This window comes from Streptomyces sp. NPDC059853 (assembly GCF_042731495.1).
Classification (GTDB): Bacteria; Actinomycetota; Actinomycetes; order Streptomycetales; family Streptomycetaceae; genus Streptomyces.
The window spans coordinates 1-47,975 of record NZ_JBHWJL010000005.1 but is presented as its reverse complement, the minus strand read 5'-3'; the positions used below and the strand labels follow the sequence as shown (position 1 = coordinate 47,975).

29 protein-coding genes are annotated in these 47,975 nt (G+C 72.0%); 18 read left to right on the top strand and 11 right to left on the bottom strand.

The features are described from left to right. The 3 genes from ACFV5N_RS01205 to ACFV5N_RS01195 form a co-directional block, all read right to left on the bottom strand. Positions 1-747 (bottom strand): AAA family ATPase (locus ACFV5N_RS01205; RefSeq protein ID WP_385592409.1); only part of this gene is annotated, 747 nt, incomplete at its 3' end. Next, positions 744-1,643 (bottom strand): LLM class flavin-dependent oxidoreductase, encoded by a 900-nt coding sequence (locus ACFV5N_RS01200; RefSeq protein ID WP_385592408.1) that lies wholly within the window; start codon positions 1,641-1,643, stop codon positions 744-746. The genes ACFV5N_RS01205 and ACFV5N_RS01200, both read right to left, overlap by 4 nt. Next, complete coding sequence (locus ACFV5N_RS01195; RefSeq protein ID WP_385592407.1) at positions 1,640-2,245, bottom strand: hypothetical protein; 606 nt, start codon at positions 2,243-2,245, stop codon at positions 1,640-1,642. Before ACFV5N_RS01195 ends, ACFV5N_RS01200 begins: the two co-directional genes overlap by 4 nt. A 119-nt stretch (positions 2,246-2,364) precedes the next feature. Here ACFV5N_RS01195 and ACFV5N_RS01190 point away from each other — a divergent pair, with 119 nt between their 5' ends. Beyond that, complete coding sequence (locus ACFV5N_RS01190; RefSeq protein ID WP_346069768.1) at positions 2,365-2,757, top strand: helix-turn-helix domain-containing protein; 393 nt, start codon at positions 2,365-2,367, stop codon at positions 2,755-2,757. A gap of 273 nt (positions 2,758-3,030) precedes the next feature. Here the strand turns inward: ACFV5N_RS01190 and ACFV5N_RS01185 are convergent, their stop codons facing one another. Together ACFV5N_RS01185 and ACFV5N_RS01180 are read right to left on the bottom strand one after the other, a co-directional pair. Next, positions 3,031-4,029, bottom strand: a complete 999-nt coding sequence (locus ACFV5N_RS01185; protein ID WP_346069767.1) for a beta-ketoacyl-ACP synthase III — start codon at positions 4,027-4,029, stop codon at positions 3,031-3,033. After that, the gene (locus ACFV5N_RS01180; protein WP_385592405.1) at positions 4,029-5,819 is read right to left on the bottom strand and encodes a fatty acyl-AMP ligase; all 1,791 of its coding nucleotides are present in this window, start codon (positions 5,817-5,819) and stop codon (positions 4,029-4,031) included. The genes ACFV5N_RS01185 and ACFV5N_RS01180 overlap by 1 nt, the downstream gene beginning before the upstream one ends. A 1,086-nt stretch (positions 5,820-6,905) precedes the next feature. Between ACFV5N_RS01180 and ACFV5N_RS01175 the strand changes: the two genes are divergently transcribed. The 5 genes from ACFV5N_RS01175 to ACFV5N_RS01155 all read left to right on the top strand — a co-directional run bounded on the left by ACFV5N_RS01175 (position 6,906) and on the right by ACFV5N_RS01155 (position 25,053). Next, the gene (locus tag ACFV5N_RS01175; protein WP_385592403.1) at positions 6,906-18,182 is read left to right on the top strand and encodes a type I polyketide synthase; all 11,277 of its coding nucleotides are present in this window, start codon (positions 6,906-6,908) and stop codon (positions 18,180-18,182) included. Continuing rightward, complete coding sequence (locus ACFV5N_RS01170) at positions 18,179-20,599, top strand: type I polyketide synthase (RefSeq protein ID WP_385592401.1); 2,421 nt, start codon at positions 18,179-18,181, stop codon at positions 20,597-20,599. Before ACFV5N_RS01175 ends, ACFV5N_RS01170 begins: the two co-directional genes overlap by 4 nt. 46 nt (positions 20,600-20,645) lie before the next feature. After that, positions 20,646-21,989 (top strand): crotonyl-CoA carboxylase/reductase, encoded by a 1,344-nt coding sequence (gene ccrA / locus ACFV5N_RS01165; RefSeq protein ID WP_046722665.1) that lies wholly within the window; start codon positions 20,646-20,648, stop codon positions 21,987-21,989. 389 nt (positions 21,990-22,378) lie between these two features. Next, positions 22,379-23,218, top strand: a complete 840-nt coding sequence (locus ACFV5N_RS01160; protein ID WP_346069761.1) for a helix-turn-helix transcriptional regulator — start codon at positions 22,379-22,381, stop codon at positions 23,216-23,218. A 350-nt stretch (positions 23,219-23,568) separates the two neighbouring features. Next, the gene (locus ACFV5N_RS01155) at positions 23,569-25,053 is read left to right on the top strand and encodes an aldehyde dehydrogenase family protein (protein ID WP_385592399.1); all 1,485 of its coding nucleotides are present in this window, start codon (positions 23,569-23,571) and stop codon (positions 25,051-25,053) included. A 330-nt stretch (positions 25,054-25,383) separates the two neighbouring features. Here ACFV5N_RS01155 and ppsA read toward each other — a convergent pair whose 3' ends face one another. Then, entirely contained in the window at positions 25,384-27,810 is a 2,427-nt protein-coding gene (ppsA, locus tag ACFV5N_RS01150; protein ID WP_385592397.1) for a phosphoenolpyruvate synthase, read from the bottom strand. 196 nt (positions 27,811-28,006) lie between these two features. On the opposite strand from ppsA, the gene ACFV5N_RS01145 reads away from it, so the two are divergent. From ACFV5N_RS01145 to hypE, 10 genes are read left to right on the top strand one after another with little or no spacing between them, the layout of a single operon-like run. Continuing rightward, a complete protein-coding gene (locus ACFV5N_RS01145) occupies positions 28,007-28,528 on the top strand; it encodes a hydrogenase maturation protease (RefSeq protein WP_385592395.1) in 522 nt (173 codons plus the stop codon). Beyond that, positions 28,521-30,893, top strand: a complete 2,373-nt coding sequence (hypF, locus tag ACFV5N_RS01140) for a carbamoyltransferase HypF (RefSeq protein WP_385592394.1) — start codon at positions 28,521-28,523, stop codon at positions 30,891-30,893. Before ACFV5N_RS01145 ends, hypF begins: the two co-directional genes overlap by 8 nt. Further along, on the top strand, positions 30,866-31,150 hold the full coding sequence (locus tag ACFV5N_RS01135) for a HypC/HybG/HupF family hydrogenase formation chaperone (RefSeq protein WP_346136440.1): 285 nt from the start codon (positions 30,866-30,868) through the stop codon (positions 31,148-31,150). Before hypF ends, ACFV5N_RS01135 begins: the two co-directional genes overlap by 28 nt. Further along, positions 31,147-32,316 carry a 4Fe-4S dicluster domain-containing protein gene (locus tag ACFV5N_RS01130; protein ID WP_385592392.1) on the top strand — a complete coding sequence of 390 codons (1,170 nt, stop codon included), beginning with the start codon at positions 31,147-31,149 and terminating at the stop codon, positions 32,314-32,316. The genes ACFV5N_RS01135 and ACFV5N_RS01130 overlap by 4 nt, the downstream gene beginning before the upstream one ends. Beyond that, positions 32,313-32,768, top strand: coding sequence for a Crp/Fnr family transcriptional regulator (locus tag ACFV5N_RS01125; RefSeq protein ID WP_385592390.1), 456 nt, complete (start codon positions 32,313-32,315; stop codon positions 32,766-32,768). The genes ACFV5N_RS01130 and ACFV5N_RS01125 overlap by 4 nt, the downstream gene beginning before the upstream one ends. After that, positions 32,765-33,577 carry an FAD/NAD(P)-binding protein gene (locus tag ACFV5N_RS01120; protein ID WP_385592389.1) on the top strand — a complete coding sequence of 271 codons (813 nt, stop codon included), beginning with the start codon at positions 32,765-32,767 and terminating at the stop codon, positions 33,575-33,577. The genes ACFV5N_RS01125 and ACFV5N_RS01120 overlap by 4 nt, the downstream gene beginning before the upstream one ends. Continuing rightward, the gene (locus ACFV5N_RS01115) at positions 33,577-34,383 is read left to right on the top strand and encodes an oxidoreductase (RefSeq protein ID WP_346069746.1); all 807 of its coding nucleotides are present in this window, start codon (positions 33,577-33,579) and stop codon (positions 34,381-34,383) included. The genes ACFV5N_RS01120 and ACFV5N_RS01115 overlap by 1 nt, the downstream gene beginning before the upstream one ends. Next, on the top strand, positions 34,380-35,750 hold the full coding sequence (locus ACFV5N_RS01110; protein ID WP_385592387.1) for a Ni/Fe hydrogenase subunit alpha: 1,371 nt from the start codon (positions 34,380-34,382) through the stop codon (positions 35,748-35,750). The genes ACFV5N_RS01115 and ACFV5N_RS01110 overlap by 4 nt, the downstream gene beginning before the upstream one ends. Before the next feature lie 27 nt (positions 35,751-35,777). After that, positions 35,778-36,887: a hydrogenase formation protein HypD gene (gene hypD, locus ACFV5N_RS01105; protein ID WP_385592385.1), complete on the top strand. Its 1,110-nt coding sequence runs from the start codon at positions 35,778-35,780 to the stop codon at positions 36,885-36,887. Next, the gene (gene hypE, locus ACFV5N_RS01100; protein WP_385592383.1) at positions 36,884-37,954 is read left to right on the top strand and encodes a hydrogenase expression/formation protein HypE; all 1,071 of its coding nucleotides are present in this window, start codon (positions 36,884-36,886) and stop codon (positions 37,952-37,954) included. The genes hypD and hypE overlap by 4 nt, the downstream gene beginning before the upstream one ends. Positions 37,955-37,973: 19 nt before the next feature. On the opposite strand, the gene ACFV5N_RS01095 is transcribed toward hypE, so the two are convergent. The 4 genes from ACFV5N_RS01095 to ACFV5N_RS01080 form a co-directional block, all read right to left on the bottom strand. Then, a complete protein-coding gene (locus ACFV5N_RS01095; protein WP_346069738.1) occupies positions 37,974-38,633 on the bottom strand; it encodes a pyridoxamine 5'-phosphate oxidase family protein in 660 nt (219 codons plus the stop codon). 118 nt (positions 38,634-38,751) lie between these two features. Further along, positions 38,752-38,958, bottom strand: a complete 207-nt coding sequence (locus ACFV5N_RS01090) for a DUF1918 domain-containing protein (RefSeq protein ID WP_346069736.1) — start codon at positions 38,956-38,958, stop codon at positions 38,752-38,754. A 5-nt stretch (positions 38,959-38,963) separates the two neighbouring features. Next, a complete protein-coding gene (locus ACFV5N_RS01085; protein ID WP_346069734.1) occupies positions 38,964-40,295 on the bottom strand; it encodes a nicotinate phosphoribosyltransferase in 1,332 nt (443 codons plus the stop codon). 109 nt (positions 40,296-40,404) lie between these two features. Then, a complete protein-coding gene (locus ACFV5N_RS01080; RefSeq protein ID WP_385592380.1) occupies positions 40,405-43,104 on the bottom strand; it encodes a GNAT family N-acetyltransferase in 2,700 nt (899 codons plus the stop codon). 210 nt (positions 43,105-43,314) lie between these two features. Here ACFV5N_RS01080 and ACFV5N_RS01075 point away from each other — a divergent pair, with 210 nt between their 5' ends. Beyond that, complete coding sequence (locus ACFV5N_RS01075; protein ID WP_385592378.1) at positions 43,315-44,157, top strand: universal stress protein; 843 nt, start codon at positions 43,315-43,317, stop codon at positions 44,155-44,157. A gap of 140 nt (positions 44,158-44,297) precedes the next feature. Here ACFV5N_RS01075 and ACFV5N_RS01070 read toward each other — a convergent pair whose 3' ends face one another. After that, positions 44,298-46,631, bottom strand: coding sequence for a heavy metal translocating P-type ATPase (locus ACFV5N_RS01070; RefSeq protein ID WP_385592376.1), 2,334 nt, complete (start codon positions 46,629-46,631; stop codon positions 44,298-44,300). A gap of 326 nt (positions 46,632-46,957) precedes the next feature. Between ACFV5N_RS01070 and ACFV5N_RS01065 the strand changes: the two genes are divergently transcribed. After that, positions 46,958-47,896, top strand: coding sequence for a ferritin family protein (locus ACFV5N_RS01065; RefSeq protein ID WP_385592375.1), 939 nt, complete (start codon positions 46,958-46,960; stop codon positions 47,894-47,896). The last annotated feature ends 79 nt before the right edge of the window (positions 47,897-47,975 follow it).

Genomic DNA, 47,975 nt, shown 5'->3' with positions numbered 1-47,975 from the left:
GGCGTCGTCGAGGTCGCCCCCGAGCGTGGCCAGTTCGTGCAGCGCCAAGGGGTTGCCCCCGGCCTCCCGGACCATGTTCCGCGTCGTCGCCTCGTCGGTGAGCGGCGCCACGGCCGCCACAAGCTGCCACGCGCTCTCGTCGCTCAGGCCGTCGACCCGCACGTCGGCCACACCTTCCCAGGGCCGGGCGGCCGGATCGCAGTGATCGGCAAGCACGACCACCACGGGATGCGCCCCCACGCGTCGGGCAACGAACCCCAGGCACAGCGCGGTGGCCTCGTCGAGCCACTGCCCGTGGTCCACCACGACGAGCACAGGCTGCCGCTGGGCGAGCCCGCAGAGCAGCGACAGCACAGCCGCCCCGACCACCAGGCGATCCGTCGGCTCACCGTTCAGCCCGAGCGCGGCACGCACAGCAGCAGCCTGGGCCGTCGCCAGCAACTCGACACGATCGGCCAGCGGCCGCAGCAGCCCGTGCAGACCGGCGAAAGGCAGGTCCGACTCGGGCCGGGTGGCCGAGTGGCTCAGCCGGACGAAGTCCGCGGCCTGGCTGTGCACGTAGCGAAGCAGTGCTGACGTGCCGATACCCGGCTCGCCCCACAACACGAGCGCGCTGCCGCTCCCGCCGCGGGCCCGCGTCAGCAGCCCGTCGAGAACCGCGGTCTCCTCGCGGCGTCCGAACAGCTCCGTCGGCGCTGCCGCTGTCGCAGTTCCGTCACCGTGCCCGCCATGCCCCACCCGCGTCACGCCCCGCGTTCGGACTGGACGAGTTCGCGGGCGCGCGGCGCGACCTCGTGACCGAAGAGGTTCAGGTCGGCAGGCTCGTCCGAGGCGAGGATGAACCCCGAGGTTCCGTACTGCAGGGCGATGTCGGCGAGTTGTTCGGCCCAGTCGCCGGGATCCGCCTGCAACAGGCCGCCGCTGCCGCTGGTGAAACGGCCGCTCAGGTTGAGCAGGCGGCTGACCGCCGCGGGTTCGCGTCCGGCGGCGGAGGCGGCCTCGTCAATCTGCTCGTTCATCGCGCGCAGCGATGCCGGGCCCTCGGGCAGGAATCCGAGGGAGGGCAGCCAGCCGTCGGCGATCCGGCCGGTCAGCCGGAGCATGCGCGGCTTGTAGGCACCGATGCGGATCGGGATGCGATGGGCGGGCGCCGGCCCGCGCTTCGCCCCGGTCACGGCGTAGAACTCCCCCGTGACGCGGAGGGGACCGGTCTCGTCGGTGGCCCACAGCCCCCGGATCACGTCGACGGCCTCCTCCACCGCCCGTACGGCCTGGGCCGGTTCGAGCCGGCGGCCTCCCATCGCGACGATGCCGTCCCAGAACGCGCCCGCGCCGATGCCGAGTTCGACTCGTCCGCCGGTCAGCCGGTCCAGGCTCGCGGCGGCCCGGGCCAGCACGGCAGGGGGACGCAGCGGAAGGTTCAGCACGTTGCCGCTGATCCGGATCCGTTCGGTGCGTGCGGCGACGTAGGACATCAGGGTCCAGGTGTCCTGGAACGCCGACTGGTAGGGGTGGTCCTGGAAGCTGACCAGGTCGAGGCCGGCCCTCTCGGACGTCAGGGCCAGCTCGACCGGCGCCTGAGGCGGGCGGGCGGTGGGGGTGATGAAGCTGCCAAACCACAGTTCGTGGCCGTAGTCGCTCATGGGGCGCCTCCTCCGGGGTGGTTCGCGGCGGGCGTGAGGGCGAAGTTGTCGCCGAACACGCACTCGGGGTCGTAGACGCTCTTCAGCTCACGCAGACGCGAGAGGGTCCGTGGGTGCCAGGCCGCGGCGATCCGCTCGGGCCGGAGGCTGGTCTCGAAGCTGATGCAGAGGCCGTCGAGGAAAGGGCTCAGCCGGACCCGGGCCCGGTCGACCACCTCGTCGGCACCGCCCATCACCACGAGCGAGAAGTTCGCGTCGCGGCGCGCGTAGGCCGTGGCATCCGAGGGAACATCGGCGACTGCGCCGCCGACCGAGCGGAGCTGGAACCAGCCGATCGCGCCGCTGCGGATCACGCGAGCCGCGGCGGCGAACTGCGGGGTCACGTGCCGGAGAAGACCGCTGCGTGAGACCGGTTCACCGTGGGAGACCGGTGGGTCGTCGCTCGCGTTGTCCATATCGTCGTCGGCGGTTCCGGCCGGGATGACCAGCAAGTACAGTCCCCACTGCTCGGCCAGGTCCACCATTTCGGCCAACCGGTCGGGCCCGCAGCCGGTGTCAGAGGGCAGGTGCAGCCCGAACCTCAGCGCGTGCCCGTAGTTCATCGCGCGTGGTGACGGGCCGAGTGTGCGTTCATGGACCAAGGCTGCACGGCGATGATCACAGGCAACAAACGGGACATGACCAGGTCATCAAAAGTGACACGCTCCGCTATTGTGACCGTATGACCGGTCCTCGACAGCCCGATGATTCCTCCGCCACCGCGGGCCAGAGCCGCCCGGAAGCGGGCTACGAACACATCGACGACGACGTGTGCCGCAGTTTTCAGCGCTCGGTCGAGATCGTGGGCAAGAAGTGGAGCGCCGCGGTGCTCCTGGCGGCGATGCGGGGCGCGCGCCGATTCGTCGACTACCGAGCGCGGATCCCCGGAATCTCGAACCACCTCCTGTCCCAGCGTCTGCGTGAGCTCGAGGGCTACCGACTCATTGAGCGGCTCGTGGTACCGACGACGCCGGTCCAGATCACGTACCGGCCCACCGAACAAGGCGCCAGCCTGATGCGTGTCCTGCATCCGCTGATCGAATGGAGCGCCAAGAACGAGGACATGGACACCTGACGAGCTGGTCGCATGCCGCCCACGCACCCGATCCGTTGCGTACGGGGACCGGTGTTTGCGCGGGCGGCCGCTCGCGGTGTGGTTTCCACGGTGCGGGGACAGGAACTGGTTACGGGACCAGGACGATCACCCAGGAGCTTCTCCAGGAACCAGCTATCTCACCCTTCACAAACCCGCTGCTTGACCATCACGGAAGCCTTGGACGGGATGGCCGAGCGGCAGGGCCGGCCGCTTGCGCTGCCCCTCCAGCAGTGCGCCGGTCGGGCGTCGCGGTCAGGGCAACGTCACTACCTGGGCCGCGTGGGCCAGTCCGGCGCCGAAGCCGACCAGAAGTGCCGGGTCGCCGCTGGACAGCGTGCCCTTGGACAGCAGTTCGTTCAGGGCAAGTGGGATCGACGCGGCCGAGGTGTTGCCGGCCGTGACGACATCCCGGGCCACGACGGTGTGCGGGGCGAGGCCCAGGGACGCGGCGGCGGTGTCGATGATGCGGGCGTTCGCCTGGTGGGGCACGAAAGCGGCGAGATCGGCGATGCCAATGCCCGCCCGCTCCACCGCCTGCCGGGAAATCTCCGGCACGGCACGGCTCGCCCAGCGGAAGACCTCCGGGCCCGTCATCCGCAGCGTCGGCCACGGACCGGGTGTGTCTCTGGTGGCCAGCCAGGTACGGTCATGGGCGATCATGTGGTGCCGTTCCCCGTCGGAGCCCCACACCACCGGGCCGATGCCCGGTGTCTCGGAGGGGCCCACCACCACAGCTCCGGCGCCGTCGCCGAACAGGAACGCCGTGCCGCGGTCCCCAGGATCGACGATGTCGCTCATCTTCTCCGACCCGATCACGACGACGTTGAGGACGTCGCCGGAGCGCACCAGGGAATCGGCCAGACCGAGGGCGTAGCAGAACCCCGAGCACGCAGCAGCGACGTCCAGGCTGCCGGCGGACCGGGCGCCCAGCTGATGGGCCACACGGGGTGCGGCGGCCGGGCCCTGTTCGAGGAAGGACATGGTGGCCAGCAGCACCATGCCCACGTCGCTCGGGTGGATGCCGGACCGGGCGATCGCCTTGCTGGCCGCCTCCACCGCCATGGTGATGACGGTCTCGTCGGGACCGGCGAAGCGTCGGGAGACGATACCGGAACGCCGGCGGATCCACTCGTCGCTGGATCCGATGCGCTCGCAGATCTCGTCGTTGCCCACCACGCGTGTCGGCCGGTACGCGCCGACGCCGAGAATGCGTGATCCGGGGCGGCGATCGGGCGCGCGGAGACGGGCCATCACAGTTTCCCTCCGATGGCGGCGGTCGCCGCTGCGCTCACGGTCCGCAACGTGCTCTCCCGGTAAGCACGCATGCAGGCGCGGCGCTGTACCTTGCCGCTCGAGGTCTTCGGCAGCGCACCGCGCCGGACGACGAGGACGTCGTCCGGGGTCATCCGGTGTGTCTCCCGTACAGCGTCGTGGACGCGTCGACGCACGCCCTCGGCGCCCACGGAGTTCAGGACCCGGCCGTCGGCCTCGACGACCACCACCAGCCGTTCGCGTTCGCCGTCGTCGAATGAGAAGGCGGCCGCGCAGTTCGGCCGCAGGCCTGGTACGGCGCGCTCGGCCGACAGTTCGATGTCCTGCGGGTAGTGGTTGCGGCCTTTGCGGATGATGACGTCCTTCAGCCGTCCGGTGACATACAGTTCACCGTCGTACCGGAAACCGAGGTCGCCGGTGCGCAGATAGGTGGTGCCGGAGCCGTCGTCGGCGAGGCGTGCGCGGAAGGTGTTCTCGCTCTCCCCGGGCCGGCCCAGATAACCGCCCGCCACGCAGGGGCCGGAGACCCAGATCTCGCCGATCCATGGGCCCGCCAGCTCCTGCCGGAGCTCGGGCTCCACGATCCTTATCCGGGTACCCGCGACCGCGGCGCCGCTGCTCACCGCGGGAACGGCCCCTTCGGCCGACTCGGCGACGGGTTCGGCGACACCGTCGCGCAGGGCGTCGGCGGACAGCCACAGGACGCCGGGCTCGCGGTCGTCACGGGCACCGGTGACCTTGAGGGTGTTCTCGGCCAGACCGTAACCGGGACACATGGCACGGGAGTCGAAGCCGTAGGGTGCGAACGCCTCGGTGAAGGACCGGATCGTGCTCCAGCGCACCGGTTCGGCACCGTTGACCGCCACCCGCCAGCGTGACAGATCGCCTACGCCACCCATCTTGCTTTCTGCAGCGGCCCGCGCGCACAGTTCGTAGGCGAAACTGGGCGCGGCGGTGTGCGTGCCGCCGTACCGGGCCATGGCCTCCAGCCAGCGGGCCGGGCGGCGGATGAAGGCGTCGGGAGTCATCAGATACGAGGGGATGCCGGCCCACAGAGGCATCACGACCCCGAAGAGCATCCCCATGTCGTGGAAGAGCGGCAGCCAGTTCACCACGGTGCCGTGCGGCTCGCAGGGCCACAGCTCGTCGGTTTCGGCGACGTTGGCGAGGAAGTTGGCGTGGCTGACGACGACCCCCTTGGGGTCCCCGGTGGAGCCGGATGTGTATTGCAGTAGCGCGATGTCCCCGGGTGCCGGTGGTGTGGGCGCGCCATGGTCCCCGTCGGGTGTCCGCGCTTCGCCGGCCGGGTCCACGCCGTCGGTGGCCACCAGGGTGAGTCCGGCCAGCGCGGGCAGGTCGCCGAAACGCTCCCGCAGGTCGCGGATGACCTCGGCCGTGGTCAGGACGGTCGACGAGCCGGAGTCGTCGGCGATCCGGCGCAGCCGCAGGACCTCGTCGCTGTGACGTGGGACCTGCACGGGGGCACCGGCCACGCGTGCGTACATGCACCCCAGCAGCGTTCGTACGAACTCCAGGCCCGAGGGATACAACAGTACGGCGCTTTGGCCGGAGAGCCCTGTGACGGCGAATCCGGCAGCCCTTGTCCGGGCGGCCTCGTGCAGTTCGCGGTAGGTGAGGGACTCCTGCGGTTCCTCGCCGCTGCGCAGGAAGACGTAGGCCGTGTCATCGGGCTGCTTCTCGCTGCGCAGCCGCAGGGCGTCGACAAGAGTGCGTACGTCCACATGCGGATCGAGCCGGGTGGCGGTCATGCTGTCAGGTCTCCTTGTCGGTCCTGGCGCCTGTCTCGGGCGGATGTGAGGTGGCTGTGGGGGAGGCGGGGCGAGCGGAGAGCGGCATCGTCACTGTCAGCAGCAGCTCCGGCAGGGGGAGATCTGATGCACGTCCGTAGCGGAGACCGGCCCGGTTCTGCGTGTCGGTACGGTGCCTGTCCGATCGTCCGTGCAGGGTTCCTTCGCTGTCGTTTGCCTTTCGCGGGCGGGAGCGGCCGGGGCGGTGATTGCTGTTCCGGGGGAGAGGGAGGTGTCCTGGCGCACTGAGGACCCGGGCTTGCACACCGCTTGTTCCGGGCCGGCACTGGTCGGCGCACCCCGCCGACCGCAGTGCGCGAGCACCGATCGCCAGCGCCGAGGATCGGAGGGCGGGTTGGCGACGCTGTCGGACAGGACTCTGCCGACTGAGCCGGCCACGAGGGACTCGACGGGCCCCACTTCTTTTCTACTGACCGCGGGCCGAGGTAGCCACGGTCTGCCGATCCCCCCTTCGGCCGGAACGGTGACCGGTGGGCCTCGGTTGAAGATGCTTCGGATGCCGGCTCCACGGCCGGGCGGACCGCGGTAACGGGCGAGGGAGGAGGCCTGGACAGCTCCCCGATCGCCTGGCCGCAGGCCGACAGGGCAAGGCATCTGACGCGCCGTATCCCACACCTGGTTGAAGCCGTCGTACACCTCCGCCCGGCGCGTACCTCCTACGGGGACGTGTCACCTTGCGAATTCGGCCCGGGCCGGACACCGAGGGGCACCGGGGGAGCGAGGCCGTTCGGTACCGACCCATGGTCTGTCGATCCTGTCCAGCGCTCACCCTGGACCCGACAGTCCCTGTCTGCACCAGTGGCGCTGTGTCAGGGTCGTGATGAAGGAGCGGCCGTGGGAGACGTCGCGGAAGACCCCCACACATCCGTGGCCGTGCCCGACCCGTCTCCGCCCCGACGCCCGCACATCACCGGGAGTCCCTGATGAAAGCCATGGTGTCTGTGACGCCCGCGCCTTCCTCGCTGCCACATCCCCACAGTTTCCCGAAGCCGACCGAGTCGTCGCGCCTGCAAGAGGAGTGTGACCATGAGTGACATGGACGACGGCGTTGCCGTGGTGGGGATGGCATGCCGCCTTCCACAGGCATCGACACCGGAGGCCTTGTGGCGTCTGCTCCGCAACGGGGAAAGCGGGATCACCAGCGCCCCTCCCGATCGGTGGGGTACGGGTCGGCCGGGGACCGGGAAGCGGTCCTCGGCTCTCCGGGGTGGTGTACTCGACGACGTCGACCGGTTCGATCCCGGCTTCTTCGGCATAGCGCCGCGCGAAGCGGCGGCGATGGACCCGCAGCAGCGGCTTTTCCTCGAACTGGGCTGGGAGGTCCTGGAGGATGCCGGTGTCGTGCCCGGGTCCGTACGGGACACCGCACTGGGTGTGTTCGTGGGGGCCATGTGGGACGACTACGCCCATCTGGCGTACGCGGACGACACGCTCACCTCGCAGCACACGATGACCGGCATACATCGCGGCGCGATAGCCAACCGCCTGTCGCACGTGCTGGGCTCACACGGCCCGAGCATGGTGGTCGACAGCGGTCAGTCCTCCTCACTGGTGGCGGTGCATCTCGCCACCGAGAGCCTGTTGAGGGGAGAGTCGAGCCTGGCCATCGCCGGCGGGGTCAACCTGGCCTTGCTGCAGCAGAGTTCGGCCATCTCGGCGCGATGGGGAGCGATCTCGCCGGATGGCGAGTGTCACACCTTCGACGCACGGGCCAATGGCTACGTCCGAGGTGAGGGCGGAGGGGCCGTCCTGCTGAAGCCCTTCCGTCAGGCCGTCGCCGACGGGGACCGGATCTACTGTGTCGTCCACGGCAGCGCCATGAACAGTGGCTCGGCCGGCACTTTGACCACTCCCAGTGTCGAGGCGCAGGGCGCGGTGCTCAGGGCGGCCTACCGGCGCGCCGGTGTGGACCCCGCAGGCGTGCAGTACGTCGAGCTGCACGGCACCGGTACCCGCGTGGGCGACCCCGTCGAGGCGGCGGCGCTGGGAGCCGTGTTCGGTCCTGGCCGCGGTGGGACGCCGCTGGCGGTCGGTTCGGTCAAGACGAACGTGGGGCATCTGGAGAGTGCTGCCGGCATCGCCGGGCTCATCAAGGTTGCGCTCTGCCTGCACCACCGGGCCTGGGTGCCCAGTCTGAACTTCGAAGCGCCGCCGTCGGACATCCCGCTCGACCGGCTCAAGCTCGCGGTCCAGCGCGAGCTGCGGACGTGGGAACCGCAAGGTGGTCAGGTGCTCGCCGGTGTGAGTTCCTTCGGCATGGCGGGCGCCAACTGCCATGTCGTCCTTGGTTCTCACTCCTTCGCGCACGATCCCGAACGTGCGGCGCGGCGCGTCTCCCCCGTGCTGCCCTGGGTCCTGTCGGGGCACACACCTGCGGCTCTGCGTGCCCAGGCCGTGGCCTTGGCCGGGCATGTCGACGCTCCACCGGACGACGTGGCGTGGTCCCTGGCTCACAGCCGTACCGCATTCCGCCATCGCGCCGTCGTGCTGGGCGCCACCCTGTCCGACCTGCGGTCCGGCCTCGATGCCGTCGCCGGGCAGCGATCGCATCCCTCGGTGATGACCGGCGAGGCCGGCTCCGGCGGCCTCGCCTTCCTGTTCACTGGTCAAGGCGCCCAGCACCCGCGCATGGGGGCCCAGCTGTACGAGGTGTTCCCCCAGTACGCCGAGGCCCTGGACGAGGTGTGCGCGCACTTCGACCGATCGCTCGACCGGCCGCTGCGCGACATGATCCTCGGCGGCGACGACCTCGACCTGACCAGGTGGGCGCAACCGGCGCTGTTCGCGACCGAAGTGGCTCTCTTCCGGTTGGTGCGGTCGTGGGGGGTGCGCCCGGACGCTGTCGCGGGTCACTCGCTCGGAGAGCTGACCGCCGCACACGTCGCAGGTGTGCTGAGTCTGCCCGACGCCGTACGGCTGGTCTCAGCACGTGGGACCTTGATGCAGGCCCTTCCGCCCGGCGGGGCGATGACGGCGCTCGAGGCCACCGAGTCCGAGGTCACAGCCCTGCTCGCCGACGAGGCGGAGGTCAGCATCGCGGCGGTGAACGGGCCCTCGTCGCTGGTGATCAGTGGCGCCGAAGCCGCGGTCGGGCGGGTGGCCGAGCAGGTGCGTGCCGCCGGGGGCCGCATCAAGCGGCTTCCGGTCAGCCATGCCTTCCACTCACCCCTCATCGAGCCGATGCTGGCAGATTTCGCCGCCGTGGCTGACGGGATCGACTTCCGTGCCCCGGAGATCCCTCTGGTGTCCGGAGTGACGGGACAGGTGGCCACCGAGAGGGAGTGGGGTTCTCCCGACTACTGGGTGCGCCACGCACGCCTGGCGGTGCGTTTCCGCGATGTGGTCCACACGCTGCGCGATCTCGGCGTGAGGACCACGCTGGAATTGGGTCCCGACGCGGCGCTGACGCCCATGGTCGCCGAGTCGTCGGGCGAACTGGCGGCAGTGGCCTCACTGCGGGCCGGCAAGCCGGAAACCGTTGCGCTGATGACCGCCGTGGCCAGACTCTTCTGCCGTGGCGTGGATGTCCACTGGGACGGTCTGTTCGATCGTCCGCGCCGTGCCGACCTCCCCACGTACGCCTTCCAGCGAGAGGGGCACTGGCTCGATGGCGCACCCGCTTCCGGGCCTGAGCAGCGGACCGAGTCGGACCGTGACCTCTTCGCGCCGCACAAGCGGAGCGAGGACGCCCCGCGCACCGTACGCACGGTGCGCGAGCTGAGCGATGCCGTCGGAGCCCAGGTCGCCACCGCCCTCGGGTACGCGGATCCCGCGCTCGTGGACCGGAACGTTCCCTTCTCCGACCTGGGGCTGGACTCCATGACCGGTGTCGAACTGCGCGACGCGCTCAGCGCCATGACCGGTCTCGCCCTGCCCACCGGGTTGCTCTTCGACCATCCCACGGTGGAACGGCTGGCCGCGCATCTGCAGCAAGTGCTGTCCCCCTCCCCGGACGACACGGGGAACGACCCGGTGAGGGAACGGCAGGACAGCGAGCCGATCGCGATCATCGGTATGGGGTGCCGGTTTCCGGGCGGGGTCAACTCCCCGGAGGACCTGTGGCGTCTGGTCATCGAGGAGACCGACGCCATCACCCCGTTCCCGGACGACCGCGGCTGGGATCTGGAGACGCTTTACCATCCCGACCCGCAACACCCCGGCACCTCCTACGTCCGCCACGGTGGCTTCCTGGACGACGCCGCCGGATTCGACGCCGGCTTCTTCTCCATCTCGCCGAGGGAAGCGCTCGCCATGGATCCCCAGCAACGGCTGCTGTTGGAGACCGCGTGGCAGGCCGTCGAAACCGCCCGGATCGCACCGGCCACGCTGCGGGGGACCGAGACCGGTGTCTTCATCGGCGGCACCGACATGGAGTACGGGTCAAGCCTGTACGACGCGCCGGAGCACGTCGGGGGCCAGCTGCTGACGGGCACCAGCGCGAGCGTGATGTCCGGTCGGATCGCTTATCAGCTGGGCCTGCAGGGGCCCGCGCTGACCGTCGACACGGCTTGCTCGTCGTCACTGGTGGCACTGCACCTGGCGGCCCGGGCGTTGCGCGCGGGCGAGTGCGACCTCGCCCTGGCCGGCGGCGCCACCGTCATGTCCTCGCCGGGCATGTTCCTCGAGTTCTCCCGTCAGGGCGGGCTGGCTCCCGACGGGCGCTGCAAGGCGTTCTCCGCAGATGCCGACGGCACGGTGTGGAGCGAGGGCGTGGGCATGCTGGTGGTCGAGCGGTTGTCGGACGCGCGTCGTCACGGGCACCCGGTACTGGCCGTGCTGCGGGGCAGCGCGGTGAACCAGGACGGCGCGTCCAACGGGCTGACCGCCCCCAGCGGCGCGGCACAGCAGCGTCTGATCCGACGAGCCCTGGCTGATGCGCGGCTCGCACCCTCCGAGGTGGACGCCGTGGAAGCACACGGCACCGGAACCGCGCTCGGCGACCCCATCGAGGCCGAGGCGTTGCTGGCCGTGTACGGCCAGGGGCGGCCCGAGGACCGTCCTCTGCTGGTCGGCACACTCAAGTCGAACCTCGGTCACGCCCAGGCTGCTGCCGGTGTCGCCGGCGTGATCAAAATGGTCATGGCCCTGCGTCACGGCACACTGCCGAGGACTCTCCACATCACCGAGCCGACGCCGCGTGTGCAGTGGGCACAGGGCAACGCGGAACTGCTCACCCGCACGCGTCCGTGGCCGGAGAACGACCGTGCTCGTCGCGCCGCCGTGTCCTCGTTCGGGATCAGCGGCACCAATGCGCACGTCATCGTCGAGCAGGCCCCGGAGACCCCTCTCGCGGCGTCCGTCACCAGGGACGACCGATACGTCGCCTGGGTTCTGTCCGGAACCGACGCCGCCGCGCTGCGGACCCAGGCGCTCCGGCTGCACAGCGCTCTTTCCCACCGTGACGACTGGCAGCCCGAGGACATCGCACTGTCCCTGGCGACCACGAGGACAGCGCTGTCCCACCGGGCGTCGGTGACCGGCGCCGGGCGTGAGCACCTGCTGCAGGGTCTGCGGGCCCTCGCCGAGGACGCCGGGGACGGGAAGCGTACCGGCACGGGCAAGTTGGTGGTGCTCTTCACCGGCCAGGGCTCCCAGCGGGTGGCCATGGGACGCGAACTGGCGCGCGCGTTCCCCTGCTTCGCCCAAGAGTTCCAGAAGGTCCGCGACCTGTTCGACCAACCGGTGCGGCATGTCATCGACGGTGACGACGAGGCCGCGCTGAACCGCACCGAGTTCACCCAGCCGGCAGTGTTCGCACTGGAAGTGGCTCTCTTCCGGTTGTTGCGGTCATGGGGCGTACAACCGGACTACCTGGCGGGCCACTCGATCGGTGAGATCGCCGCGGCCCATGTCGCCGGTGTCCTCTCGCTCAGCGACGCGGCCACTCTGGTGACGGCCCGCGGGCGGCTGATGCAGGAGTTGCCCGCAGGCGGGGCCATGGTCGCTCTCCAGGCGTCCGAGGCCGAGGTCGAACCGTTCCTCACCAGCGGTGTCGGTATCGCCGCCGTCAACAGTGCCACCTCCGTGGTGATCTCCGGGGCCGAGGACGAGGTCACTTCCCTGGTATCCCGGTTCCCCGGCCGCAGGTCGAAGCGGTTGCACGTGAGCCATGCCTTCCACTCCCCCCTGATGGACCCGGTTCTGGAACGCTTCCGGGAGGTCGTGGCGGGCCTGCGGTTCGGCGAGCCACGTCTCCCGATCGTGTCCATGCTTACGGGTGCCGTCGCCACCGCCGACGAACTGCGCAGTCCCGAGTACTGGGTCCGGCACGCACGGGGCACCGTACGTTTCTCGGACGCGATCGCGACGCTGACCGGCCTGGGCGTCACCACGTTCCTGGAGGCCGGTCCGGACGCGGCGCTCACCCCCATGGTGATGGAGGCGAACGCCGGCTCGACCGACGTCAGCGCGGTGCCGTTGTTGCGCGCGGACCGTCGTGAGGACGCCACAGCGGTTGCGGCCACAGCCCAGTTGTTCTGCCGGGGACACGACGTCGACCTGGCCGCGCCGACCGGGGACGCCCGGGTGGTGGACCTGCCGCCGTACTCCTTCCGGCGACAGAGGTTCTGGCTGGCACCCACGGAGGGTGCGGCAACGGGCGAGCAGCCGGAACCGGCACACGAAGCAGCACAGGAAACAGCGCCGGAACCGGCCGAGGGAACGTCGCCACACCTGCGTGCCTTGGCAGGGGACGCCTCCGGTGCCGAGCGCCACCGGCTGCTGCTCAACGAGGTCCGAGGCGCGGTCGCGACCGTGCTCGGCTATGACACGCCCGGCGCGCTCGACCCTGCCACCAGCTTCATCGACCTCGGGCTGACCTCGCTGACCGCCGTGGAGCTGCACGCCAAGCTCCAGGCCGCAACGGGCGTTCCACTGCCGGTCACGATCGCCTACGACGCACCCACCGCCCTCGCCGTGGTCGACAGGCTCACCTCGCTGGAGACCCCGACCACGGAGGCCGCCCCAGCGGAAACGAAGGGCGAGCCCGACGAGCCGATCGCCGTCATCGGCATGGCCTGCCGCTATCCCGGCGGTGTGTCATCGCCGGAAGAGCTGTGGCAGCTCGTCGCCGAAGGAACGGACGCCATCGCGCCCTTCCCGGACAACCGGGGCTGGGACATGGAAGCGCTCTTCGACGCCGATCCGAGCAGTTCCGGGAAGACCTACACCCGTCAGGGCGGATTCCTGCACGACGCGGGAGGGTTCGACGCCGGCTTCTTCGGCATATCGCCCCGGGAAGCGCTCGCCATGGAACCACAGCAGCGATTGCTCCTGGAAACCGCCTGGGAGACCTTCGAGCGCGCCGGTATCCCCGTCGACTCGGTACGGGGCACCGCGACCGGTGTGTTCCTGGGCGCCTCGGCCCAGGCGTACGGACCCCTGATGCACGACGCGCCGCAGCATGTCGAAGGACACATGCTCACCGGCGGCCATCCCAGCATCATGTCCGGCCGTATCTCCTACCAGCTGGGCCTGACCGGACCGGCGCTGACGGTGGATACCGCGTGTTCCTCGTCGCTGGTCGCCCTGCACCTGGCCGCCCGTTCACTGCGCGCGGGGGAGTGCACGCTCGCGCTGGTCGGCGGTGCGAACGTCATGTCGCTGCCCGGCGCGTTGCTGGAGTTCTCCCGCCAGGGCGGGCTCGCCCCCGACGGACGCTGCAAGGCGTTCTCCGCCGACGCGGACGGTACCGACTTCGCCGAAGGTGTGGGCGTGCTGCTGGTCGAGCGTCTGTCGGACGCGCGACGCCACGGACATCAGGTACTGGCCGTACTGCGGGGCAGCGCGGTCAACCAGGACGGTGCGTCCAACGGCTTGACCGCCCCCAACGGCCAGGCCCAGCAGCGGATGATCCGCAGCGCTCTGGCCGATGCCGGCCTGGGCTTCCCCGACATCGATGCCGTCGAAGCACACGGCACGGGCACCCGGCTCGGTGACCCGATCGAGGCCGAGGCGCTGCTTGCCACGTATGGAGCGGATCGGCCCGGTGAACCCCTCTACCTGGGGTCGATCAAGTCGAACATCGGTCACACTCAGCACGCCGCGGGCGTCGCCGGCGTGATCAAGATGGTGATGGCCATGCGCCACGGGGTGCTGCCCAAGACACTGCACGCGGAGGAGCCGAGTCCTCATGTGAACTGGTCGGCGGGCAAGGTGGAGCTGCTCACCTCAGCCCGCTCCTGGCCCGGGACCCACCGTCCACGCAGGGCTGGGATCTCGGCGTTCGGCTTCAGTGGCACCAACGCCCACGTGATCATGGAGCAGGGCGACGCCGCGAGGACGGATCAGGGGACCGACCGCCCTCCATCCCCGGCTGTCATCCCCTGGGTGGTGACCGCGCGCAGTGAGTCGGCGCTGCGGGAACAGGCCAGTCGGCTGCTCGACGCGGTGGCGGCAGGCGATGACGACCTCGCGGACATCGGCGCGTCTTTGCTGGAACGCCGCTCGATCCTCGACCACCGGGCCGTCGTCCTCGGGCAGGACCGCGACTCACTGCTGGAAGGACTCATGGCGCTGCGGTCCGCAACCCCCCATCCAGGCGTGGTGACCGGCCGGGCCGCCGGCGGGGACGACGGTGTGGTGTTCGTCTTCCCCGGCCAGGGATCGCAGTGGTCCGGCATGGCCACAGCCCTGCTGGAGACCAGTGAGGTGTTCGCCGAGTCGATAGCGCGCTGCGAGGCCGAGCTGTCCGAGTTCGCCGACTGGTCGCTCCTGGACGTCCTGCACGAGGTTTCCGGTGCGCCGTCGCTGAAGCGGTTGGACGTGGTGCAGCCCGTCCTGTTCGCGGTACACGTATCGCTGGCCGCCGTGTGGCGGTCCATGGGGGTCGAACCCGCCGCGGTCGTCGGGCACTCCCAGGGAGAGATCGCTGCCGCGTGTGTGGCAGGAGCGATCTCCCTGCGGGACGGGATGCGGATCGTGGCGCTGCGCAGTCGCCTCATGGGGGAGCTGAGCGGCAAGGGTGCGATGCTGTCGGTCCCGATGCCCGCTGGACAGCTGAAGGAACTGCTGCCGCAGTGGGGCGAGCGGCTGTCCGTCGCCGCTGTGACGGGTCCGCAGGTGACCGTCGTGTCCGGCGAACCGGACGCGATCGAGGCACTGTTCGCGAAGCTCGGGAATCTGGGTGTCAAGGCCCGCAGAATCGCCGGTGCGGACGTCGCCGGGCACTCCGCCCAGGTGGAGGTCCTGCGGGAACGCCTCCTTGAGATCCTCGCGCCGGTGGCCCCGCGCACCCCGGCCGTCCCCTTCTACTCCACGGTCACCGGTGAACTGCTCGACACGACGGTTCTCGACGCGGACTACTGGTACCGCAACATGCGTGAACCCGTGCTGTTCCAGCCGGCCCTGGAGGCCCTGGCGAGGCGTCAACACCGCGTGTTCCTGGAGGTCAGTGCGCACCCCGTGCTCACCATGGGCGTGCAGGAAACGGTGGAGCAGACCGGCGGCGAGGTGATGGCGACAGGATCGCTGCGCCGCGACCACGGCGGCCTGGACCAGTTCCTGTCGTCGGCCGCGACACTTTTCGTCAACGGGGTCACGGTGGACTGGAGGGCGCTGCTGCGCGGCGCCGCGACGGTGGAACTACCGACCTACGCCTTCCAGCACGAGTGGTTCTGGCTGACTGCGGCCGCCGGAACGGGCGACCGGGCCGGAGCCGTGTCGACCGGCGCGCGTCACCCGCTGGACGCGGCGGTGGATCTCGCCGACGGACGGGGCGCGCTGCTCACCGGCAGGATGTCAGCCGCTTCCCAGCCGTGGCTGACCGGCGAGATGAGGGGAGGGCGAGCCGTCGTGCCCGGCGCCTTCATCACCGACTGGGTCGTCCGGGCCGGCGACCACGTCGGACTCAGGAAGGTCGACAGCCTGCTGATCGGCGCGCCGCTGCTGATGCCCGGGACCGGCGCGATCAGCGTTCAGGTCTCGGCCGGACCAGCGGACGAGTTCGGACGCCGCGAGGTCACGGTCCACTCACGGCCCGACGACGGTCATGATCTGCCGTGGACCCGGCACGCCGTGGCGATACTCAGTGAACATCCGGCCCGCGCCGAGTCCTTGACGGAATGGCCTCCTCCCGGTGCTGTCGACATGGATGTCGAGCAGCTGTACAGGGACCTGGAGGCCGCCGGGCACAGGGTCGAACCTGCCGCACGAGGGATACGCCGTCTGTGGCGTGCGAGGGAGGAACTGTTCGCCGAAGCAGCGCTGCAGGACGACTCCGTTGCCGGGGATGTCACCGGGTTCCCGCTCCACCCGCTGTTGCTGGACGCGGCGACCCATCCCCTGTTGGACCAGGAGCGCGCTGCCGTCGTCTCATGGTCCGGCCTGAGTGTGCTGTCCGAGGGGGCGCGCACCGTGCGCGTCCGCCTGACTCCCGGCCCCGATGGTGCGGCGCTGCTTCTGGCCGACGCGTCGGGGGCGCCCGTGGCCGTCGCGGAAAAGGTGTGTGTCGGGCCGGTGGCCCAGGACACCCCCCGCGTGACCGACGCCGGAGTGCGGGAATCGCTGTACAGCCTGGACTGGAAGAGAATTCCGGTCGATCTGCACGTCACCGAGGACCACGGGTGGTCGACACTGCTGCCGCCGGAGCTGCCGCACGCCGCCACCTGGCCCCTGACAGGTCACCCGGATCTCGGATCGCTGGCCGCGGGCGGGATCCCGGAGGTCGTCCTGTTGCCGCTGACGGGGACCGCCGGCCTCGATGTCCCCGCCGAGACCCACGATCTGGTGCAGAGCGTCCTGGCACTGCTCCAGGCCTGGCTGGCTGACGAGCGATTCGCACACACCCGGCTGGTGATCGTCACCAGCGGTGCCGGGCCCACTGTCCGCGACAGCCGACAGGTCGCACTCGGCGCGGTGTGGGGACTAGTGCGGACCGCGCAGTCGGAGAACCCGAACCGATTCGTCCTGGTCGACCTCGACGATGTCACTCGCGCTCAGGCGGTTCTGCCCCAACTGCTCGCCACCGGTGAAGCACAGATCGCGCTGCGCGGCGACGCGGCGCTGGTGCCGAGGCTGGCGAGAGAACACGCCGAAACCGACCCGGCCGTGACGTGGGACGGCTCCGGCACGGTGCTGATCACCGGCGGAACCGGCGGCCTCGGTGCCCTGGCGGCACGGCACCTGGTCGACGAACACGGCGTGCGCGACCTGCTCCTGGTCAGCAGGAGGGGACCGGAGAGCCCGGGCGCCGATCGGCTGCGATCGGACCTGGAGCGGCGCGGCGCCCGCGTACGGGTGGCGCGGTGTGACGTGACCGACCGGGCCCAGCTCGCCTCCCTGCTCGCCACGGTGCCCGGCACCGCCCCGCTGTCCGCGGTGGTGCATACGGCCGGCGTGCTCGCCGACGGCATCCTCAACTCCCTCACACCGGACCAAGTGGCCGCGGTACTGCGGCCGAAGGTGGACGCCGCCTGGGCACTGCACGACCTCACCAGCGACCTGGACCTCTCGGCATTCGTCGTGTACTCGTCGGTCGCCGGCGTGCTCGGTAACGCCGGGCAGGGCAACTACGCGGCGGCCAACGCGTTCATGGACGCACTCGCCACGTACCGGCACACCGCGGGGCTGCCCGCCACCTCCCTGGCATGGGGGCTGTGGGGAACCGAGAGCGGCATGGGCTCTCACCTCAGCGCGGCCGACTTCCGCCGCATCGCCGACACCGGCGTGACGCCACTCGACGCCGTGCTGGGCATGCGGCTCTTCGACACCGCAGTGGCATCCGGACAGGCGCTGCATGTACCCGCTGTGTTCGATCTGGAAACGCTGCGGAATGATGGCGACACACCGTCGCCCGTGCTCCGCGGACTCGTCGGAGCCGGCCCACGCAGGCAGGCCTCCGAAGGGAACGAAGAGGCCGGACTCGTGGAAAAGCTTGCCGGTCTCCCCGCCGACGAACAGGAACGAGTGCTGCTTTCGTTCGTCCAGCACCACGTGGCCGACGTCCTGGGACTGGCTACCCCCGCCTCGGTCAAGGCGTCCAGCCCGCTCAGGGATCTGGGGTTCGACTCACTGACCGCGGTCACCCTGCGCAACCGCCTCAAGGCGTCCACCGCGTTGACGCTGCCGGTGACTCTCGTCTTCGACCACCCCACACCGAGCAGCCTCGCCCGGTACCTGCACCGCGAACTGGTACCGGACTCCGCACCCCGGGCCGCCGTCGTCGAAGGGCAGGCGGCCGGTCTGATGGACGCCGTAGCGGCCGAGGGGACTCCTCGGACGGCGTCCCTCGACGACCTGGACGGCGCAAGCCTGCTGCGACTGGCCGCCCGGCAGTCATCCCCGCGATCCGGAGGAGACACGTGACGAACGATTCCGTCGAGCCGTATGTCGAAGCGCTGCGCAACACACTGAAGGAAGTGCAGGCACTGCGGCAGCAGAACCATCAGCTGGCGGCCGCGCTGACCGAACCCGTAGCGATCATCGGCATGGCGTGCCATTACCCCGGCGACGCGGACTCCCCGGACGCCCTCTGGCGGCTGCTGCTCGACGAGACGGACGCGATCTCCTCGTTCCCCCAGGACCGGGGCTGGGATCTGGACACGCTCTTCGACCCGGACCCGCACCACCATGGCACCTCCTACACCCACCAGGGAGGGTTCCTCAGCCGGGCCGACCGGTTCGACGCCTCCTTCTTCGGGATCAGCGACCTGGAGGCGCTGTCCATGGACCCCCAGCAGCGGCTTCTGCTCGAAACCGCCTGGGAGAGCGTCGAGGACGCCCGGATCGACGCAACGACCCTGCGCGGGACCAGTACCGGTGTCTTCATCGGCAGCAACGCCCAGGAGTACCCCACGCTCGCGACCGAGCGGCTCGGTGAGGTCGAGGGCATGATCATCACCGGCAGCGCCACGAGCATCATGTCCGGCCGTATCGCCTACCACCTCGGTCTGACCGGCCCGGCCCTCACCGTGGACACCGCGTGCTCCTCGTCGCTGGTGGCTCTGCACCAGGCCGTCCGATCGCTGCGCACACGGGAGTGTGACCTGGCTCTGGTCGGTGGCGCCACGGTGATGTCGACGCCGACAGCGTTCATCGAGTTCTCCCGCCAGCAGGCGCTGGCAAGCGACGGGCGCTGCAAACCGTTCGCGGCCGCGTCCGACGGCACCGGCTTCGCCGAGGGAGTGGGGATCGTAGTGGTGGAGCGGCTGACCGACGCGGTGAGTCGCGGACGCCGGATACACGCCGTGATCAGAGGCAGCGCGGTGAACGCCGACGGGACGTCGAACGGACTGACCGCCCCCAGTGGTCCCGCTCAGCAGCGGGTGATTCGCCGGGCGCTCGCCGACGCGCGGATCAGCGCCGCAGAGGTCGATGTCGTGGAGGCGCACGGCACCGGAACCGAACTCGGCGACTCCGTTGAAGCCGCCGCGCTCCTGGCCACGTACGGCCAGGAGCGCCAGGCCCACGAGCCGCTCCTCCTGGGAACACTGAAACCCAACATCGGTCACACACAGGCATCCTCCGGCATCGCCAGCGTGATCAAGGTTGCGCAGGCGATGAAGGCGGGAGTGCTGCCGAAGACGCTGCACATCGATCGGCCGCACCCCGAAGTGGACTGGGCCGGCGGACACATCGAGCTGATCGACAGAACCAGGAAGTGGCCGGACACCGGACACCCGAGACGTGCGGGTATCACCGCGCTGGGCATGAGCGGAACCAACGCTCATGTGATCCTGGAACAGCACCCGTCCACAGAACCGGATCGCGCACCCGGGCGCACGCCGCCGGTGCTGCCGTGGCCGGTCTCCGGACACTCGGCGGCCGCACTGGGAGCCCAGGCCCGGCGGCTGGCCGAACACCTCGACACCCGTCCCGCCCCACACCCCACGGACCTCGCGTGGTCACTGGCGCACACCCGCGCGGCGCACACCCACCGGGCCGTGGTGGTCGGCAGCGGTCTCGACGATCTGCGCGCAGGGCTGGCGGCCGTCGCGAACGCGCAGCCCAGCGCGTCCGTGGTGACCGGTCAGCCCGTCGCGGGCGGGGTCGGGCTTGTCTTCACCGGTCCCGGGAGCGCCCCCGCCGGCATGGGCCGAGAGCTCTACGAAGCATGTCCGGCCTACGCCAAGGCCCTGGACGAGATCTGTTCGCACCTGGGCGCCGAGACCGGGACCGCGGTGCGGGCCGCGGTGTGGGGAGACCGTGCGCCGCAGCCGCCGGGATGGACACCGCTGGTGGAGTTGGCCTTCGGCGTCTCCTACTACCGGCTGCTGAGCTCGTGGGGCCTGCGGCCGTCCCTGGTATCCGGGCGAGGAGCGAGCCGCGTCACGGCCGCGCACGTGGCCGGCCTGCTGTGCCTGGCGGATGCCGTACGCCTGGCCGAAGCGGTGGAAAGCGGCTCCCGGAGCGAGGTCCAGCAGGTCCTGGATGGGCTGTCCGTCGCCGAACCGGGAATTCCGGTCCCCTACGTCCACGCCGAGCTGCGCACCGCCGAGTTCTGGTTCGGCACGGACACACCCCCGCCGGACCTCTGGAAGCAGCGGGACGTGGCCACCGTCGTCGAATGCGGCCCCGCGTCGGTGGAGGCCGGAACCGGCGTCACCGTACTGCGCGCGCCCGCGGCCGAGCCAGTGACGGCTATGACGCTCCTGGCTCAACTGTACTGCCGAGGCGTGGAGATCGACTGGGAAGCGGTGTTCCGCGATGCCGAGCCCGGCACCGTCGATCTGCCCACCTACGCCTTCCAGCGCGAACGCTACTGGCTCGCGGAATCACGCTGACCAGTCCTCCCACTGAACGAAACGACCCCTTGCGAAAGGCGAAACGATGACGACTCTGTCGGAGACAGTACTGAGCGGCGGCACACCGGAGGAGATCGAACGTGCCGACGTCCCACGGGAGTACCTGGCCGCCCACCTCGACGCAGCGGACACGGACATGTTCCGCGGCATGCGGGACAAGGACGTCCGCAAGTCGCTGCGCGTCGGCCGTGTCCCGACACCCGAGCTGGCTCCGGATGAGGTCCTCGTCGCGGTGATGGCCAGCTCAATCAACTACAACACCGTCTGGTCGGCGATGTTCGAACCCATCCCGACGTTCCGGTTCCTCAAGCAGTTCGCCCGCCAGGGCGGCTGGGCGACCCGGCACGACCAGCCCTACCACGTGCTCGGCTCCGATGCCTCCGGGGTGATCGTACGCAAGGGCTCCGGGGTGCGCCGTTGGAACATCGGTGACCATGTTGTCGTCCACCCGGTGCAGGTCGATGACCAGGAGCCGGCGACGCACGACGATGCCATGCTCGGTCAGGAACAGCGGGCCTGGGGGTTCGAGACGAACTTCGGCGCCCTGGCCGAGTACTCGGTGGTCCGCGCCAGCCAGTTGCTGCCGAAACCAGCCCATTTGACCTGGGAGGAGGCCGCGTCCAATCCGCTGTGCGCGGGTACCGCCTACCGCATGCTCGTCGGGGACCATGGAGCCCGGCTCAAGCAGGGGGACGTCGTCCTGGTGTGGGGTGCGGCCGGAGGGCTGGGAGGATATGCCGTGCAGTTCGCCCGCAATGGCGGTGCCGTTCCAGTCGGTGTGGTCGGTTCGCCGGAGAAGGCCGAGGCGGTACGCCGGCTGGGCTGTGACATCGTCATCGAGCGCAGTGAGATCGAGCTGGACGGCGACCCCTCCGACGACCCTGCTCAGGTCATCGCCATAGGCAAGAAGCTGGGCACGATCATCCGCGAGCGCACCGGCCGGGACCCGAACATCGTGTTCGAACACGTCGGGCGTGCCACCTTCGGTATCTCGCTGTTCGTCGCCTCACGCGGCGGAACCGTCATCACCTGCGGGTCGAGCACGGGGTACCAGCACGTCTATGACAACCGGTATCTGTGGATGCGGCTCAAGCGGGTGATCGGCAGCCATGCGGCGAACCTGCAGGAGCAGTCGGAATGCGGGCAGTTGATCGGCTCGGGACGGATCGTCTCGACGATGTCCCAGGTCTTCCCCCTGAGCGAAACCGGCGAAGCCGCCCGACTGGTGCAGAAGAACGGGCACATCGGCAAGGTCGCCGTGCTCTGCCAGGCACCGAGCGCCGGCCTCGGCGTCACCGACCAGCGCCTGCGTGACGAGATCGGCGCCGAGCGCCTGGCTCCGCTGGTGGACGTGGGGGGCACGCAGTGACCGTCCCCGCCACCGGGACATCAAGCACCGGTTTCGGATCGAGCAGGTGGTGACAGGCGGCGACGAGATCCGGACCGCGGCCCCGGCTCTCCGGTGAGGAAGCCGTAGGGCTGTCGGTCTTCGCCGGCTCAGACCGAGACGCGGCCGTCATCCAGGACGGGAGCCGAATCCAGCGGAGGCTGCGGGTGGCGAGCGTCTGGCCGTGGACGCGGCAGTCGACCCGTGCGGCGATCTCGCCGCCGAGGCCGCCCGGGAAGGCCCGCCGACCGTGCCCCGACGCGGCGACGCGCGTCGTAAGGGGTGATTGACAGGCCGTGGATACGCGCATGCACAGGCGATAGAAGTGGAGCAGCACGGAGAAGAGAGCAACTCTCGGAAGGGATGGCGTTATGATCGATCGCGCAGGGCTGGCGGGGTTCCTCCGCAACCGTCGTGAGGCACTGCAGCCGGAGGACGTCGGGATGCCTCGGGGACAGCGCCGCAGAACCACCGGGCTACGGCGCGAGGAGGTCGCGACGCTGTGCCACATGTCACCCGACTACTACTCCCGTCTGGAGCGCGAGCGCGGTCCGCAGCCGTCGCCGCAGATGCTCGCCTCGATCGCCCAGGGACTCCACCTGTCCATAGACGAGCGTGACCATCTGTTCCGGCTGGCCGGGCACAACCCGCCGCCGCGTGACGGCTCCAGCGAGCACATCAGCCCGGGGTTACTGCGTGTTCTGGACCGGCTGCAGGACACGCCCGCGCAGATCGTCACCGAGCTCGGGGAGACCTTGCGGCAGACACCGATGGGTGTCGCCCTCACCGGCGATACGACGCAGTACACGGGCCCTGCCCGCAGCAGTGGCTACCGGTGGTTCACCGACCCCGCTGCCCGGGACCTGTACGCTCCGGAGCAGCACGCGTTCATGACCCGGATGTACGCCTCGGGCCTGCGCAGGGTCGCCACCCTCCGGGGGCCCGACTCCCGGGCCGCGTATCTGGCGGACCTGCTCCTGGACTCCAGCGAAGAGTTCCGGCGGGTGTGGGACGACCACGAGATCGGGATCCGCCCGCACGAGGTCAAGCACTTCGTCCACCCCGAGGTCGGTGCACTGGAGCTGAACTGCCAGCACCTGATCGATCCGGACCAGGCTCACTCCCTGATGGTCTACACCGCCGTCCCCGGCACGGAGAGCTACGAGAAGCTGCAGGTCCTGTCCGTCATCGGCACACAAGAGCTGCATTGAACCGGCGCCCCGCAGACATCGCATCCGCGTGCACACCACCAGGCCGTTGGAGAGATGGCCATCCATGGACTTGTTCCGACCCGACGCCGGCATCCTTCCCGGCGCCTCCGCCAGTGCTGAGATAGCCGACATCGCTCGGGGCAAGCGGAGCGCAGCCCCCGACGGCACAGTGAGCCGTCTCCAACCTCGGCTTGACGTCGCGAGGTGGCTGTCTGAAGAACGGGACGGATACCGCTGGTTGGTGGCCGCCAAGCGGCCACCACCTGAGGCGGAGACGCTCTGTTCCCCCCTGCGCCGGGTGCTCCGCCACGACGCGGTGACCACCGTCTACCGAAAGAGGCTTCTTCGCCGTGAACACCTCCGCTGCCCCAGCCGCGCCCCGTCCTGCCCCTGCTTTCGCGTCGCAGCCACACGGTCTGTTCATCGACGGCCGTGAACAGCCCGCCACCGACGGCGAGAGCATGGCCACGGTCGACCCGATGACCGGCGCCGACCTCACCACCATCGCCATCGCTGGGCGCGACGACATCGACGCGGCTGTGCGGGCCGCACGACGCGCCTTCGACGATCCGGCCTGGGGGGCCGTCGGCCCGGAACAGCGCAGCCGCGTGCTGCACCAGATCGCCGACGTCATCGAGGCGAACGCCGACGAGTTGGCCACCCTTGACTCCCTGGAGATGGGCGGCCCCTTGACGCTGACGCACGGGATGGTCACCCACACCGTCGAGGTCTACCGCCACTACGCCGGCTGGCCGACCCGGATCTACGGCGCCACCGCGCCCTCCGCTCCCGGCCAGCTGCAGTACACCAAGCGCTCCCCGCTGGGCGTGGTCGCCGCGATCGCTGCCTGGAACGGCCCTCTCGTACAGATGGCCTACAAGATCGCCCCCGCACTGGCTACCGGGAACACCGTCGTTGCCAAGCCCTCGGAGCAGACCTCGCTGAGCCTGCTGCGCCTGGCAGGACTCATCCGTGAGCACACCGACCTGCCTGACGGCGTCCTCAACGTCGTCACCGGCCCCGGCCGGAGCACCGGGGAGGCCCTGATCACCCACCCGGACGTGAACAAGATCAGCTTCACCGGGTCCACCGCCGTCGGCAGGCACGTCCTGGCGTCCACCGCCCGTGACGTCAAGCGCGTCACCCTCGAACTGGGCGGCAAGTCACCGTTCATCGTCTTCGAGGACGCCGATCTGGAGGCCGCCGCGTTCTCCGCCGCGCTGGGCTTCTGTGCGGGTAGTGGCCAGGGATGCGTGGCCGGCACACGCGTCTTGGTGCAGGAATCCATCCGCGAGGAATTCACCAGCCTGCTCGCCGAGAACATCGCTGGGTTCCCCCTGGGCGACCCCTTCGACCCGCAGGCTGTGATGGGCCCTCTGGCCTCCCGCGGCCACTACGAGAAGGTCACCGGCTACCTCGATCTGGCCCGCCAGGCCGGCGGGAAGATCATCGGTGACACCCGTGAGGAGTCAGACGACCTGTTCGTGGGCCCCACACTGGTCACCGGCCTGGACAACACCTCACGCGTCGCCCGGGAAGAGATTTTCGGTCCTATCGCCGTACTCCTGCCGTTCCAGGACGTCGAAGAGGCGGTGCGCATCGCCAACGACACCATCTACGGCCTGGCCGCCACCGTGTTCACCAAGGACCTCAGCCGCGCCCACACCATGGCCGACCGTCTCCAGGCCGGAACGGTATGGGTCAACACCGTCAACCAGATGAGCAGCGGACCGCTGCCTTTCGGCGGGTTCAAGCAGTCCGGCATCGGCAGGGAGCACGGAACCGAGGTCCTCGACGCCTACACCGAGACCAAAGCCGTCGTCGTCAACCTCTGAGCCCCGGAACCGCACCCGGCCCGCGCGGCGCCCCGCTCACGAAGCAGCGCCACGGCGTTCCGGCCCGCAGCCGCCCTGGCGGACGGCCGCGGGTCGGAACCTGAGGGGGAGATCACGGCCGTGCCCCGTGAACGTCGGCGCGGGCTCCTGGGACCTCGACGCCTCGGCAGTCTGGGGAGAGCAGTACTCCAGGGAAAGGTTCACCGGTCGGACGATGCTCCCCGACGGTGGCTGCACCACCCGCTGATCCTGCCCGGAGACCGACGTTCCCGCTGGAAGGCGGCAACTTCTCCGCCGCGTCGCCGGGGCGAGGGTCGCCCCTCGCGCACGTCAGCCGGCCGGACGACGGGCGGTCTCCGCGGCCGCGATGTTCTCCTTGACCCGCAGGAAGCTGTCGGGGGCGACGGAGACGGCGTCGATGCCCGCACCCACCAGGAGTTGCGCGAAGCCGGGGTCGTCGCTGGGGCGCTGGCCGCACAGGCCGACCTCGCGGTGGTGTGCGTGGGCCTTCGCGATGAGGGTGGTGATGCTGTCCAGGACGGCCGGGTCGCGCTCGTCGAAGAGTTCGGCCAGTTGTGCCGAGTCCCGGTCGACTCCCAGGGTGAGCTGGGTGAGGTCGTTGCTGCCGATCGAGAAGCCGTCGAAGCGGTCGGCGAACGGCCCGGCCAGGATGATGTTGGACGGGATCTCGGCCATCACGTGGACTTCGAGGCCGTTGCGGCCCCGGATCAGTCCGTGCTCGGCCATGACCTCCAGAACCCGGTCGGCTTCCCGTGTGGTGCGGCAGAACGGGATCATGGTGGTGACATTGGTGAAGCCGATGTCGTCGCGCACTCGCGCGAGGGCCCGGCATTCGAGGCCGAATCCCTCGCGGTAGTCCTCGTGGTAGTAGCGGCTGGCGCCGCGCCAGCCCAGCATCGGATTGCCCTCGGTGGGCTCGAACGGCAGGCCGCCGATCAGCCGGGCGTACTCGCTGGTCTTGAAGTCGCTCATCCGTACCACGACCGGGCGGGGCCACCAGGCCGCCGCGATACGGGAGATGCCCTGGGCCAGCCGGTCCACGAAGTAGGTGGTCCTGTCCTCGTACCCCGCGGTCACCTCGTCGATCTCGTGCCGCGTGGTGGGGTCGGTGATCTCGTCGTAGCGGACCAGCGCCATGGGGTGGACGCCGATGTGGTTGGCGACGATGAACTCCATCCGGGCCAGCCCCACGCCGTCGGCGGGCAGCGGCCACCACCGGAAGGCGGCCGAGGGGTTGGCGATGTTGAGCATGACCCGGGTCCGGGTGTCCGGTATCCGCGCCAGGTCGAGGTCCCGTTCCTCGTGGTCGAGGATCCCTTCGTAGACCTGGCCCCGTTCCCCCTCGGCGCAGGAGACGGTGACGTCTTGTCCCTCGTCGAGCAGCGTGGTCGCCCGGCCCGTTCCCACCACGGCCGGTACGCCCAGTTCCCTGCTGACGATGGCGGCGTGCGAGGTCCGCCCGCCGTGGTCGGTGACGACAGCCGCCGCCCGCTGCATCACCGGCTCCCAGTCCGGGTCGGTGGACGGGGCGACCAGGACCGCGCCGTCCTCGAACTGCCCGGCTTCCGCCGCGCTGCCGAGTTTGCGGACCGGTCCGGCGGCGATGGCGTCACCGATGGCCAGACCGCTGACCAGGCGTTCCCCGGAGGCCGTGAGCCGGTAGGACCGCAAGGTGGCGGCCCGCTTCCTGGTCTGTACCGTCTCCGGGCGCGCCTGGACCACATGCAACGCGCCGGTGTCACCGTCCTTGGCCCACTCGATGTCCATGGGGCGGCCGTAGTGGTCCTCGATCACCGTCGCCCAGCGGGCCAGCACCAGCAGTTCCCCGTCGTCCAGCACCAGGGTGCGGCGCTCCGGCTCCGGGGTCCGGACCGTCGTGGTGGGGTTCTCCGGCTCCTCGCCGTAAACGATCTTGGTCTGTTTCGCGCCGATCCGGCGGGAGATGACCGGGGTGAGGTCGGTCTTGCCGAGGAAGGGCTTGAACACCTCGTACTCGTCGGGGTCCACGGCGCCGGAGACGACCGACTCACCGAGTCCGAACGCCGCGTTGACCAGCACCACCCGTGGAAAACCGCTGTCGGTGTCCAGGGTGAACATCACCCCGGCGCCGGCCCTGTCCGAGCGCACCATCTGCTGGACGCCCACCGAGAGCGCCACCCGGAGATGGTCGAAATGATGATGCTCCCGGTAGCTGATCGCGCGATCGGTGAACAGGGAGGCACAGCAGCGGCGACACGCCTCGACGACCTCGTCCTCACCGCTGACGCCGAGAAAGGTCTCGTGCTGTCCGGCGAAGCTGGCCTCGGGAAGGTCCTCGGCGGTGGCGCTGCTGCGCACCGCGACATCGGCGTTCTCCCGGCCCAGCCGGGCGCACAGCGACCGGTAGGCGTTCCTGATCGCCTCCTCCAGCGCGGCCGGGAACCGGGTGCCGAGGATCATCTCGCGGACGGCCTGCCCGGCCTCGGCGGTGGTGTCGGTGCCCTCGCGCAGTGCCTCCAGCCGCTCGCCGATCCGCTGCCCGAGGCCGTCCACGGACAGGAACTCACGGTAGGCGGCGGCCGTCGTGGCGAAACCGGCGGGCACGCGGATGCCGTGGTGCGCCAGATTCCGGGTGAGTTCCCCGAGCGAGGCGTTCTTGCCCCCGACCACGGGGACGTCGCCGGCCGACAGATCCTCGAACCAGCGGATCCGGTCCCCGGCCGTTTCCCGGTTCTCCGTGGCCTGGACTCCGGCCATGACTGCTCATCCTTTCCGCGCCGTCAGAGGTCGGCTCGCGCCGCGCGGGTCGCGGGTAGCCGGGGGCCGGTCCCGTAAACCCGCGAGGGGCCCGAACGGATGGCCCTGGGGCGTGCCGCGCCCGGCCGGGGTCTCGCGGCGGTGAAACTGATCCGGTCACGGAGAGTGTGGATGGAGGCGAGCGGAGACAGTGGGAGTGCAGGGCCGCACAGTGGTGGTGGGGGTGGGGAACGAGTTCCGCCGGGACGACGGTGTCGGCCCCGCCGTGGTGGCCCGGCTCGCCGGGCGTGCCCGCCGGGACCCCGCGCTGGCCGGGGTGGAGCTCACCGTGTCCGACGGGGACCCCGGGCGGCTGATCACCCTGTGGACGGGCGCCGGGCTGTGTGTGGTGGTGGACGCCGCGCACGCCCATCCCGGCTGCCCGGGGCGGGTGCACCGGCTGGAGGTCACGGAGGGTGAGCTGCCGGCGACCGAGTCGGCCAGCTCGCACGGCCTGGGACTGGGGGAGGCGGTCGAGCTGGCCAGGGCGCTCGGCACGCTGCCCGAGCGGCTGGTCGTTCTCGCGGTCGAAGGCCGCGACGCCGAGCTGGGCCGGGGCCTGTCGGCGCCTGTCGCCGCCGCGGTGGGGCCGGTCGCCGAGCGGGTGGCCCTGGAGATCCGCCGCCACCGCCCCGTGCCCGCGCCGGTGCCGGCCGAACAGGGGCCGCGCGATGACTGAGCGGTTGCCCGGGCAGCACAGGACATGGCGAATCGAGGTGTCAGGGACGGTGCAGGGCGTGGGCTTCAGGCCGTTCGTGCATCGGCTCGCCACCTCGCTCGGCCTCGACGGATGGGTGCGCAACGTGGACGGCCGGGTGGTCGTGACCGCCACCGGACGCCCCGAGGACCTGACCGCTCTGCTCACCCGCTTCCGCCAGGACGCGCCGGGGCCGGCCGTCGTGGGCCGGCTGACGGTGAGCGCACCCGTCCCCGGCGAACCCCTCCCGGAGGCCGGGTTCGTGGTGCTGCCCAGCGAACGCGGGGCGGCCGGCGGCGCCGTGCGTGAACTGCCGGTGGACACCGCGCCCTGCGCCGCGTGCCTGCGCGAGCTGTCCGACCCCGCCGACCGCCGCTACCGGTACCCGTTCGTCAACTGCGCCGCCTGCGGCCCGCGCGCCACGGTGATCACCGATCTGCCCTACGACCGGGAGCGGACCACGATGGCCCCGTTCCGGTTCTGCGCGCGGTGCGCGGCGGAGTACGCGGATCCGGCCGACCGCCGTTTTCACGCCGAGCCGACGGCCTGCCCCCGGTGCGGCCCCCGGCTGCGCTGGCGGTCCGGCACCACCACGGACACCGGGGAGGGGGCCCTCGCCGCCGCCATCCGGTCGCTCACCCGGGGCGAGGTGATCGCGGTCAAGGGAGTGGGGGGCTACCAGTTGCTGTGCGACGCGACCGAGCCGTCGGCAGTGGCGGCGCTGCGCCGCGGGAAGCGGCGTCCGGACAAGCCGTTCGCGGTGCTGGTGGCGGACCTCGCGGCGGCCGCCCGGATCGCCGAGCTGACGCCGGTGGCGAGCGGCCGGCTCGTCTCGCCCGCCCGGCCGATCGTCCTTGTGCCGGCGCGCGCGACCGCGTCGGGGCCGGTGCCAGAAGTCCATCCCGGGACCGAGCGGATCGGGATCATGCTGCCCGCCGGCCCGCTGCACCAGTTGCTGGCCCAGGACGCGGGCCGGCCCCTGGTGTGCACCAGCGGCAACGTGGCGGGGGAGCCCATCGTCATCGACGACGCGCAGGCGGCTGCCTGTCTGAGCGGGGTGGCGGACGGCTTCCTCGCTCACGACCGGGCGATCCACCTGCGGGCCGACGACTCCGTCGTCGCCGTGGCGGCCGGCCGCCCGATCACCATCCGCCGGGCCCGCGGCTACGCCCCGGCCCCACGGCGGCTGCCGGTCTCCGCGCCCAGCCCGGTGCTGGGCGCGGGCGCCCAGCTCAAGCACACCTTCACCCTCCTCTCGGGCGACACGGCCGTACTCGGCCCGCACACCGGGGACCTCGCCGACGCCCGGACCATGGACGCCTTCGAGACCTCGGTCACCGAACTCTCCCGCCTCACCGGGATCGTCCCGCGTGTGGTGGCCCACGACCTGCACCCCGGCTACGCCTCCACGGGCTGGGCGCTGCGCCGGGACGCCGCGCGGCGCATCGCCGTCCAGCACCACCACGCGCATGTCGCCGCCTGCGCGGCGGAACACGGCTGGACGTCGGCGTTCACCGGTGTGGCGCTCGACGGGCTCGGTTTCGGGGACGACGGCACCCTGTGGGGCGGCGAGATCCTGGTCGCGGACCTGACGGGATACCGGCGGGCCGGCCGCTTCGGCACCGCCCCGCTGCCGGGCGGCGAGGCCGCGGTGCGTTCCCCGCTCCGGATGGCCCTCGGCTACCTGCTGGGCGCGGAGGCGCTCGGCGGCCCGGCCCCCGACCCCGCGCTGGTGGCGGCGTTCACCACCCGGCTTCCCGGGCACGAGGCCGCGGCGGTGCGGGCGATGATCGAGCGTGGCGTGAACTGCCCGCGCGCCTCAAGTGCGGGACGGCTCTTCGACGCCGCCGCCGCCGTCCTCGGACTGTGCGACACCGTCAGTTTCGAGGGACAGGCGGCGATGGCCCTGGAGTCGGCGGCCGGGTCGCTGGACCCCGGGCCGCTGCCGTGGCGGGTCGTCCGAGCGGCCGACGGGCTGTGGGTCTACGACCCGTCCCCCACCCTCGGGGCGCTGCTGGACGGCATGGCGGACCGCACCCCGGTCTCCCGGCTCGCGGCCGGCTTCCACACGGCCGTCGCCCGGGCGGTGTGCGCGCTGGTCGCGCACGCCGTCGGCGAGGGCGCGCCGCCCGTCGCATGCCTGGGCGGCGGTTGCTTCCAGAACGCGCGGCTGGTGTCCGAGATCGGCGACGGTCTCCGCGCCGCCGGGCTGCGGGTGCTCATCGGCGAGCACGTGCCCGTGAACGACGGCGGAATCAGCTTCGGGCAGGCCGCGGTGGCCGCCGCCCTGCTGGCGGCCGAGCAGAAAGGGGAAGCGGTATGTGCCTCGGTATCCCCGGGCGCGTGATCGAAGTGACGGAGGAGACCGGGCTGCGCAAGGCCACGGTCGACTTCGGCGGCGTACGGCGGGAGGCCTGCCTGGCGTACACCCCGTCGGCCGGGCCGGGCGACTACGTCATCGTGCATGTCGGGTTCGCCATCAGCCAGGTCGACGAGGCCGAGGCCCGGCGCACCCTGGAGGTCCTGCGGGCGATGGGTGACGCGGTGGAAGCGGAGCTGGGCGAGCCGCTGCCGCCCGCCGGCGCCGGGACGGCGGCTCCGTGACCGGGGCGGCCCACGCGGACGCGGTCCTCGACCGGACCGGACTCGGCGAACTGGTCCGGGCCCTGGTCCGGCGCGGTCGTACCGTCGTCGGCCCGACCGTACGGGACGGCGCGATCGTCCTCGCCGAGCTTTCCTCCGCCGACGAACTGCCCTACGGGTGGGGCGTCGAACTGGAGGCCGGGCACTACCGGCTGCGCCGCAGGGACGACGCGATGGCCTTCGCACACAGCGCGGGGCCCCAGTCGTGGAAGACGTTTCTGCACCCGGAGCGGGTGCGCCAGTGGAGCGCGGACCGCGCGCCGGACGGCTCCCTGACGATCACGGCGGAGCCGGACGACCCGCCGTCCTACGCCTTTCTCGGGGTGCGGCCCTGCGATCTGCGGGCCATCGCCATCCAGGACCGGGTGCTGACCAAGGGTCCCCACACCGACGAGACCTACCGGCGGCGGCGCGACGGCGCGTTCCTGGTGGTGGTGGAGTGCGTGGAACCCGGCGCCACCTGCTTCTGCGTCTCCATGGGGACCGGCCCCGCCGCACACGGCTCCTACGACCTGGTACTGACGGAGGTGCACGACGCGGGAGGGCACCGCTTCTGGGCGCGGGCCGGCAGCGAGGAGGGCGCCGCCGTGCTGGCCGAGCTGTCACCCGCGCCCGCGGACGGCGCCACGGCCCGGGCCGCGCGGGCCGGCGTCGAGCGGGCCGCCGGCCTCATGGGACGGACCATGCCCGAGGTGGACCTGCGGCTGATGCTGCGCGGCACGCTGGAGGCCGAGCGCTGGAACGACGTCGCCGCCCGCTGTCTCACCTGCGGCAACTGCACCATGGCGTGCCCCACCTGCTACTGCACGACCACCGAGGACATCACCGACCTGACGGGCGATCACGCCGAACGCTGGCGCCGCTGGGACGTCTGCTACGACCTGGACTTCAGCTACGTCCACGGCGGTGTGGTCCGCGCCAGCGGGCACAGCCGCTACCGCCAGTGGCTCACCCACAAACTCGGCACCTGGCACGACCAGTTCGGCAGTTCCGGCTGCGTCGGCTGCGGCCGGTGCATCGTCTGGTGCCCGGTCGGCATCGACATCACCGAGGAGGCCCACGCGCTGCACGCCGAGTCCCTGGACCGGCCCGCTCCGGGCCCCGGGAGCGGAGAGGAACGGGCGTGACGGGGGACACCGGCTTCCTGGCGGGGCTGACCCCCGGCCACCGCGGCCAACTCCTGGCCCTGTCCCGGAACGCCTCCTTCCCCGCGGACCGGCGGATGTTCGAGGAAGGGGAGGACGCCGTCACCTTCTGGATCGTCGGCAGAGGCTCCGTGGCCCTCGACATCCACGTCTCCGGCCGACCCGCACCGGTGGTCGAAACCCTCGGCCCGGGCGACCTGCTCGGCTGGTCCTGGCTCTTCCCGCCCTACCAGTGGCACCTGGGAGCCAGAACCCTCTCCCCGGTGGACGTCCACGCGTTCGAGGTGGCCGAGGTCCGCTCGCACTGCGAGAGCGATCCCGCGTTCGGCTACGACCTCGCCCGCGCCGTCGCCGCCGTCATCGGCGAGCGGCTGCGCGCCACCCGCATCCGGCTGCTCGACCTGTACGGCCCGCCCCCCGGGGGCGGCCGGTGAGCGGGCTGCCGCTGCCCTACGCGGTGACCGGCCGCGAAGAGGAGACGGCGGACACGGCCACCCTCACCCTGGAGCCGGTCGCCGATCCGCTGCCCCCGTTCCGTCCGGGCCAGTTCGCCATGGTGGGTTCCTTCGGCCACGGCGAGGTTCCGCTGTCGTTCAGCGGTGGGTCCCCCTCGACGGAGACGCTGGCGCACACCGTGCGGGCCGTCGGCCCCGTCACCCGTGCGCTCTTCGCCCTGCGCACCGGGCACCAGCTCACGGTGCGCGGCCCGTACGGCACCGGCTGGGACCTCTCCGGGGCGGTGGGACACGACGTGCTCGTCATCGCGGGCGGCCTGGGCCTGGCCCCGCTGCGACCGCTGCTGCTCCACGCGCTCGGCCGCGTCCGGGACTTCTCCTCCGTCAGTGTGCTGATCGGGGCGCGCAGCCCGGACGACGTCCTGTACGGCGCGCAGAGCGGGGAGTGGGCCGTCCGCACCCGGGTGGCCCGCACGGTGGACCGCCCCGGGCCGGGCTGGGAGGGGGAGGTGGGGGTGGTGACCACCCTGCTCGGCCGGACTCCGTACCGGCCGGAGCGCACCAGCGCATTCCTGTGCGGACCGGAGGTGATGATGCGCGCCACCGCGCGGGAACTGATCCGCCGCGGCGTTCCGGCCGCGCGGGTCCAGGTGTCGCTGGAGCGGAACATGCGCTGCGGCACCGGTCACTGCGGCCACTGCCAGCTGGGGCCGCTGCTGCTGTGCCGGGACGGCCCGGTCGTCCGCTGGGACGAGGCCGGGCCGCTGCTCGCGGTACGGGAGCTGTGATGACCGACGATCGCCGTCCCACGCTCGCCGTCTGGAAGTTCGCCTCCTGCGACGGCTGTCAGCTGACCCTCCTGGACTGCGAGGACGAACTGCTCGCCATCGCCGGCCGGATCGACATCGCCTACTTCCTGGAGGCGTCGTCCGCCACCGGTGCGGGACCGTACGACCTGTCGCTGGTCGAGGGCTCGGTCACCACCCCGGCGGACGCCGAGCGCATCCGGCACGTCCGGAACGTCTCGCGGCGCCTGGTCACCATCGGGGCCTGCGCCACCGCGGGCGGGATCCAGGCACTGCGCGACTTCGCCGACGTCGCGGAGTTCCGCGCCGCCGTCTACGCGCGGCCCGAGTACATCGACACCCTCGCCGAGTCCACCGCCATCTCCCGCAACGTACCGGTCGACTTCGAACTGCGCGGCTGTCCCATCGACCGTGGCCAGCTCATCGAGGTCATCACCGCGTTCCTCGCCGGCCGCCGCCCCGACATCCCCGACCACAGCGTCTGCTTCGCGTGCAAGCGCCGCTCGGTGGTCTGCCTCCCGGTCGCCCGTGGCATCCCCTGCCTGGGGCCCGTCACCCACGCCGGGTGCGGAGCGCTGTGCCCGGCCTACGGGCGCGGCTGCTACGGATGCTTCGGCCCGTCGGGTTCCGTGAACCTCCCGGCCCTCATTCCCGTGCTGCGCCGGGACGGGATGTCGGACGCGGACGTGGTGCGGGTCCTGCGGACCTTCAACGCGGCATCCCCCGAGTTCGCCGAGGCGTCGAAGCGGATCGAGGAGAACTCCGAGCCGGAGGAGGGAACACCGTGACGCACCGGGGTTCGCGGGTGGTCCACGTCGGCGGGCTGTCCCGGGTGGAGGGTGAGGGGGAACTGCGGCTGCGGGTGCGGGCCGGCGAGGTCACCGAGGCCAGACTGCGGATCTACGAGCCGCCCCGGTTCTTCGAGGCGTTCCTGCGCGGCCGTGCCCACACCGAACCGCCCGACATCACCGCACGGGTGTGCGGCATCTGCCCCGTGGCCTACCAGATGAGTTCCTGCCGGGCCGTGGAAGAGGCCTGCGGTGTGACCGTCGGCGGTCAACTGGCCGCGCTGCGCAGGCTGTTGTACTGCGGCGAGTGGGTCGAGAGCCAGACCCTGCACATCCATCTGCTGCACGCCCCCGATTTCCTGGGCTACGACGGGGCGATCCAGATGGCCCGTGACCACCGGGCGCACGTCGAACGCGGGCTGCGGATCAAGCAGGCGGGCAACGCCATCGTCGAACTGCTCGGCGGCCGGGCCATCCACCCGGTGAACGTCCGTCTCGGCGGCTTTCACCGCGTTCCCCCGGAGGGCGAACTGCGGCCCCTGGCGGAGCGGCTGCGCCGGGCGCGGCAGGACGCGCTGGACACCGTGGAGTGGGTGGCAGGCTTCGACTTCCCCGACGCGGGTGCCGACTGGGACCTGCTGGCCCTCGCCGAGCCGGGCACCTACGCCATCGAGCGCGGCACGCCCACCGCGATGGCGGCTCCCTCGTCCGCCGGGCTCGACCCGGGCACCACCCAAGCGCTGCCCACCCGTTCGTTCCCGGTCCGGGAGTTCGAGCATCATGTGGTGGAGCGTCAGGTGCCGGGTTCCACGGCACTCGCCTCCTCGCTCGACGGGCGCCGCCACCTCACCGGGCCACTGGCCCGTTACGCGATCAGCGGTCGGTGGCTCTCCCCCCTCGCGCTCCAGGCCGCCCACGCGGCCGGTCTCGGCGACCCCACCGCCGGTGTGGTGTGCCGCAATCCGTTCCGGAGCATCCTGGTGCGTGCCGTCGAAGTCGTCTACGCGCTCGACGAGGCGCTGCGCCTCATCGCCTGCTACGAGCCGCCGGAGGCGGCCGCCATCGACGTGCCGCCCCGCGCGGGCACCGGGCACGGTGCCACCGAGGCGCCGCGCGGACTGCTCTACCACCGTTACCGGCTCGCCGCGGACGGCACGGTCGAGAACGCCTCGCTGATCCCGCCGACCGCCCAGAACCAGGACGCCATCGAGGACCATCTCCGGCGTGTCGTCCAGGCCCGTATCTCGGCGGGGCACGAACCCGACGACGACGAACTGCGACGGCTGTGCGAGCGGGCCATCCGCAATCACGACCCGTGCATCTCCTGCTCGACCCACTTTCTCGATCTCACCGTCGACCGCGGCTGACCCGGCCGCCCCCGTGGAGGACCCACCGTGCGTTATCTCGACGAATACCGGGACCCCGTGCTCGCCCGGCGACTGCTGGCGGAGACGGCCGCGCTCGCCACCCGCCCCTGGCGGATCATGGAGGTGTGCGGCGGACAGACCCACACCCTGGTCCGCCAGGGCATCGACGAACTGCTGCCGGCCGGCATCCGCATGGTGCACGGCCCCGGGTGCCCGGTGTGCGTGACCCCGCTGGAGACGCTCGACCGTGCCATGGCCGTCGCCGCCCGGCCGGGGGTGGTCTTCACCAGCTTCGGTGACATGCTGCGGGTGCCCGGCTCCACCACCGACCTGCTGACGGCACGGGCCCGGGGCGCCGATGTGCGCGTCGTCTACTCGCCGATGGACGCGGTGGAGATCGCCCGGCGTGAGCCCGAGCACGAGGTCGTCTTCCTCGCGGTGGGGTTCGAGACGACGGCCCCGGCCAACGCGATGGCCGTGCTGCACGCCGCGGAACTCGGCCTGCGCAACTTCAGCCTCCTCGTCAGCCACGTGCTCGTGCCGCCTGCCATGACCACACTGCTGGAGGACCCGGACTGCGAGGTCCAGGCGTTCCTGGCCGCGGGCCATGTGTGCGCGGTGATGGGCTGGTCCGCCTACGAGCCGATCGCGGAGCGCTACCGGGTGCCGATCGTGGTGACCGGCTTCGAGCCCCTCGACCTCCTCGAAGGCATCACCATGGCCGTCCGGCAACTGGAGGAGGGCCGCGCGGAGGTGGAGAACCAGTACGTACGCGCCGTACGCCGGGGCGGCAACCACCCGGCGCAGCAGGCGGTCAGCAAGGTCTTCCGGGTCACCGACCAGGTCTGGCGCGGGCTGGGCTCCCTGCCGGACAGCGGCCTCGCCCTCGCCGAGGAATACGCCGCCTTCGACGCCGCCCTGCGGTACGACGTCGGGTCGCTGCGGACGGTCGAGCACCCCGAGTGCATCTCCGGCGCCATCCTCACCGGTGCCAGGACACCGACCGACTGCACGGCCTACGGCACCCGGTGCACTCCGCGCACCCCGCTCGGCGCTCCCATGGTGTCCGGCGAGGGCACCTGCGCCGCTTTCCACGCCGCCGGGCGCACGGCGAGCACGGCGGGGAGCGCGGCATGACCGGGGTGACCGACGAACCGGTGCCCGGACCCGGCGGAGTCTGTCCGCCGCTCCGCACCGGGCAGGACGCTCATGTGCTGCTCGGCCACGGCGCGGGAGGCAGGCTCTCCGCGGAACTCCTCGACTCGCTCGTCCTGCCCGCGCTCGGTGTTCCGGCGGGCGGGCCGATGGAGGACGCCGCGACCCTGCCCACCGCCGACTCCCTGGTGATGACCACCGACGGCTTCGTGGTCAGTCCACTGGTCTTCCCCGGGGGCGACATCGGCGACCTGGCCGTGCACGGGACCATCAACGACCTGGCCATGCGCGGCGCCGAACCGCTGGCCCTCACCGTCGCCCTGATCGTGGAGGAGGGCCTGCCGATGGGCGAACTCGCGACGGTGCTCGCCTCGCTGGGCGCGGCGGCACATGCCGCGGGGGTGCCGGTGATCGCCGGCGACACCAAGGTGGTGGGACGGGGCCAGGCCGACCGGCTGTTCATCACCACGACGGGGGTCGGCCGCCGGATCCCCGGCCTCGCGCCCTCGGCGGCGGCGGCCGGGAGCGGAGACGCGGTCCTGCTCAGCGGCCCGATCGGCGCCCACGGCACCGCCGTGCTCAGCACCCGGGAACGGCTGGGCTTCGTCACCGACATCGTCTCGGACACCCGGCCGCTGCACCGGCTGGTCCGACTGCTGTCCCCGCTGGGCGACCGCGTGCACGCGCTGCGCGATCCCACCCGTGGCGGGCTGGCCGCCGCCCTCAACGAGATCGCCCGGGACTCCCGGGTCCAGGTCGAGATCGACGAGGCTTCCCTCCCGGTTCCGGATCAGGTGGCGGCCGCCTGCGGGCTGCTCGGCCTCGACCCGCTCCAGGTGGCCAACGAGGGCTGCCTGGTGGCCTTCGTGGCGGCGGACGCGGCGGATGAGGCGCTGCGCCTGATGCGGTCGCTGCCGGAGGGCGCGGACGCGGTGCGGGTGGGGCGGGTGACCGAGGGCCCGCCCGGACGTGTGGTGCTGAACACCCTGGTCGGGGCCCTGCGGATCGTCGATCTGCCGCTGGGCGAACAACTGCCGCGCATCTGCTGACGGCCTGGCGGCGCGGAGGTCACGGGATGTCGATACGGCGTCCCGTGATCCGCTCGGGCTGGACGCGTACCCACAATTCGCGTTCCCCACCCGCCCAGGGCTCGGACCGGGCCTCCCGCGCCAGCCGGCGCACCTCCTCCTCCGGAGCACCGACCTGCAGGGCCCGCCCCACCACGAGAACGCTCCATCCCCGGCTCATCGCCTCGTCGACGTGGTCCACCTCGAAGGCGACCTCCTGCCCGACCGCCTGTCCCGGGGTGCTGCCGTGCGCGGTGCGGTAGACCACGCTGCCGTCCACGACGGTGTAGTTGACCGGGAGCACCGCGGGACCGTGCTCGGTGTACAGGGCGATCCGTCCCACGCCGTGCCTCCCCAGCCGCTCGCGGCACTCCTGCTCGGTCAGCTCCACCAGTTCGGGATGGGCGGCCGCCTGTCCGAGACCGGGGGGCAGATCCTGTTCCCCGCCCAGCAGAGCGGGGACGGAGGTGCGCAGCGCCCCGGCCAGGCGCAGCAGGGTGGCCGTGCCCGGGGCGGGGCCGGGATGTTCCTCCAGGTGCGCGAGGTACTCCTCGGCGAAGCCGGCCCGCTGCGCCACCTCCGCGCGGCTCAGGCCCAGCTCCGAGCGGCGGGCCGCCGCCCGCCGCCCGAGGTCGCCCCGGCCGTCCGCCGGTGCCGTCATGGCTGCCTCCTTCGCCGCCGGAACCGCCACGGACAGCGGCGGTTCCCGTGGTACCAGGGTCGGCCGCCCGGGCGCCCGCCGCCATCACGCCCGGGTCATCCGGGTGACGACGTGCGGGTCACCGGCCGTCGTCGTCCCTCTCCGGCCGGGTGATGTGGGCGTCGGGCCCGGGGAAGACCAGAGCCACGTGCCCGGTGTCCGACCAGCGCACGTCGTAGGGCGGTTCCCCGCCGGAACCGTGTACGCCGAGGATCTCCCCGTCCCGGCGCGGTCCGTCCGCGGTACGGCTCTCCACGACCAGGTGGTCGCCTCGATGCGCCCGCATGGTGATCACGCTCCTCTCTGCCGGGAAACAAGCCGTTCCCGTACCTCATCGACCAGTGATTCCAGAGCCGGCGAGAGCCGCGCTCCGGGGGCGACGGGCCCGCGGATACGCCGGGCCGCCGCCGGAAGCATCGCGAAGTCCCGGGCGAATCGCCGGTGCGAGGCCGCCTGCGACGGCCGGGGTCCGGTGCGCCGGCCGTTCCGCATCACCGTCTCCATGAGCGGTTCGCCGTCCGGGGGCGCGGGTTCGTCCAGGGTCGCGGTGACGTCGGCGTACCGGGGGCGGCGCCAGGACTGGTGCGGCCCCGGCAGCGTCGTCTTGCCGGTCGACAGTTTCATGGTCGGCCGGCCCCGGTAGGAGACCAGTTTGTACGCGGTGTCGAGGTAGGGCGCGTCGGCCGAGACCCCGACCTTCGTGCCGACCGCGTAGATGTCGATCGGCGCCCCCCGGCCCACCAGTGCGTCGATGGCGTATTCGTCCAGCCCGCCGCTGGCCACGATCGCCACGTGGGGCAGTCCGGCCCCGTCCAGGATCCGCCGGGCCCGGACGGCGAGGTCACCCAGGTCACCGCTGTCGAGGCGGATCGCGGCCCCCGCGGTCCTGCCCGTCTCCCGGAGGACGTCGGCCGCGTGCCGGGTGCCCGATTCCGTGTCGTAGGTGTCCACCAGGAACGTCAGCGGCCCCGGGTGGGAGGCGGCGAAGGCGCGGAAGGCGGCCCGCTCGTCCTCGAAGGCCTCGATGAACGAGTGCGCCATCGTGCCCGTCGCGGGCAGGTCGTAGCGGTGGGCCGCTTCCACGTTGCTGGTGGCGGCGAAACCCACCAGGGCACCGAGCCGCGCCGCCTGGTCCGCGGCCTCGGCGCCGTGGGTGCGGCGCAGGGAGAAGTCCACCACCGGCCGTCCCGCGGCGGCGATCACGCAGCGCGCGGCCTTGGACGCGACGGCGGTCTGGTGGCTCACGCGGTTGAGCAGCATGCTTTCCACCAGCTGGGCCTGGGGCAGGGGTGCGGTGACCTCCAGCAGCGGTTCGTTCGCCAGCACGATGCGGCCCTCGGGCACGGCACGGACCGAACCGGTGAACCGGGTCCCCCGCAGGCCCGCCAGATCACCGGCGGGCCGGTGCAGGGCGTGGGCGAGGACGGCGGCGTCATGGGCGTCGACGTGATAGCGCTCCAGCATGTCCAGGACCGATTCCAGCCCGGCGGCCACGAGGAAGCCCCGTTCAGGCGGCAGGGAGCGGGCGAAGAGGCTGAAGGTGGCCTCCCCGGTCAGGCCGTGGTCCAGATAGGCCATGGCCATGGTCACTTCGTACAGGTCCGTCCGTGTGGCTTCCGGCACGGTGTCCCTCCGTGAGGGCCGGGTTCGCGGCCACTCGCCGGGCTGTCGAGCGCCCGCCCTTCCTCTTCCACGCTCTCTCCCCGGGGCGCTCCCCGCAAGGGCGGAGCGTTCAGGGCAGCTGCCGCAGGAACGGGTCGTGCGGGTGGGGCGGGCCGACCTGGATCCGGGCGCCGACCACGACGGCCCCCCGACGCTCCAGCATGACGGGGTCGAGGTCGATGCCGGTGATCTGCGGCAGGTCGGTCGCCATGGCTGACAAGCGCAGCAGCGTGTCCTCCAGGGCCGACAGGTCCACGTTCTCCGACCGCGCGTACGCCGTCAGGGCCGGGGCGATCCGGGGCTCGGTGAGCAGATCGTGGACGTCGCTGTCGGTGAGCGGCGCCAGACGTGCCGCGGGCGCGCCCGGCTCCCCGGCCGTGGCACCGCCGGGACCGAACAGGACGACCGGCCCGAAGACCGGGTCCCGTACCGCCCCCGCGTACCACTCCGGCCCCCGCGGGGCCATGGACTGGACGAGCACCCCCTCCAGCCGCTCGCCGAGTTGTGCGGACAGGCTCCGGTAGGCGGCGCGGAACGGCCCGCCCGGAGCGAGATCGAGGTGCACCGCACGGTGTCCGTTCCCGTGCGGCGGGCCGTCGCCGTACCCCTTGAGCGCCACCCGGCCGCCGGGTCCGGCGAGCTGCTGGGCGGCGCGGGCGGCGGTGTCCTCGTCGGTGGCCCAGGCCCAGGGGAGCTGGCGGATGCCGTACCCGCTCAGCAGCCGGGCCGTGCGGGGCGGGTCGAGCCGCCCGCCGTCCGGATGGGCGGCGAGGTAGGTGTCGAGGACGCGGGAGCTTCCCTCCCGGTCGGTTCCGGTCAGCTCGGGGATCACCCCCGCCGCGCGGGTGCGCCGGTGATGGTGCGCGGTGGCGTGGGCCAGGGCGCGGGCGGCCGGAACCGGGTCGGCGTAGGACGGGAGAGTTCCTCCCGCCGCCGACGGCAGCAGCGTGACGTGGTCGGGCTGGTCCAGCAGGACGCAGAGCACCGGCTTGGGCGGGGTGCCCCCGCCCGCCCGGGTCACGGCGCGGAGCAGGTCCTCGCCCGTGGAACGCTCGATGGCCGTGGGCACCAGGCTGACGAGGACGGCATCGACACTGTCGTGGCCGGACAGGGTGGCCAGGGCCCGGGCCAGGGCTTCCTCCGTGATCGCGGGGGTCAGGTCGACGGGGTTGGTGAGGACCGCGTCCGCCGGCAGGTTCTCGCGCAGCGCCGCCACCAGGTCGTGGGAGAACTCCGGCACGGTCAGCCCGGCCTCGGAGCAGGCGTCGGCCGCCAGCACCCCCGCTCCGGCCGCGTTGGAGAGCACGGCCACCGCGGGCCCTTGCGGCGCGGGCTGGCTGTGCAGGAGCGCCGCCGCCTCCAGCAGTTCGGCGATGCTCCGGGTCGCGATGATGCCCGCCTGGGCGAAGAGCGCCTGCCGGGTCGGGGTGGAGGTGGCGGCGGCCGCCGTGTGCGAGGCGGCGGCCCGGCGGCCGGCGGCCGTGCGCCCCGCGTCCACGGTGAGGACTGGCATCCGGCGGGAGACGCGCCGGGCGGTACGGGAGAAGACCTGCGGATTGCCGAAGGATTCGAGGTGGAGCACCGCCAGGTCGGTGCGGCCGTCCTCCTCCCACCACTGCAACAGGTCGTTGCTGCTCACGTCGTACTTGTTGCCGAGCGACACGAACGTCGACACGCCGATTCCCAGGCGGGACAGCCCGTCGAGCAGAGCGATGCCGATGCCGCCGGACTGTACGGCGATACCCGCGGTGCCGGGCCGCGCGGCGTGCGCGGCGAAGGTGGCCTGGAGGCGGACGCCTTCCTCGTTGTTGGCGATGCCGAGGCAGTTGGGACCCACCAGGCGCATGCCGTGGGTGCGGCAGGCGGTCAGCAGGGCTCGGCCCTGGGCGGAATCCAGGCCCGAGGTGACCACCACCAGGGCCCGTACCCCGGCCCGGCCGCATTCCTCGGCGGCTCCGGGGATCTGCGGGGCGGGAAGAGCCAGCACCGCGAGATCGGGCGTGCGCGGCAGTTCGGCGACCGAGGGGGCGGAGGGCACGTGTTCCAGGAAGCGCGCGTGAGGATTGACCGCGTAGGCGAGGCCCGTGAAGTGACCGCCGGTCAGGTTGCGCAGGATGGCGCGGCCGACGGAGGCCGGACGGGTGCCCGCGCCGATCACCGCCACGCACCCGGGGCGCAGCAGCGGCACCAGACTGGCGATGCCGGCGGCGCGGGCCCGTTCGTCCACGGCACCCGGATACCGGTCGTCGCCCGCGTCGAGGCGAACCGTGCACCGTACCTCGTTCCCCTCGAAGCGGCGGGAGACGGGCAGGCCGAGATCGGCGAACACCTGGAGCACCGGCTGGTTGTCGGCGAGCGCCTCCGCGGTCAGCCGGGAGACGCCCTCCCGGCGGGCCGCGTCCACCAGGTGCTCGATCATGAGGGTTCCGATGCCGCGATGGTGCCAGCCGTCGGCCACCGCCAGCCCGATCTCCGCCGTGGCCCCCGCCGCGTCCACGAGGTCGTACTCGGCTGCCCCGACCACCTCCTCGGCGGAGCCGGCGAGGATGCCGTGGTAGCCGGGCCGGGGCGGCGCGGTCATGCGATCGGCGGCCTCGTGGCCGGCGCGACGGCTGAAGGCGAAGAACCGGCGGCGCAGATCGGCCGGCGACATTGCCGCGTACATGCGGGCGATCGCGTCCCTGTCGCCGGGGCCGGGCGGACGCAGCCACACTGTCGTGCCGTCCGACAACAGCGCGTGCGTCGTCCCGGTGTCGCCGCTGCGTGCCATTCCTGATCACCAGCCTGGGGGAGGGGGTCCTTCCAGGATCCGCCGGGCGGTCCGCCGCCGCGCGCGCCCCGGTCCGAATGGGCGGAACACCGCACGGACGGCTGAGGACCGCCCGCCCGATGGTCCGGCTCGCGTGGCGGGGTCCTTCCACCGGTGGTCAGCTGAGCGGGAGGGCCGGGGACCGGAACGCACGGAGGGCGGTGGCGGGTGATGGCACACCCCATCGTGGTGGGCATCGACGGGTCGGAATCCAGTCTGCGCGCGGCGGACTGGGCGGTGGACGCGGCGGACCGCCGCGGCCGTGAGCTGCGCATGGTGTACGCGTCGTTCTGGGAACAGTTCGAGGTGATGTCCCCCTCGGTGGGCCTGAGCCGCCCCGAGGGCGGCATGATGGCCCGCAACGTGCTGGCCGCCGCCCAGCAGCGGGCTTCCCAGCGGCGACCGGCCGTGAAGGTGAGCGTGGAGGTGCTCACCCAGCCACCGATTCCCGCGCTGCTGGAAGAGGCGGGGTCCGCCTCGATGATCGTGGTCGGCTCACGTGGCCGGGGGCAGCTGGCCGGCCTGCTGCTCGGCACCGTCGGGCTCGGGGTGGCCGCCCGGGCCACCTGCCCGGTCGTCGTGGTCCGGGGAGCCGAGCCCGCACGGGAGGGCTACTTCCAGCGGGTCCTCGTCGGGATCAAGGACGTGGACCGGCCCGCGGCCGTCGCTTTCGCCTTCGAGGAGGCGGACGCCCGGCAGTGCGAACTGCGTGCGGTGCACGCCTGGCTCTCCCCGGCCGAAGGCGGTACCGGCCGGCAGACGGAGCGGACGGCCGCCGACGTACTGGCCCGCTCACTCGCGCCCGGGAAGGAACGCCATCCGGACGTACGGGTGGTGGAGCGACCGCAACGCGGGGCCCAGCGGTCCGCACTGCTCACGGCGGCGGAGACAGCGGACCTGCTGGTGCTCGGCGCCCACCGGCGCGCCACCCCGGTGGGGCTGCACCTGGGGCTGACCTCGCACGCGCTCCTCCAGCACGCGGCCTGTCCGGTCGCCGTGGTGCCCGAGCACTGAGCACGCGCCCGGGACGGCCGACGCACCGCCCCGGCAGGCAGCCCCGGACGCCCGGCGTCTCCGGAACGCTCCCGGGGTCCCCGCCACGGCCCGCGGCGCCCACCGGGCTCGGTGCCTCCGGGCGGCGCGGGGCTCCCGGGTCAGCCGACGAGCGACGAATAGTTCTCCTCCTCCTGGGCGACGTGCAGGAGGAGGAGAGCGTGCAGCCCGTACAGGCACCGTCTCAGGTCCGGGATCTGCTCGTCCCGCAGAACGGCACGCGCGCCGGGCCGGTCCTCGCCGGCGAGGGCGAGGTGAGCCGTGAGCCGATGCGTCAGCCGTTCGATCTCGGTGCGCGACCTGCTCAGGGCCGCCGTGGCCTCGGGGCCGCCCAGCCACCGGGCGAGGACCGGGTAGGCCTCCCGCTCCTCCTCCCGTTCGTGCGGCAGCAGCCGCTCCCTGAGCCCCGCCTCCGCGCGGCGGACCGCGGGCAGCGCCCGGTCCGGATCCCCGTCGGAGAGCGTCTCGGCGGCGACCCGGGTGGCGTCGACGATCTCCCCCAGGGCCACGTGCCCCGCCTGACACCGTCGCACCAGATCGCGGGTACCGGGGTCGGGACGGCGCTCCGTCCCGCGGACCGAGCGCAGCGCGTTGAGAATCACCGTCACGTCGATGCATTCCTGCAGCAGCGCCCCGGCGGCCGGAGGCAGCAGCCCGACGGCGGCCACGACCATGGCCGCCAGGGACAGCGCCATGCCGCCCACCGCGCTCTGCACCGCGATCCTCCGTGAACGGCCCGCGATGACCACCGCGTCGGCCAGCCGCTCCACCCGGCCGGTGGTGAGGACGACATCGGCGACCTCGGAGGAGGCGCTCGATCCGGTCGCCCCCATGGCGACGCCGACATCGGCCGCCGCGAGGGCCGGAGCGTCGTTCACCCCGTCGCCCACCATCACGGTCACCGCGCGCTCGCACTCCTCGCGGACCGAACTCACCTTCTGGGCCGGGCTCTGGCCCGCGCGCACGGCATCGAGCCCGAGCATGGCGGCGACATCCCGGGCGGGCCCGGGACGATCCCCGGTGAGCAGCAGCGTTCTGTCGATGCCCGCCGCCCGCAGACGCCGCAGGGTGCGGGGGGCGTCCAGCCGCAAGGGGTCCTTCAGCAGGACGGCCCCGACCAGCGTGCCGCCGGCGCCGACCCACACCACCCCCGCACCTTCCACCAGCGCCCGGTTCTCCGCCGCGCGCGCCCAGCCCGGGACCTCCGCCCGGCTCTCCCGGCGCCCGACACTGATCGCCTCGCCCTCCACCACGCCGCGCACGCCCCGGCCCGGCTCCTCGCCGACGCCCACCGCCGGCGGCACCTCCAGCGATCTGCGGTGCGCCTCGTCGACCAGCGCCCGGGCCAGGACATGCGGGGAGTACTGATCGACGGAGGCGGCGACCCGCAGCACCCGTGCGGCGTCCCAGCCCTCGGCCGCCAGCACCTCGACCACCGTCGGCCGGCCGGCGGTGAGCGTCCCCGTCTTGTCCAGCACCACGGTCCGTACCTGTCCCAGGCGTTCCAGCGCGCCCCCGTCCCGGACCACCACCCCCAGCCTGGCGGCGTGGGCCAGGCCCGAGACGATCGCCACCGGGGCAGCCAGCAGCAAGGGGCACGGGGTGGCCACCACCAGGACCGCCACGGCCCGCACCGGGTCCGCGCTCCACCACCAGGCCACCCCGGCCAGCACCAGGGTCACCGGCACGAACCAGGCGGCGTACCGGTCCGCGAGCCGCACCACCGGTGCTCCCGCCGCGACCGCCTGCTCGGCCAGCCGGACGATCTCCGCGTAAGTGCTGTCCGCCTCCGTCGCCGTCGCCCGGAGTTCGAACACCTCCCCGCCGTTCACCGCGCCACTGCGCACGCGCTCGCCCTCGCCCCGTACGGCGGGCTCGGGTTCGCCCGTCAGCACGGACTCGTCCAGGACGGCCGTCGCGCCGACCACCCGGCCGTCGACCGGAACCACCTCACCGGGGCCGACCACCAGCACATCGCCCGGCGCCACCTGCGCCAGCGGGACGGTCAGCACGCCCTCCGCCACACGTTTGCGCGCGGTGTGCGGGGCGTGCTCCAGCAGGGAGCGCAGGTCCCGCTCGGCGCGCCGCTCGGCCGCCGACTCCAGCCAGCGTCCGGTGGCCAGCATCAGGGCGATCAACGCTCCCGCCAGATACTCCCGTACCGCGAGCGACCCGCCCAGCGCCAGCACCGCGATCAGGTCCACCCCGGTCCGTCCGTGACGCACCGCGCGCGCCACCCACACCACCGCCGGAACGAGTCCGGCCACGGTTCCCGCCGACCAGACGAGGTCGGCCACCGCCCGTGCGCCGCTCCACCAGGCGACCGCACCGGCGACCAGGCACACTCCGGTGACCCCGGTCAGGGCGGGTTCCGTCCAGTGCCGGGTCGCCCGTCCCCGGGGACGGGCCGCGGACGGCGGAGGGGATGGGCCCACAGGACACGCTCCTTCCGGGCACGACACGGCGACGGCCCCACCTGCGCCATGACACCTCAGCCCGCCCGGCAATGCCAGGAACGGCAGGCCGTGCCGCCCGCCCGTGTCCCGCTCCGTCACGGGCGGATCGGCTCGCCGGCGGCGGGAGTCCCACCCGGCGGCCACCGGCGGCGGGGGGCAGTGCGCCGAGCGGATCACAGCCGGGTACCCCCCAGCGGTGACTTCGGACGCGGGCGGCCATGGCGTGCGGGAGCGGGCAAGAGCACACGCCGAGGATGAGCGAAACCGTCCCGTACCCACCGAGTCCGAAGAGAAGGATGCCGAACATGAAGCCCTCCCTCGTCCGGCTGGCAACCGCTGTCAGCGGTCTGGCCCTGACCGCGGTGTCCGTCGGCACCGCCCCCGCCGCCGTGGCGGACTCCAGGACCCCGTCCCTCAGCACGGTGCAGGACACCCGCGCCGCCATGCGCGGTGAGGGGTTCGCCCACGCCGCCTACCTTCTCTACGCCGACGAGGCGGACCGGGAGGGGCACGGCCGGATTGCCGAGCTCTACCGCAGCACCGCGCAGACCGAGCTCGGGGATCACTTCACCCAGGAGGCGGCGCTCATCTCCTACGTCGGGAGCAACGAGTCCAACGTCCGCCAGGCGATGGAGGGCGAGCGGTTCGAGGCCACCTCCATGTACCCGACCTACGCCGAGGAAGCCCGCCAGGACGGGGACATCGCCGCCGCCGAACTCTTCACGGAGATCGCGGCGGACGAGGCCGAGCACAGGGAACTGCTGGCGCTCGCCCTCAAGGCGCTCACCACCGGCGAGGGAAAGATCCCCGCGCCGCCGCAGGTGGACCCCGTCGCCGTGCCGGCCGGTCTGCCCCAGGTGTCCTCCGCGCGGACCCGGGCCAACCTCGACGACGCCATGCACGGTGAGGGCCTGGCCAACGCCACGTACACGCTCTTCGCCCAGCACGCGCGGGACACCGGCGAGCACCGGCTCGCCGCCCTGTTCGAAGGGCTCGCTCAGGTGGAACTGCGGGAGCACTTCGCGTCCGAAGCCCTTCTCGCCGGCCTGGTCTCCGACACCGCCACGAACCTCCGGACGTCCATCGCCGGGGAGACCTACGAGGCCGAGGTCATGTACCCCACGTTCGCCCGCCGCGCCGCGGAGAGCGGTGACGCCGGAGCGGCCGAACTGTTCACCGAGATCGCCGGGGACGAGGCCGGGCACGCGGAAGCCTTCCAGCGGGCGCTGAACCACCTCGGCTGAGCTACGGGCCTGGGCCCCGCCGCTGCAGCACGGCCGGGACCGGATGTGAGCTGCCCTGCCCCGTGGGGCAGTCCGCGGG

Excerpts from the sequence above, each read along its gene's own strand:
- ACFV5N_RS01200 (WP_385592408.1), bottom strand. The coding sequence starts at position 1,643 with ATGAGCGACTACGGCCACGAACTGTGGTTTGGCAGCTTCATCACCCCC.
- ACFV5N_RS01195 (WP_385592407.1), bottom strand. The coding sequence starts at position 2,245 with ATGAACTACGGGCACGCGCTGAGGTTCGGGCTGCACCTGCCCTCTGAC.
- ACFV5N_RS01190 (WP_346069768.1), top strand. The coding sequence starts at position 2,365 with ATGACCGGTCCTCGACAGCCCGATGATTCCTCCGCCACCGCGGGCCAG.
- ACFV5N_RS01185 (WP_346069767.1), bottom strand. The coding sequence starts at position 4,029 with ATGGCCCGTCTCCGCGCGCCCGATCGCCGCCCCGGATCACGCATTCTC.
- ACFV5N_RS01180 (WP_385592405.1), bottom strand. The coding sequence starts at position 5,819 with ATGACCGCCACCCGGCTCGATCCGCATGTGGACGTACGCACTCTTGTC.
- ACFV5N_RS01175 (WP_385592403.1), top strand. The coding sequence starts at position 6,906 with ATGAGTGACATGGACGACGGCGTTGCCGTGGTGGGGATGGCATGCCGC.
- ccrA (WP_046722665.1), top strand. The coding sequence starts at position 20,646 with ATGACGACTCTGTCGGAGACAGTACTGAGCGGCGGCACACCGGAGGAG.
- ACFV5N_RS01160 (WP_346069761.1), top strand. The coding sequence starts at position 22,379 with ATGATCGATCGCGCAGGGCTGGCGGGGTTCCTCCGCAACCGTCGTGAG.
- ppsA (WP_385592397.1), bottom strand. The coding sequence starts at position 27,810 with ATGGCCGGAGTCCAGGCCACGGAGAACCGGGAAACGGCCGGGGACCGG.
- hypF (WP_385592394.1), top strand. The coding sequence starts at position 28,521 with ATGACTGAGCGGTTGCCCGGGCAGCACAGGACATGGCGAATCGAGGTG.
- ACFV5N_RS01135 (WP_346136440.1), top strand. The coding sequence starts at position 30,866 with ATGTGCCTCGGTATCCCCGGGCGCGTGATCGAAGTGACGGAGGAGACC.
- ACFV5N_RS01115 (WP_346069746.1), top strand. The coding sequence starts at position 33,577 with ATGACCGACGATCGCCGTCCCACGCTCGCCGTCTGGAAGTTCGCCTCC.
- hypE (WP_385592383.1), top strand. The coding sequence starts at position 36,884 with ATGACCGGGGTGACCGACGAACCGGTGCCCGGACCCGGCGGAGTCTGT.
- ACFV5N_RS01095 (WP_346069738.1), bottom strand. The coding sequence starts at position 38,633 with ATGACGGCACCGGCGGACGGCCGGGGCGACCTCGGGCGGCGGGCGGCG.
- ACFV5N_RS01090 (WP_346069736.1), bottom strand. The coding sequence starts at position 38,958 with ATGCGGGCGCATCGAGGCGACCACCTGGTCGTGGAGAGCCGTACCGCG.
- ACFV5N_RS01080 (WP_385592380.1), bottom strand. The coding sequence starts at position 43,104 with ATGGCACGCAGCGGCGACACCGGGACGACGCACGCGCTGTTGTCGGAC.
- ACFV5N_RS01075 (WP_385592378.1), top strand. The coding sequence starts at position 43,315 with ATGGCACACCCCATCGTGGTGGGCATCGACGGGTCGGAATCCAGTCTG.
- ACFV5N_RS01065 (WP_385592375.1), top strand. The coding sequence starts at position 46,958 with ATGAAGCCCTCCCTCGTCCGGCTGGCAACCGCTGTCAGCGGTCTGGCC.